We start from the raw sequence: 57,671 nt of genomic DNA, 5'->3' as shown, positions 1-57,671 counted from the left end.
CCGGCGCGTGGTGCCATGTTCGGTCGAGGCGACGAACACCTCGCCACGGGCGATGAACGCGATTTCGCCGCCGTCCGGCGACACCTCGAACTCGCTGATCTGCGCCGTCACGTCCACGGAGGCGGTTTCGCGATCCCGGCGGTCGGCCGCGATCAGCACCTCGAGCTTGCGCGGTTCGCCGGTCGCGGCCGGCCGCACCCACAACTCGCCGTCGAACGCGTAGCACAGGTCGCCGCCGTTCGACGCCGACAGGAAGCGCACGGGATGCGTGCGGTGTGAAGTGACCTGGACCGGCGTCTTCGGGTTCGCCAGATCGAGCTTCCAGACGTTGAAGGAGCCGCTGCGCTCGGAAAGGAAGAACAGCGAGTTGCCGTCCGGGCCCCAGACGGGCTGGCGATTGTCGTTGCCGAACTCGGTCAGGCGCGTGTGGCGGTTGGCCGCCACGTCCCACAGCCAGACGTCGCGCGCGAAGGCGGAATGGTCGTGCTTTCGCCATTCCATCTCGAAGCCGCGCTGGTCGGAGTAGGCGAGCCGCCTGCCGGTGCGATCGAAGGCTGCGTAGAGAGCGGGCGTCGTCAGCACCTGCACGGGCATGCCGCCGTCCAGGCCGACGCGGTAGAGCTCCGGCTGGGCCGGGCTCGGGAACTGCGCGTTGGAGGCGGCGTCGAGCACCGAGGCCGTGAACAGCACGGAACGGCCGTCCGGGGCGAAGCTGGTCGGGGTCTCGTCGCTGGAGTGGAACGTCAGGCGCGTGGCTTCCCCGCCTTCGGACGGCATCACGAACACGTCGAAGTTGCCGTCGCGGTCGGAGGCGAAGGCGATCTTCGAGCCGTCCGGCGACCACACGGGCATGGTGTTGTGGGAGGCCCCGACCGTGAGCGCCGTCGCGATGCCGCCGGTGGCGGCGACCTTCCACAGGTTGCCCTTGTAGCTGAAGGCGATGCTGTGTCCGTCCGGCGAGATCGAGGGGTAGCGCATCCACAGACCGCGTTCGACCGCGACGGCCGGAGCGGGGACCACGAGCGCGAGCGCCATCACGACGCCCGCCGCCCGGACGATGCTTCGTGCGAACTTCGACATGACCTCTCCTGCGAGGGGGGAACGCGCGGGCTCGTCCGGAACGCCCCGGAGAACCACCGTGGGCCGCCGCGGTCGGGACGGCCCGCCGTGCGGCGCGACGCGCCGATGTATACCGCAACGGCAGAGCGGACCCCGGCGGCCGCACGGTGAAGAGTGACGAACGCGGCGGCGCGGGCGGCTGAACGGGGAGGCCGTGGCGAGCCTCGCTCGAGCCGGGTCTCGATGTCGCGCGGGCGGGCCCGACCGGGAAAGGATGGTGGCCGGCCGGCCGGCCCGATAGAGTGCCGGCCTCGGGACCCGGGCCGACCCCCACCATGGCTTCGGAGAGGCACGACGCCCGCGCGGTCGCGCTCCCGCTCACGGGCGCGCGATCCGGTTTCCGTCCACGAAAGGAGCCTCCGCATGTTGCGGCCGCACCGCCTGTCGTCGCCCCTCCTTCTCGCTTCGCTGTTCCTCGCCTCCCTCGCGCCGGACTGCGGCGCCGCCCGCCTGTTCGACGGCATGGGCCGCCATCATCGGACCGTCTCGACCTCGTCGCGCGAGGCTCAGCGCTGGTTCGACCAGGGCCTCGTGTGGGTGATGTCGTTCAACCACGACGAAGCGATCCGCTCCTTCACCGAGGCGGCGCGGCTCGACACGGGCTGTGCGATGGCCTGGTGGGGTGTGGCGCTCGCGAACGGACCCCACATCAACAATCCCGCCATGTCGCCCGAACAGTCTCAGGCGGCCTGGAAGGCGATCGCCCGGGCCAAGGCCTCGGTCGCGAGCGCCTCGCCGGTCGAGCAGGCGCTGATCTCGGCGCTCGCCGCGCGCTACGCGGAAGCACCGCCGTCCGACCGCCACGGGCTCGACCAGGCGTATGCGGACGCGATGCGCGACGTGTGGAAGCGCCACCCCGCGGATGCGGACGCGGGAGCCCTGTTCGCCGAGGCGCTCATGGACCTGCGTCCCTGGGACCTCTGGCAGGCGGACGGCTCGCCGCAGCCCGGCACCGACGAGATCCTCGCCACCCTCGAACAGGTGCTGAAGCAGGCGCCGGACCATCCGCTCGCGAATCATCTGTGGGTGCACGCCGTGGAGGCCTCGCCCCACCCCGAGCGCGCGCTGGCCGCCGCGAACCGCCTGCGGACGCTCGTGCCGGCCGCCGGGCACATGGTGCACATGCCGGCGCACATCTACAGCCGCGTCGGGCGCTGGGCCGACGCTGCGGCGGCCAACGAGCGCGCGATCGCGGTGGACCGGCGCTACCGGGCGCTCTCGCCCCGGCAGGGCTTCTACAGCGTCTACATGGCCCACAACCGCCACTTCCTGTCGTGGGCGTCGCAGATGGAGGGCCGCTCCGCCGAGGCGCTGCGGGCTTCACGCGAGATGCTCGCGAACCTCCCGCCCGACTTCGTGCGTGAGTCGTCGTTCTTCGCCGACGGCTTCATGACGATCGAGCTGGAAACGCTCATGCGCTTCGGACGCTGGGACGAGCTTCTCGCGATTCCGGAAGGTCCCGACTACCTGCCGATCACCCGCGCCTTCCGGCGTTTCGCCCGGGGCACCGCGTACGCCGCGCTCGGCAACCTGGAGGACGCCGGGCGCGAGCAGTCGGCGTTTCGTGACGCGATGGGCGGGGTGAGCGAGGAGATGATCGTCGGCAACAACCCGGGTCGGCTCGTGCTGTCCATCGCCGATCACCAGCTCGCCGGCGAGATCGCGAACCGCAGGGGCGACGTCGAGACGGCGGTGCGCGAGCTCGGCGAAGGGGTGCGCATCGAGGACTCGCTGCGCTACGACGAATCGCCGGACTGGCTGCTGCCGGTGCGCCATGCGCTCGGTGCGGTGCTCGTGCGCGCCAGGCGCTGGCCTGAGGCGGAAGCCGTTTATCGGGCCGACCTGGTGAAGAATCCGGAGAACGGCTGGGCGCTGTGGGGGCTTTCGCGCTCGCTGCGCGCCCAGGAAAAGCTCGCCGAGGCGGACGCCGTGCAGGCCCGCTTCCGCAAGGCCTGGAAGCGGGCGGACGTCTCGCTCGAGAGCACCTGCTACTGCCAGGTCTGGAACTGAAGCGCGGGCGTCGCGTTCCCCGTCACGGGCGGGTCGGCCCTGCCGGGGAACGCGCCGCGCGGCGTCACCAGATCTTCACGCGGTCGGCGGGAGCGCGGTACATCCTGTCGCCGGGGCGGACACCGAAGGCCTGGTAGAACTGCGGCAGGTTGCTGACGGGACCGATCACGCGCAGGAAGCTCGGCGCGTGCACGTCCGTCTTGACGCGCATCGCGATGTTCTCGGGCCGAAGCTGGTTCATCCAGCCCAGGGACCAGCCGACGAAGTAGCGTTGCGCGGGGGTCAGGCCTCCGAGCTTCGCGCCCTTGCGATACTCCTCCGTCTTCTGGAAGGCCTCCCAGCCGAGAACGATGCCTCCCAGGTCGGCGATGTTCTCGCCCGCGGTCGCCGCGCCGTTGACGTGCAGGTCGCCGGTCGCGATGTAGGCGTCGAACTGCCGGACGATCCCCTGCGCGCGACGCTTGAACTCCTCCTCGTCGCGCGGTGTCCACCAGTTCTCGAGATTGCCGTGCTCGTCGAACTGCCGGCCCTCGTCGTCGAAGCCGTGGGTGATCTCGTGGCCGATCGTCGTGCCCCCCGCGTACGCGTACACGATCGCGTCGTCCACGAGCGAATCGGCGATCCCCGGAAGGATGAAGATCGCCGCCGGCAGCACGATCTCGTTGTTCGAGGGGTTGTAGTACGCGTTGTAGGTCTGCGGCGTCATGTCCCACTCGGTGCGGTCCACCGGCCTGTGCAGCTTGGCGATCAGGTACTCGCTCTCCCAGACGTTGCCGCGCACGACGTTGCCCAGGTACGAATCGCGGGAGACCTCGAACGTGGAGTAGTCGCGCCACTTTTCGGGGTAGCCGATCTTGCGCGTGACGGAGTTGAGCTTGCGCAGCGCGCGGTCCTTCGTCGCCTGGCTCATCCAGTCGAGCTTCGCGATCCGGTCGCGAAACGCGGCGAAGATGTCGTCCGTGAGCTTCACGTAGCGCTGCTTGGTGCGTGGCGAGAAGTACTTCTCCACGTAGAGCTGCCCGAGCGCGTCGCCGAGGTAGCCCTCGGTCGCGTCGAGGACGCGCTTCCAGCGTGGCCGCTGGACCGGCGTACCGTTGAGGATCGTGCCGAAGAAGCGGAAATTCTCGGCGTCGAAGGCGCCGCCGGCGTCCGCGGCGAAGGTCGTGGCGAGGTGCCATCGCAGGTAGGTCTTCCACTCGGCGATGGAGTGCGTGCCGAGCGACTTCTCGATCTGGCGGTAGAACTCGGGCTGACCGACCACGACGGTGTCCACGCCGCGAATGTTCTGGAGCGCGAGATAGTCGCGCCACGGCACGGACGGCGCGAGTCCGCCCACTTCGGCGAGTGACATGCGGTTGTAGTTGGCCTGCGGGTCGCGCAGCTGCTCGAGCTTGCGTGAGGCGGCGGCCAACTCGGTCTCGATCGCCATGACGACGCCCGCGTCGGCGCGCGCGGCGGCGGAATCCTCGCCCAGCAGGCCGAACATCCGGCTCACGTGCACGACGTACTCGCTGCGGAGCGACTTCGAGCGGTCGTCGGTGTCCGAGTAGTAGTCGCGGTTCGGAAGTCCGAGGCCGCCCTGGTACAGGTGCAGGACGGTGCGGTCGCTGTTCTTCTCGTCCTGGAAGATCGCCGGCGAGAACAGGCAGTTGACGCCGATGTACTGAAGGTGCGACGCGGCGGCGAGCAGACCGGAGAGGTCCGTCACCGCGGCGATGCGATCGAACTCGGAGGCGATCGGGGTGTAGCCCTGCCGCTCGATCGCGGCCGTGTCCAGGCCCGCCTGCCAGAAGTCACCGATCTTCTGCGCGTTGCTGCCGCGCGCCGCGTTCCGGTTCGCCGCGGCGGCGGCGGTGATGCCGAGAAGGCGCTCGTAGGTCTCCTCCTGCACGACCTTGGCGATGCCCCACGACCGTTCAGCCGGCGGGATGGGATTGGCCTTCAGCCATCTGCCGACCGAGTAGTCGAAGAAGTCCTGGCGCGGGTCCACCGTCGGATCGATGAACTGGTCGAGGTAGTTGGCCGCGGTGACGGGCGCGGCGGGCTTCTCCGCCGGTCCCGCGGAAGTGAGCGTCAGCGCCGCAAGGATCAGCAGGAAGGCACGCTTCATGGTGGGCATCCCCGGTTGGAGTGACGGCTTCGAATCGCGAGCACCCTAGCGAAGGGCGGCCCGCGGCGCACCCTCCGCATCGTCGCGAACGGTCGTCGGACGACGAGCGCGGCAAGCAGGGCGACCGAACCGTCCGGGCCCGGACATCCTTGCGCCCCGCCTCGGCTTCGTGCGACTTTCGCCGCGCGCTTCTCACTCGAACCGTCGGCGGGGCCCGGCTCCTCCGACGAGACGACCACCGGGTTCGACCGATTCGGCGCGCCGGAAGGGCTGGGGCGCGCGCGCACGGGCCTCGCTCGCGACGGGCGGCGGCCGGAGGATGGTCATGTTCCGCTCGCATGGACCGGCTCTCGCGGCGCTCTGCGCCGCCCTGCTCACGCTGTCCGCCGGCTGCGCGCCGGCAAGAAAAGGCGACGGCCCGATCGTCGTCTGGTGCCAGATGGACCCGCAGGAGCGCGGCCGTTTCGAGCGCAACGTCGCCGCCTACCAGGCCGTTCATCCCGGTTCGTCGTTCCAGGTCGTGCCGTACGACACCGAGAACCTGCGCCAGCAGTTCCAGACGGCCGCGGCCGGCGGAGGCGGGCCGCAGCTCATCTTCGGCCCCTCGGACCAGGTCGGACCGCTGTCGCTGCTCGAGCTGCTGCTGCCGCTCGACGAGACCCTGCCCGCGGGCTTCTTCGACCGCTTCGTGCCGATGGCGCTCGACACCCTGGACGGTCACATCTGGCAGGCGCCGGACCAGGTGGGCAACCACCTCATGCTCGTCTACAACCGCAAGTACGTCGGCACCCCGCCGGCCACCCACGACGAGTTCCTCGCCCTGGCGAAACAGCAGACACGCGACGGGCGCTACGGCTTCGTGATGGAGACGACCGAGCCGTACTGGCTGGTGCCGTTCCTCGCCGGCTTCGGCGGCTGGGTGATGGACGCGCGGCAGCAGCCGACGCTCGACACGCCGGCGATGCGGCGGGCGCTCGCCTACCTCGCCGACCTCAAGAACTCCGAGGGCATCATGCCGCGCGAGTCCAACTACCAGAACGCGCATACGCTCTTCCAGGAAGGCAAGGCGGCGATGATCGTCAACGGGCCGTGGTCGTGGGCCGACTACCGGAAGGCCGGCATCGACCTCGGCATCGCGCCGTTGTGGACGCTGCCTGGCGGTGGCCGCGCGACGCCGATGATCGCGAGCAAGGGATTCTCGATCAACGTCAACTGCCCGAAGTCGCAGCTTCCCGCCGTCATCGAATTCGTCACGTACTGCACCTCCCCGGAAGCGGAGCTGCTCGCCGCCGACACGCTCGGCGTGCTTCCCAGCAACAAGGCCGCCTACGACGATCCTCGCATCCAGTCCGACCCGATCCTGCAGGCGTCCCGCCGTGGTTTCGAGCTGGGAAGGCGCATGCCGGTCGTGCCGGAGATGCGCGTGCTGTGGGACGTCATGCGCCCGGGGCTGCAGGCGGTCATGAACGGGTCCACGAGCCCCGCGGCCGCCGCGAAGAAGATGCAGGCGGACGCCGTGCAGCAGATCGCCGGCATGAAGAAGTAGCCCGGTCATGCTCCGCGCCGGCCGCACGTTTCCCTACGCGCTGCTGCTGCCGGCCGTGCTCGTGATGCTGGCGGTGGTGCTCTTCCCGCTCGGCTACAGCTTCTGGCTCGCGTTCCGGAACATGAGCCTCTACCACTTCCGGAATCCGGAGTTCGTCGGGCTGGAACAGTTCCGGCTGATCCTCTCGGAGCCGGTGTTCTACGCGCTGTTCGCCAAGTCGGTGATCTGGACGGTGGTCAACGTCTCGCTGCACGTCGGCCTGGGAATCCTGCTCGCCATGCTGCTCAACGGCCCCGTGGTCGGCCGGGGACTGTTCCGCACGCTGCTCATCCTGCCGTGGGCGATGCCGCAATACATCTCGGCGCTCACCTGGCGCGGGATGTTCAACTACGAGTACGGCGCCATCAACCTGATGCTCCGGCAGTGGCTGCACCTGCCCGCGATCCCGTGGCTCTCGGATCCGTTCTGGGCGTTCGTGGCGCCGATCCTCACCAACGTCTGGCTCGGCTTCCCGTTCATGATGGTCGTCGCGCTGGGCGGGCTGACGTCCATTCCCGGCGAGATGTACGAGGCGGCCGATCTGGACGGCGCCAACGGCTGGGAGAAGTTCCGGCTCATCACGCTGCCCTCGCTCATGCCGGTCCTCGTGCCGGCGATCCTGCTGGGCACGATCTGGACGTTCAACAGCACGCTGGTCATCTGGCTGGTCTCGAACGGCGGCCAGCCGGCGGATTCGACGCACATCCTGGTGACCTACATCTACAAGGTGGCGTTCACCTACTCGCGCTACTCCTACGCCGCCGCGTTCTCGGTGATCGTCTTTCTGGTGCTCCTCGCGTTCGTCGTCTACGTCATGCGGCGCACGTCGCCGCCGGAGCGGCCGGCGTGAGCGGGCGGCGGACGCGCTGGACGCCGGGCCGCGTGCTCGTGCACGCGTTCCTCGTTTTCTTCACGCTCGGAACGGTGTTTCCGATCCTGCAGATCGTGACGATCTCCCTGCGTCCGTCCGACCAGCTCTACTCGACCTCGCTGGCGCTCGTTCCCGACGGCGCGACGCTGCGGGCGTACCGCACGATGCTGTTCGAAAGGCCGTTCCTGCTGTGGCTGCGCAACTCGTTCGTCGTCTCGATGGCGGTCACGCTGCTCGGGGTCACCCTCGCCTCGACCGCGGCCTACGCGTTCTCGCGCTTCCGCTTTCCCGGCCGCCAGCAGGGCCTGTACCTGTTCCTGATGACGCAGATGTTTCCCGCCACGATGCTCATGCTGCCGCTGTACGTGCTGCTCAAGGCGCTGCACCTGCTCGACACGTTCGCGGGCCTGATCGTCGCCTACACGGCGACCGCGCTCCCCTTCTGCGTCTGGACCATGCGCGGCTACTACGACACGATTCCGGTCGAGCTGGAGCAGGCGGCGATGATCGACGGCTGCACGCCGCTGCAGGCGTTCACCCGCGTCACCCTGCCGCTCGCGTCCCCGGCGCTGGCCATCACGGCGCTGTTCTCGTTCATGGCGGCGTGGTCGGAGTTCCTCGTCGCCCGCATCGTGATCTCGCAGCAGCAGCTCTACACGCTGCCGCTCGGGCTCGAGAGCCTGGCCGGGCAGTTCCAGACGGAATGGGCGAACTACGCCGCCGGGAGCCTGCTCATCTGCATTCCGGTGATGGTCCTGTTCGTCGCGCTGAACCGCTGGATCGTCGGTGGCCTCAGTCTCGGGGGCGTGAAGGGCTGACCGCGGAACGCGTCACGCGCGCATGCGAAGCGGGCGGCCCCGCTGGGGAGCCGCCCGCCCGGTGCTTCGATTCCGCGACTAGCGGTACAGCGACTTGAGCCGGCCCCAGGTGCCCGAATGCGTCGGCGTGACACCGCCGACGACCGCGCGCACCCGGCCCGTCACCTGGTTGAACTGGAACAGCACCGGCTCGTTGGGCACGAGCGTGGTGTAGGCGAGGTTGCCGCTGTTCGTGCCGTAGCCGTCCGCGCCGGCGTTGATGGACCAGTCGCCGGTCTTGCGGAACTTCACCTCGTAGCTGCCGGCCGCCGCGATCGGAATCTCGACGCCCCAGATGTCGCCGACCAGCGTGGCCGCGACACCGGTGCTCCAGGCCCCGGTCTCGGGCGCCGAACCGATGACTTCGAACGTCGTGCCCGGCGCGACCATGTGGTCGTTGTAGGCGATGTTCGTCGAGGGCGACCAGCCATCGGAGTACACGTTCGTGTCCAGCGTCCAGTGCACGATGTCGCCGGGGCCGCTGATGAACACGGGCTGGTTGCTGTTCGGGTAGCTCTCCGACCAGTCCGCGACCGCGATCTTGCCTTCGTAGTAGCCGGCGGCCATCGGCGAGGTCGCCGCGCCGGTCCACACGCCCGCCGACAGCGTCAGCAGGTTGCCGCTGTCCGCGCTCCACGCGGCGTCGTAATAGCCGCCGCGGCCGTAGAACGGTCCGGGCCCGGCGGCGAGCGCGACGCCGGCGCCGAGCAGCGCCAGCGCGATCATCGTCGTAACCATCTTCTTCATGTGGAACGTGCCTCCTGTCGAGCATGGTGCGTGAAGCGCGCGGCCGCCGGGGGTCGGGGCCGTCGAAACGTCTGCAACAAGCCTAGCATCCCCTCTCGGTCGCATGCACGGAGGATTGTGGGATGGGCGGGAGCACTGCCGCGGTCTCGCCCCGCGCGGAGGGCCGGGTGAAATCGCCCGATCGCCCGGCCAGCCCGGCCGGCCGTTTAACCGGACCAAACGAACACGGCGTCCACCGTGGGTGGACGCCATGTCCGTCTGGTCCGGGCTGCCGGGGATCAGCGCGCGAGCACCATCCGACGTGCGGCGCGCTGTCCGTCGAGCGACAACTCGTACAGGTACACGCCGCTGCGAAGGCGGACACCGTCGTCGCCCCGGCCGTCCCAGGCGATCGTGTGCTGCCCCGGGGCGAGGTCCCGGTCCACGACACTGGCGACCCGGCGGCCCGAGACGTCGTAGATCCGCAGGGCCACCCGGCCCGCCCGGAAGAGCTCGAACGAGAAGCGGGCGCCGCGCACCACCGGGTTCGGCATCACCGGACGGAGCGAGGCGAACAACTCGCCGGCACGGCCGACGGGCGTGACGGGAACGTCCGTGGCGTCGGTGCAGTAGTTCCACTTCGTGCCGAGGTTGACCTGCGGGTTGCCGGTCGAGTAGTTGACGTCGTCCAGCGTCAGAACTCGATTGCCCATGGCCTCGCACTCGAACGTGCCGTCGAGCCAGTACTTGTACTCGACACGGAACGGGGTGGAATCCGGGAAGGTGATCGCCCGGCCGAAGAACGCGTCCCCCGCCGCGGCGTCGGGGAAGACGCCGTCGTTGCGCAGCACCGACGCCGCCTCGCGGTGGTCGAACGACAGCGGCGCGCGATCGCCCATGACCGCCAGCGTCTCGGGGTCCGCGGGCACCGGGTCGAACGGATCCATGTTCACGCGGAAGAGCACGGTGACCGGCTTGTCGGTGACGTCGCAGCGGTCGATGCCGCGCGCCGGCAGGATCAGCGGCGTGGAGGCGCTGTACAGCGCGTCGTCGAGGTAGACCCCGCGATCGCCCTGCCCCGCGCACTCGTAGACGCCGTTGAAGTCCACCTTCCAGCCGAAGTTCTTGGGCGTGCAGGCCGGGAACGAAACACGCGCCGTGTAGATCTTGTCTCCGGCGGTCGCATCCGGAGCGACGCCGCCGTCGAGCATCGGCACGCCCGGTTGATTGAACGTCAGCGGCAGCGCACCGCCGACGAGCGTGATGACGTCGCTGCCCGTCGGATTGAAGAGCGAGGCGTCCACGCGGAAGACGACGTCCACCGGATGGGCCGTGTAACTCGCCGGGTCCTCGTTGCTCCAGGCGACGTTGAGCGTGACGCCCGCGCCGTTGTCGCTGCTCAGGTCGTAGACGCGATTGCCCGGGAAGCTCTCGTACGTGTTGCACTTCGCCGTCAGCTTCCACTCGAGCGAAGCCGAGCCCTTGCTGGTGCCGGGGTCGCGCGCCAGGCAGAACGGCACCGTGACGGTGTAGACCGAGTCCAGGTTGGCGTCGTACATCAGGCCGTTGTCGCAGAGCGCGAAGCTCAGCGGCGCGACGCTGCCCTCGACGGCGAACGTGTCGGAGGCGGCGAAGGTTCCCGCGCACAGCGGCAGGGCGAGGTCGGCGTTGAAGGTGACGTTCTGGAGGAAGAAGCCGGCGACGTTGGTGGTGCCGTTCGCGACGATCGTGTTGCTGGCGGCGTCGTCCACCCCCGTGACGGTGACCGTGTAGGCGGTCGCGTTCGCGTTGATCGCCGAGTTCAGCGTCAGGTGCACGAGGCTCGAGGACGCGCCGTCGCGCACCGCGCTCACCACCGTTCGGGACAGCGGCCCGCCGATCGCGTAGTTGCCCGGCGTCTGCGCGCTCGCGAGTTCGACCGGCTCGTTGAACTGCACGTCGATCTTGTTCGTGAGCAGGCTGAACTGGCGGTTGGCCAGGACGGTGAAGTTGACGGCCTGCGCCGACTGCACGGTGGGCGGCGCGTTATCCACGGCGTTCTGGACCGTGTAGGGCGTCATGCACGTCATCTGGACGACCGCGGTCGTGTCGTAGGTGGTCTGGCTGCCGCGCGACATCTGCACGTCGTCGCTGCAGAAGGCGTCGAGCGGTCCCTTGGTGGAGCCCTCCTGCGTGACCCAGAACTCGAGGTTCATGTTCGTCCCGCTCCCGACGCCGAGGACCGAAAGCGGGATCTTCAGCTCCTTGAACGTGACGCTGTCCACGATGCCCAACCCGTTGGCTCCGGAGCCCCAGGCCGGATTGATCGAGGTCGAACGGTTCTGCCAGGTCGCGAGCGTGTCCTTGTAAAGGACCTCGTAGTTGAAGCTGTTGCAGCTCGTCGGGGTGACGTCGTAAATGACGAAGTCGGGCTTGAACGGCACGTTCGTCCAGCCGATCTTGCGGCCGAACGGATCGGTGGTGCCGCCGCCGGCCGTGCCCACGTCGAGGGCGATGCCGAGGTTCATGTCGCAGTAGCAACTGCGCGAGAACTCGATGCCGATGTAGAGGAAGTTCGCGTCGTTGGTGACGAAGATCTTCCCGAGATCCATCGGCAGGGCGACGGGTGCGCAACCGGGCTGGGTGTCGTTCGTGTCGTCCCCGAGCAGGTTGGACGGGTCGAAGTCGTTGACGCCGTCCACGACGATCGTCTGCGGGATCGCCGCGAGCACCGGGCTGGTCACAAGCGTCAGGAGCAGCGCGAGAAGCGGAGTCGCAAGCTTTCGCATGGGGCGGTCTCTCCAGGCCGGGTCGAAGTACGGGGAAGACGCACGCTGCAGGCTCGGCCCGAAGCACCCGCGGATGGGCGGCCGATCCGGCCGTCCCGCGCGCAATCCCTCGAAGTCGGCGGAATTGTACGGGCGCGTTCGGACGTGCGCAATGAAGCATCGAGACGGTCCGGGGTCAGGCGGTGCCTGTTTCATCCGCCGAATCGTCCGCGGGCGCTGGCGCCTTGACCCCCTCCGGGTGCGCCCGCATGATGCGGCCCGGCATTTTCGCCCCTACCTCACGACTTTCGACGGATCGGACCGCGCCGTGCGCCTCCTCACTGCCCTTGCGCTCGCTGTGTTCGGCTTGCTTCCCGCGATCCCGGCGTCCGCGCGCACCGCCCGCGACCTCGGCGCCCGCATGCGCGTGGACGGCTACTCGTCGGACTTCATTCCGGCGGACGAGGACGTCTTCGGCCTCACGGCCGGCGGGGTGCCGCAGGAGGCCCGGGACGACTCGAAGTGGCAGAACAACGAGATCTACCAGATCCACGTCACATGGGACGCGCAATACCTCTACATCGCCGTGGACGGAAAGATCTGGGGCAACAACATGATCCTGTTCTTCGACAGCATGCCCAGTCGGGGACTCGGGGACATGACCTCCCTCAACTCGTGGCGACGGAACGTGAACTTCGACACCTTCGGCCGCTTCCCCGGAGACGAGTTCATGCCGGACGTCTTCGGGGCGACGTGGGACACGAACACGGACCCGCGGCTGCTGACGCAGGTGTCGGGCAACCAGGTGGACGATCATCTGGTCGGCCCCGAGTTCCGGGCTTCCGCGACATTCGACCAGGGAAACGACGGGCGCGCGATGGAGTTCGCGATTCCGTGGCGCAACGTGTTCGCGGGGCTCGGTGGCGGCGGCACGCGGGACACGTTCCTCACGGTCGGCGGAACGAGCGATACGCTGCACCGCATGCCGGTCGGCGTGCATTCGATCAAGATCGCCGCGTTCGTGACCGGTGGCTGGGACGGCAGCGGCGGTCCGGACTCCGCCCCCGACAACCTGCGCGGGCACGTGGACGACGGCAACGCGAACGTCATCCTCGACAACTACGCGACCATTGATCTCGACCGGAACGACGACACGGGGCTCGGCCGCGGCGGACCGGACGGCATTCCGGACTGGGACGTGTCGCCCTCCGAACGGATCAGCTTCCGGTACGCCCCTCCCATCACGGCCGTGCGCTTCTCGATCGGCAGCCTGGCGCTCGATCGTGGCGCCTTCAAACCGGACCTCGGCGAAGGCGTTCGCTTTCATGTCGGACTTGCGCCGCCGCTGAATCCCGACGAGCCCATTGACGTCGCCCGCAGGGCGGTGTTCTCGGCGAGCGTCTACGATGCCGGCGGCCGCCGGGTGCGTCAGCTGTTCGCCAGCGAGAACGTCCAGGCCATTCGCGCCGACGAGGAGCTGAACGCCACCGGCAAGGCACGCTGGGACGGACGGGACGACGCGGGGCGTTTCGTGGAGCCGGGGATCTACATCCTGCGCGTGACGATCGAGCCGAACCTCGATCGGGCGACCCGCGCGTTCGTGGTGGCGCGGTGAGGCGCGTCGCGCTTCTTTGCCTTGCCGCGCTGATGTGGTCGGCTCCGGCGCAGGCCTACTTCGAGCTGACCGGCGTCGGCGCCCGGGTGATCGCCCTCGGACCGTCCGCGATGGGCCTGGTGGACGATGTGTCGGCGTATCGCTGGAACCCGGCGGCGCTCACCTCGCTGACCGGTCCCGAAGCGCTGATGGACGTCGCGAAGCCCTACGGCGTGGACAACCTCAACGAAAGCGCGCTCGCGCTCGGGACCCGGCGCTGGGGCACGGGCTGGGCCCTGGGCTGGCATCGCGTCTCGGTGACCGACATCTACTCCGAGGACCAGTTCTGCGCCGCCGCGGGGCGCACGTTGTTGCGCGGCGCGGCGGACTCGCGGCTGGACGCGGGCGCGACGTTCGTCTTCGGCACCGCGGCGTTCCAGCCGTTCACGGATCCGGGGGGGATCGCGCAGGACTACGGCGTGGTCTCGAAGGGTTCGTTCGACGCCGGGCTGCGCTGGCGTTCGCCCTGGAGCGTGGACCTGTCCTGGGTGGGCCGGGACCTCCTCCAGCCCCGCTACGAGTTCCAGTCGGGCAGCGGAGGCGACCGGCTCGCGACGCGGCAGGAACTGGCCGCGGCCTTCCGCTGGAACCGCGAGTCCACGATCAGCGTCGGCTGGGCGCAGACCGCGAGCGGGGCCGCGACGCTCAGTGCCGGACTCGAGATCCTGTTCTTCGACGTGTTCGCGATCCGCTCCGGATTGTCCAACATTTCCAGCACGTACGAGTCCACGGCGTCGCCGAACGACCTGCAGTTCAGTGGCGGATTCGGCGTCTTTCATCGCGGCGTGTACATCGACGCGGCCGCCGGGACGCACCACGAGCTGGGCGCCTCGTACCGCGTCACCCTCCGCTTCCGCGGTCAGGGCGGAGGGGCGCAATGACGTTCCGCGCCCGCGCCCTCGCGACGCTCCTGCTGCTCGCGTCCCTCTCCCCCGCTGCGCCGGCCGCGACCAAGCTCGAGGGCGACTATCAGCTGATGCTGGAGACCCGCAAGTGGGACCGTCCCTTCCTGTGGGACTTCGATTCCAACTCCTTCGACGTCTTCGACAACATCCAGTTCCGGCTGTTCTCGCAGCCGGCGCCCGGCATCGAGTCGTTCCTCAAGTTCGAGGCGGCGTACAACCCGACGGACAACAACAACCCTGCGCCCGAATTCCAGTGGCGCGAGGGACACCTGCGCTTCCGCAGGGAGTTCGGCCGGCGGGGCGTGGACGCCTACGTGTTCTCCCGCCAGGACCGCTTCTACGTTGACTGGCATCTCGTGCCGTGGGTTTACGGCCGCGGAGACGCCCAGGGTGTGCGCGTGGACACGTGGGGCTGGAACAAGACCTACGCCACCCTCATCGCCTCGGACCGCAGCGGCGAGTTCAACCCGGCCAACTTCCCGGACGTGCCGCACCAGCCCCGCGATTCGATCGCCGCCCAGCGCATTCGGCGCACGTCCGATGCCTGGGTCCTGCGCCTGCGGCGCAGCTTCCTGGCCGACGATGCGCTGCGGACCGGCGTCACCTGGAATCGCTTCGAGGGCTGGACCGGACTGGACAGCACGTCCGGCCCCGCGCCGTGGAGTTCGGTGGCCGCCGTGGACCTCAGATGGCGGATTCGCGGCGCCGACGTGTCGGTCGAGTACGGCCAGAGCTTCGACCGGATCCCGCGCCCGGATTCGGTGCGCGCACCGGTCGTGACCGCGTTCAAGCATCCGCTCGGCTTCCGCCTCGACGACGCGTCGGTCGTTCAGGCCGAGATCCGGTCCTTCAAGCTCGGCACCGCGCGCACGGGTTACGTCAACACCACCCCGGGCTGGTGGAGCCGGGGGCCGAAGTACAACAACGCCCTCGGCGGACCCGGCTCCGACGAAACGGGCTTCTTCCTGAACACCTACTACCTGTTTCCCGAGCGGGCGATGACGTACACGAACAACCTGCTCTGGTACGGACCGAGGGCCTACGGCCGGACGCGGACCCGGGAGCTCTACAACGAGCTCTACATCGAGTTCATCAACGGGTTCACCGGCAAGACCGCCTACAAGCGCAGGGACATCTACCGTCCGACCGCGCGGGGCGCGACGCGCGAGACGCATCTCGACTGGTTCAACGAACTGCAGGTCGAGAGCCGCCTCGCCTGGCTGCGCGTGCAGTCGAAGGTCCGCGACATCGGGACTCCCGACCGCAAGGAGCTGTTCGTCGTCGAGAACTCCATCAACCTTTCGGCCAGGACCAAGGTGTACAACCGCTTCGCGTTCGGAAACGACCCCAGCATCCTGCGCAAGGGCATCTTCACCCAGCTTCAGTACCGTCCGACCGGGAACATGGAGATGTTCCTGCAGTACGGACCCGACTACATCGGCGGCGGCTCCATGCCGGTGGACGAGGGCAACCTCAACGGTGGCGGCGACCAGCGGGACATCGTCAAGCTCATCCTGAAGGGGAACTTCTGATGGCATTCCAGATCCCTCTCCGCTCCGCGCGGCACCTCGCGCTGGCGACCGCCCTGGCGGCCTTCGCGCTCGGGCCGGCGCCGGCCGCCGCCGCGCCGCAGGCCGTGGCGGGCGGCATCCGCTTCACCTATTCCGCGCCGAACGCGAACACCGTCGCGTGGGCGGGCGAGTTCAACGCGTGGTCCCCATCGGCCAACCCCCTCACGAAGGGTGATGGCGGGGTGTGGTCCGTGGTGATCCCGCTCAAGGCGGGCGAGCACCCGTACAAGTTCGTGGTGGACGGCCAGTGGTTCGCCGACCCCGAGAACCCGGTCACCGTGGGCGAGTTCGGAAACAGCGTCGTCCGCGTCGGCGAGGACGGTGCGCTGGTGAAACAGGCGGCCACCTCGAACACCGCCTACAGCCCGAAGATCACGATCGACGGGCGGGTCCACAGTCTGACCTACGTCGCGTTCGACCCCGTCTACTCGCGTTACGAGATCGTGCGCCCGACCTTCGACGTGGACCTCGGATTCGGGATCCGGATCTCGGACCTGCTGAAGGCGCGGGTGCTCACGAACATCGATCCGCAGAAGGAGGACGTGCAGGACTACCGGTCCCGCCTGAACTTCAAGCGCGGCTCGATGGACTTCGCGCAGCCGGGACTGAAGCTGTTCGCCTTCAGCAGCGAGACGATCCCGACGTGGGACGACCCGGCGCGGCTGGTCGGCGACGTCGGCATCTACGCGCATCCCTTCGGCTACCAGCGCGACGGGTTCCTGCTCGGCGCCACGAAGTTCGGCTTCGACGGACAGCTCCTGTACGCGGACAACAGCGCCACCGGCGGCACCGAGTTCCCCGGCACCAACAAGTCCGACACCACGCTCTTCGGGGGCCGCTTCCCCATCCAGTCCATGGACTTCTCGATCAATCGCGGCACGAATCGGCAGTTCGTCTTCGAGGCGGATCCGATCAGCGCGGCCTGGAAGCAACTGCGCACCGTGCGACGCGACTCGGTCACGTTCGCGCTCGTGCAGGACCAGTTCTCGAAGCTGACGGCCACCGACATCGGCGACGGCGGCGCGGGCTTCGGGTTCGGCGACGGCGCCTCGGACGTCTTCGCCACGTCGCTGCGTCGGACGCTGGCGAACGGCCTGCGGCTGGGCGTGCTGGGTCGAACGGACCGCGGCTTCCACCTCGGGCGCCTCTCGCTGACCCGGGTGACGTCGGATTCCACCGGCATCCTGTGGTTCGGTCAGACCGAACAGCAGTCCTTCGCCGGCGGTGGGGAGGCCCGCCTGCCGCTGAGGAACGGTTCGTCCGTGTGGGGCGAGTACCTGCAGGGCGCCCGCAGGCTCGACATGATGGACCGCGGCACGCGCGTGGACTTCGTCGCGACCGGCATCACCGGCACCGGGCCCTCCGCGATTCGCGTGGTGAACCTGACGACGCCGATGGGCCAGCACTTCAACCTCGACGAGAGCGCGCGGCTGATCGCCGGCGGCACGTGGTCGCTGGCCGGGGGTGACGTCGTGCTGACCGCCGAGTTCGAGCGGCAGACGCACACCTACCCCGCGTGGGCGATGCCGCCGGTCGCGCCGGCGGGCCTCGCGAACACGGATCATCCCCGCTTCGAGAACGTGGACTTCCAGCGTGGGACCTACGTGGGCCAGTCCGATCTCGAGAATCGCATGACCGAATGGCGGCTGCGCTGGGATCGCAACTGGCGTTACTACCTCGGACGCGAGGTCCGCACCTCGGTCGGGCTCGAACTGACGGACTTCCGCTACGATGCACGCACCGCGTGGGAGTACCAGATGTGGTTCCCGACCGGGAACATGTGGCTGCAGCAGGACGGCCAGGTCGTCGGCGTGGACCGGCTGACGCTGCTGTGCGAGGACCATGCCTACCGGCTGACGCCCTCGCTCGAGGTGCCGATCCGCCGGGCACGCAACGTGGATTTCCACTGGCGTGGAGACTTCACCGGCGTGAAGCTCGGGCTGCGGCCGCGTTACGCGGAAAACGTCTTCCAGCTCGGCTTCGACCTGACGCGGTCGCTGCGGTTCTCGAACGACACGCGTTGGGTCAAGTACGACGCGCCGGCGCTGAAGCTGGATCGGGCCTATGTGAGCAACTTCGCGCAGGTCGACTACCGGATCGCCGAGGGCATCCACGTCGCCATGGGCTGGGGGGTCTCGCCGCGCGTGCTCGACCCGGTGACCAACGAGTTCGCCAACATCGGCCGGGAGCAGTATCTGTACGACCGCAACGTCAACGGCTGGATCGCCGAATCCAACTGGCTGAGCCTCGCGCCGCAGATCTCGGCGGCCGAGAAGGCGCTGCAGAACGAACGCCGGCTGCACCTCGAAGCCGTGGTTCACTTCTAGAAGGGCCCGAAATGCGTCGTCCGCTTCCGCTCCTGACGCTGCTGCTCGCCCTCTCCGCGGGCCTCGGGGTGCCGGGCTGCAGCAGCCTCAACTTCGTCAAGCGCCGTCTGCCGCCGCCCACGCAGACGCCGGAGGGCGTGGTGTTCCGCTTCATGGCGCCCTCGGCGCGGATCGTCCAGCTGGCGGGCAACTGGCCGGAGAACGACTGGCTTCGGGGGCAGGCCCAGACCGGCAGCTTCCTCGTCGGCGAAATGAAGGACGAGGATGGCGACGGCATCTGGACGAGAACGCAGCGTCTCGCCCCCGGGCGCTACCAGTACAAGTTCGTGATCGACCGGGTGAACTGGAAGGAAGACCCGAACAACCCCAACCGGACCGACGACGGCTACGGCGGGTTCAACTCGTTGATCGACGTCCGATGAGACCCCTTCCCCGATTTCTCGCCGCGGTGCTCCTGCTGGCGGCTCTCGCGCCGGCGGGTTGCGGCCGCAACAAGGCCGGGCTGCTGCTCGTCCCGACCGGAATCCGACCGGCTCCGGAGACCTGGCCGGGCGGGATGACCGGATCGGTCTACTTCTACTCCGATCGCGACCCGGGCCTCGCTCTTCCGCCCTTTCCGCCAACGCGCGTCGAGCTGTTCCTCGGTGGCGTTTCGGTCGCGGTGGATTCGCTCGCACCGGACTCGCGCGATTACCACTTCACCGGACTCGCGGCGGGCACCTACAGCATGGTGGTGCGCTCCAGCGCGTTCCTCCCCGTCTCGCGCGGCGGGCTTCCGGTGCGCGACGGCGTGCTCGACGCGGGAAGCACGGTGCTCACCCTGAACGAATCGGCCGTCAATCACGCGGTGTACATCGTCGGCACGATGCCGGGCTTCGCGTTCCTCGACCTGCAGATGGGCACCACGCAATGCAATCAGGACACCGTCGGCATCCACACCTATCCCGGCGACTTCGCCGTGCCGACCGACATCCCGGCCGGTACGTACCGCCTCAAGTTCGTGGACGACGACCAGAACACGTACGACGGCAACCTGATCGGCTGGGGCGGGTCGCCCGCGGAAACGCTGGTGACGCCGCTGGCGAGCCAGCCGACGGTGCACGGTAGCGGCCCCTCGACGGACCTGGTCGTGCGTTTCGCGCAAACCGGGCAGTACGCGTTTCGGCTCGACGCACGCCGCCAGCGATTCTCGATCGCACTCATACCGCCGGCCCCAACCGCCGGCGCCCGGAGATGAAGATGAAATTCCCCGCCCGCCCGCTCGTTCCCCTGCTGCTGCTGACCCTGATCGCCGGTTGCGCCGGAGGCTGGCGTGGCGGAGCGCCACCCGCGGAATGGGCCGCCAACGGCGCGTCCGCGACCGCCACGCCGCCGCCCGCCGCCGCCGCCTCGCAGCCGGCGGGAACCCATGCGACCGCGGACGGCGTCGTGTTCGTCTGGAAGGGTGAAGGCAGCGCCGTCAACGTGGCGGGCGAGTTCAACGCCTGGAGCACCTCCGCCGATCCGATGAAGAAGCAGCCGGACGGCTCGTGGCGTCTCGAGAAGAAGCTGGCGGCCGGGAAGTACGCGTACAAGTTCGTCGTGGACGGCACCAATTGGAAGCCGGATCCGGGCGTGAGCGAGGGCGTGGACGACGGCTTCGGAGGCAAGAACAGCGTGGTGGTCGTGGGAACGGGCGCGACCGCCGCGGCCAGTGCGCCGCCCGCGGCCACGGCCGCGGCGACGGCCGCGCGGGGAGCCGGCCCCGCGGTGAGTTCGGCGGGCGTGGTCTTCCGCTTCACGGGCGCGGCGAACACGGTGAACCTCGCGGGTGAGTTCAACGCCTGGAGCACGAGCGCCGATCCGATGACGAAGGCGCCCGACGGCTCCTTCACCCTCACGAAGGCGCTGGCGCCGGGCCGTTACGCGTACAAGTTCGTCGTGGACGGCACCCAGTGGAAGGAAGATCCCAACGCGGCCGAGTTCGTGGACGACGGATACGGCGGCAAGAACAGCGTGGTCGTGGTGGGCGCAGGGGCGGGCGCTCCCGCCGCCGCGGCGGCGCCGGTGACGGCGACCTCGGCGCCTGCGGTCCGCCCGCTGGCCGCCTCGGCGAAGCCGCGCGCCCCGGAAGCCACGGCCGCCGGCGTCGTCTTCACCTACGCCGGTCCCGCGAAGTCCGGGGTCGCCCTGTGCGGCGACTTCAACTCGTGGGCCACCACCGCCGACCCCATGACCCAGCGGGCCGACGGCTCGTGGTCGTTGACGCGCAAGCTCGCTCCGGGGCGCTACGCCTACAAGTTCCTCGTGGACGGCACCGCCTGGAAATCGGACGACGGCAACTCCGAATCACAGGACGACGGGTTCGGGGGCAAGAACTCCGTCGTCGTCGTGAAGTGACTCCGGCCGAGGAGACGCACCGATGAAGCGCAACTCCCTGCTCGCGATACTTTCCGCGGGCCTGATCCTGCTCGCAACGCCCGCGTTCGCGACCAAGGTCACGTTCCGCTGGCAGCCCGTCATCGGCGGCGTCACCGCGGTCAGCGTCGCCGGCAGCTTCAACGGCTGGAACGCCACGGCCAACCCGCTCGCCGATCCGGACAAGGACGGCATCTGGTCCGCGGACGTCGAGATCCCCGCCGGCCGGGTGACCTACAAGTTCGTCGTCAACGGCGACCAGTGGATGACCGACGAGGGGGCGGCCGACTTCGAATCGGACGGCTTCGGCGGGCAGAACAGCGTGGTGGTCGTCGGCGAGAAGCCCCTGGTCGTCGGCTACGGCGCGGCGGTGAAGAAGGCCGCGCCGGTCCAGGCGGGCCTGCGACAGGTGACGTTCAGGTTCCGGCCCGCGTCGAAGCCCGATCAACTCTGGCTGTGCGGCTCGTTCAACGACTGGACGGTCGGCAAGACGCCGATGACGGACCCCGACGGCGACGGAGAGTACTCCGCCACGCTCCTGCTGGCGGCCGGTTCCTACCCGTACAAGTTCGTGGTCGGGAGCAACGGCTGGACGCAGGACAAGGCCGGGCAGGACGGCGAGGTGGACGACGGCTTCGGGGGCAAGAACTCGATCCGCAACGTGGACGAACGCTTCCCGGCGATCGAGGTCCGCAAGGGCGACGGGCGGGTGTTCGCCGACGGCGTCCAGCACACGCAGGGAGCGAGCGAACTGAATCCGCTGGGTGGCGGCAGGATCCAGTTCACGGCGCGGGCGCACCTCGACGACGTCGAGGGCGTGGACCTGGTGACCTGGCCCGCCGGCCGCGAGACGGTCACGCCGATGCCGTCGATCATGACCGACAAGGTCTACGAGTACTTCCGCGCCGAGGTCACGCTGGCGGGCGCGACACCGTACGCATTCCGCTATCGCGACGGTGGAACACCGCAGTGGCTCGGGCCGGACGGCTTCTCCGCGACCGGCGGGAAGCGTTTCACCTTCGATCCGGCGAAGTTTCCGGCGTTCGAGACGCCCGACTGGGTCAAGAACGGCGTCATCTACCAGATCTTTCCCGACCGGTTCCGCAACGGGAATCCGGCGAACGACCAGGATTTCAAGGAGTGGTACTACCAGGGCAAGACCACGCTGCCGCCCGACGGCAAGTTGAACACCGACTACCAGGAGTATTACCACCTGGTCCGCGACTGGAACGACTACCAGGCGCTCACGCAGTGTCCCTACACGCCTGACCACCGGGACTGGATGGCGTTCTACGGCGGCGACATCGCCGGCGTGCGCGAGAAGCTCGACTACCTGAAGTCGCTCGGTGTGACGATCATCTATTTCAATCCGGTCTTCGAGGCGAAGTCCACCCACAAGTACGACGCGGCCGACTACCGCAAGATCGACCCCCACTTCGGCACGAACGAGGAGTTCATCGCGTTCGTGAAGGCGGCGAAGACGAAGGGCATCCGGGTGATTCTCGACATCGTCTACAATCACTGCGGGAACTCGAACTTCGCCTTCCGCGACGCGGTCGAGAAGGGCGAGAAGTCGCCCTACTGGAGCTGGTTCCAGTTCAAGCGCTGGCCGCTTCCGGACGGCTGGCCGGCGGTGAACCATCCCTGGAAGCCGTCGGACTACTACTACTGCTGGTGGAACTTCGGCGATCTGCCCGACCTGAACTTCGACCTGTCGCGGGACGACAAGGCCGAGATCCCCATCCGCGACGTCCAGGACGCCCAGCCCAACGTCGCGCTGGTGCAGTACCTGCTGGACTCCACGGAGTACTGGCTGAAGACGGCCGACGTGGACGGCGTGCGGCTCGACGTGCCCAACGAGCTGCCGTACTGGTTCTGGAAGCTCTTCAACCAGCGCGTCAAGAAGATCAAGCCCGACGCCTACATCGTCGGCGAGTTGTGGGGCAACGCCTCCGACTACGTCCGTCCCGGCATGTACGACGCGGTCATGAACTACGCCTTCTTCCGCGACCCGGTGCTCAAGTTTCTCTGTCAGGGCCAGGGCACGGCCGCGGAGTTCGATGCGTCGCTCGCCACCGGCCGCCTCGCCTATCCGAGCCAGTCGGTGGCCGTGCAGATGAATCTCATCGACAGCCACGACACGGTGCGTTACCTGACGCAGGCGAACGGGGACGCCAGCCGTCTGAAGCTCGCCGCGCTCTTCCAGATGACCTACGTGGGCGCGCCGGCCATCTACTACGGCGACGAAATCGCCATGGAGGGCCAGCGCGACCCCGATTGCCGGCGCCCGTTCGTGTGGGACTGGGAAAAGGACGCCGGCCGCGCCGCGATGCACGACTGGTACACGCGGCTGGCGAACCTGCGGCTCGCGCACGCGGCGCTTCGCACCGGCGAGTTCCGGACGCTCGCGACCGACGGTATGAGCTACGCGTTCGAGCGAACCGACGGCAAGGAGACGTTCGTCGTCGTCATCAATGCCGGCCGGCAGGACGCCGACGTGAAGCTCGATTGTTCGCGCTGGGGGGGCCGCGCGAGCGCCGTGGACGCGCTCGTCGGCGGCGCACCGGAGGCCTGGAGCGGCACGGCCACCGTCTCGATCCCTGCCAGTTCGGGACGCGTCTTCCGCCTCTCCCGCTGAGCCGGGCGATTCGGAATCGGCCCCGTGGAACGCTCGCTCCACGGGGCCGGACCTTTCCCGCGAGGAACGGGAACTCAGGGGGTCGCGAGCAGGTACGCCAGCACGCGCTCGATGCGCGCGGCCCAGGCGGCCTCGTTGTGCCGTGCGCCCGGGATCTCCTCGTAGTGCAGGTCCCCGCCCTCTCGCCAGCCCTTCGCGACGAGCGCGTCGCGAAGGAGTCGCGCCTGCTCGAGCGCCGGGTTGGACCCGGCGGCCGGGCCCGAGCCTTCGGCGGTCCCGATATCCAGCCAGATCCGGAGCGGTTCCTTCCTTCCCGAGCGCACCCGGCGGACGATCTCGGTGTCCGCCCACCAGACGGCCGGCGAAATGCAGCCGATCAGGCCGAAGCGGTCCGGGTGCGCGAGGCCGAGGTCGAGCGCCGCCAGCCCGCCGAGCGATGAGCCGACGATGGCGGTGTGCGCGGGGTCCGTCAGCGTCCGGTACTCCCGGTTCACGAACGGCTGCAGCTCCTCGAGCAGGAAGCGGAAATAGTCCGACGATCGACCGCCGCCGTGACGGGAATCCGCCGCGGAGGTGTACTCCGCCATCCGGTCCGGGGTGTTGGCGACCGCGACCATGAGGAAGGGGCCGAGCCGGCGTGAGCGGATCAGCGCGTTGGCCGCCTCGTCCGCCCTCCACTCCTGCCCGGGAATGAAGCTGGTCGCGCCATCGAAGACGTTCTGCCCATCGCAGAAGTAGACGACCGGGTAGCGGCGGTCGGGCTGCGTCTCGTAGCCCGGGGGCAACCAGACCAGCACGTCGCGGGCCCTGACGAACTTCGACGGGAATGCGTCGTGACGGCGGACTTCGCCGGTGATCGTGTGCGAGCGGGCAACGGGAGCTTCCGTCTGGTCCCGCCACGCGGCGACCGTGACCCGGAGCGTGTCTTCCGCCCCGCCGGCGATGCCGATTCGGTTGGCGAGTTCTCCTCCCGAAGCGTCCTTCTCGACCGTCTCCCAGCTCCCGCGCGTGACCTTGTATTCGAACGCCGCGCCCGTCGGCGGAGAGAAGGACCCCGTCCAGGCACCGGACGAATCGGGCCGGAGTCGCAGCCCGGAGCCGTTCCAGGCGCCCAGTTCGGGGCGGTCCCCCGAGATCCACAGCACGGCCCCGGGCGGCGTCGAGGCGGGCGCCCTCACGACGAAGGTGACCGCGCCGTGGGCATGGCTCGCGCCCACGAGGACCGCGAGGAGCATGCCGCACAAGGCGCGAAGGCGTGGAACGGACGAAAGCACCAGTGGCCCCGGGTTCGGGAACGTGAGCGACGGAGGCGCGACGCCACAGGTTAACAGCACGAGCGCGCCGGTGCCCATGGCTGGACGGCACGGAACGCATGCCGCATCCTCATGAGCGCAAGCGACGCGCCCGTGCCCGAAATGACTTCCCGTGAGGACTTCCTGCCCATGCGCTCGAGACGGCTCCCGTTGCTGGTCCTCCCGCTCGTTTCCTGCCTGCTCCTGCCCTGCGCCGCGGCCGCGGCCTCACCGGACGGCAATGTCGAGTGGGCGGGCATCTCGCACCTCGCCTGGCAGGACCGCCGTCCGGTCTGTCCCGTCAGCGGCGAGAGCTTCCAGGTGCGCTTCCAGACCTGGCGAAACGACCTGACCTCGGCGTCGGTGCACGTGGTCGCGGGCGGGGTTCCGAGCGACGTGCCCGCTTCGAAGATCGGCGTCCGCGGGCCCTACGACGTGTGGGCCGCGACCGTGCCCGCCACCGCGCAGGCCAGCGAAAGCTACTGGATCGAGCTGACGGATGGCGCGCTCACCGATTACCTCAGCGTCGGGGGCTTGTCGCATGTCGTGCCGGCGGATGGCGGATTCGTGCTCGACTTCACCACCTACGCGCACGCGCCCGTCGGAGCGACGCTCGTGAACGGGGGCGCCTGCGTCTTCAAGGTCTGGGCCCCGACCGTCGCGGCCGCCTCGGTGCGTGGGACCTTCAATGCCTGGGGTGTCACGGCGCTCACGAAGGTCGGGGACTATTTCATCGCCAAGGTCCCGGGCGTGCCCGACCGCTCGCAGTACAAGTTCTGGTTCCCCACCCGGGTCGCGGATTCGGGCTACGCCCCCGACCCGCGGGCGCGCGGGTTCAACTCCGGCGGCAGCTACAACTCGTACATCGAAAACCCGTTCCGGTTCAGCTGGACGGACAGTGACTTCTCGACCCCCGACTTCGACCGGCTGGTGGTCTACCAGCTCCATGTCGGGTCCTTCGCGGGGCTCAACGATCCGCTCGGGCCGACGCAGAACCCGTCGAAGTACACGGACGTCGCGGCCCGTGTCGGGCACCTGAAGAGCCTGGGCGTCAACTGCGTGATGCTGAACCCCGTGACCGAGTTCCCGTACGACTTCTCTGCCGGCTACAACCCGATCACGCAATGGGCGCCCGAGTGGAAGTACGGCACCCCCGACGACTTCAAGACGCTGGTGAACGCGCTGCATGCGAACGGCATCGCGGTGCTGCTCGACATCGTCTGGAACCACTTCTCGCCCACCGACAACTTCCTCTGGGAGTACGACGGCACGCAGCAGTGGTTCGAGACCCCGGACGTGCAGACGCCGTGGGGATCGCAGGCCGCCTTCGGGCGGCCCGCCGTGGACGATTACTTCGCGAACAGCGCCCAGTACTGGCTGCAGGAATACCACCTCGACGGCTTCCGCATGGACGCCACGAGCTACATGAACCCCGGCGTGCACTCGGCCTCGGGCTGGGCGCTCATGCAGAGGTTGAACTCCGAGAAGGCGAACCGCTGGGCGGACAAGATCACGATCGCCGAGCAGCTCCCCAACAACGACTGGATCACGATGCCGGTCGCCTCCGGCGGCGCGGGTTTCGACGCGCAGTACCAGATGCTGTTCCGCGACAACATCCGGGCGGCGATCCTCGCGGCCGGCTTCGGAGACCCGAGCATGAACGACGTGCGCTCGGCGCTGCTCGGGAGCGGTGCGTGGATCAGCGGCACGCGGGCGCTCAACTACATCCAGCTCCACGACGAGGCCTGGCCATCCAGCGGCGGACAACGGCTCGTCAGGACCATCGACCCGACGGCGCCCTACGACGATGAATGGGCGCGCGGGCGGACGATGCTGGGCCTCGGGCTGACGCTCACCTCGCAGGGCATTCCGGCCATGCTGATGGGCGACGAATGGCTGGAATCGAACGACTGGAACCCCGACGGCAGCAGCCGGATCGACTGGTCGAAGAAGACGACCCATGCCGGCGTGTTCAGCTTCTACCAGCGCCTGATCGGCCTGCGCACCTCGCTCTCCGCGCTGCGGGCCTCCTCGGCGACCCACGTCTTCCACGTCAACGAGGGCGGCAACGTGATCGCCTTCCGGCGCACCGACGGGGCGGGCAATCCGGTCGTCGTGGTCGCGAACTTCTCGAACAGCGACTACGCCTCGTACCGGATCGGCGTGCCCTGGAGCGGCGCCTGGCGCGAGCTCGTGAACAGTCAGGACCCGGCCTACGGTAGTTCGGGCCCGGCCAATCCGGGCACGCTGGCCGCCGAGGCGACGCCCAACGACGGCTTCTCCCAGTCGCTGGTGCTGGCCCTGCCCAAGATGGCGTTCACGGTTCTCGCGCCGCTCGCGTATGTCGGCGTCGCCCCCACGCCTCGCGCGCCCGGGTCGCTGGCCCTGCGCGCGCCGTGGCCGAACCCGGCCCGCGGCGGCGCCGAGCTGCGCTTCAGCCTGCCGTCGCGCGCCGCGACCTCCCTCGCGCTGCTGGACCTTTCGGGGCGGCTGGTGCGGGAGCTGGATCGCGGAGAGCGCGATGCCGGCGAGCACGTCGTGCGCTGGGACGGCACCGACGGAGCGGGCCGCGCCTGCGCTCCCGGGATCTACTTCGTGAGATTGCGGGCGAACGGCGAAGCGAGAACCGTGCGTCTCGCCGTCCTGCGCTGAAGTCGGTGGTGCACCGAAGGTCGCGGCCCGCACGCGACGCGAACCGCGGGCGGAGGCACCCGCCTTCGGGCGGCGGGCCGGATCAGCCGAAGAACAGGTAGCCGATGAACACCGCCGCGATCACGCCGACGGTCTCGGCCGCCAGCGCGCAGGCGAGCGCGTGCCGGGTCTTCCTCACGCCCACGGCGCCGAAGTAGACCGCCAGCACGTAAAAGGTGGTCTCCGTGCTGCCCTGGATGACGCACGACAGCCGGCCCGCGAACGAGTCGGCGCCGTAGGTCTTCATGGTCTCGACCATCATGCCGCGCGCACCGCCGCCCGAGAGCGGTTTGATGAGGGCGGTCGGCAGCGCATCCACCCAGCGCGTGTCCAGCGAGAGGTTCGAGACCCCGGACTTGACCCAGGCCAGGAACGCCTCGAGAGCTCCGCTGGCCCGCAACGCGCCGACCGCGACCAGGATCGCGACCAGGTAGGGCACGATGCCGACCGCGACCTGGAATCCCTCCTTCGCACCCTCGATGAACGTCTCGTACAGCGGCACCCGGCGGACGGCGCCGGCGACGAGGAACGTGGTGATCAGCCCGACGAGGATCGCGTTCGCCAGCAGGCCGGATTGGGCCGCCACCGACGCCGCGTCGAGCCGCGAGAAGTAGGCGACCAGACCGCCCATGACCGCGGTGAGCACCCCCAGCCAGCCGAGCACGACCCCGTTCCACAGGTTCAGGCGCTGCACCGCGGCGACCAGCAGCAGGCCGAACACGTCGCTGATGTAGGTCGCGATCAGGATTGGCACGAACACGTCGGCCGGGTTCGCCGCGCCCAGCTGCGCCCGGAAGGTCATGATGGAGATCGGAACCAGCGTCACGGAGGACGCGTTCATGACCACGAACAGCACCATGTCGTTCGAGGCCGTGTCCGCCGACGGATTGAGGCTCTGCAGCTCCTTCATGGCCTTCAACCCGAGCGGCGTGGCCGCGTTGTCGAGCCCCAGCATGTTGGCGGAGCGGTTCATGACGATCGCGCCCGAGGCCGGGTGCCCGGCGGGGATCCCCGGGAACAGGCGCCGGAAGAGCGGTCCGACGATGGTCGCGATCAGGTCGGTGATCCCGCCCCGCTCCGCGATGCGCATCAGGCCCAGCCACAGGCTCATCACGCCGGTCAGACCGAGCGCGATCTCGAAACCGGTCTTCGAGGAGTCGAACAGCGAGGAGACGACGGCCTGCAGCGCTTCCGGCTTTCCTCCGGCCAGGGCCGGCACGAGCGCGGCCACGAAGGCGACGAGGAAGAACGCGGCCCAGATCCAGTTCAGCATGGCGCGCAGCATAGGGGCGCGTGCGAGCCCCGGCCAGCGCCGAATGCACCGACCCGGCGGCGCGCCCGCCGGACCGTTCCCTGCTACACTGCGCCGCCAGCGCCGGACGGCGCCACGCGCCGTCCGCGCCGCACCCACCCGCCCCATCGAGGCCTCGACGACCCCGGAACGGAGCGTCGCTCGCGGGCCATGAGCAACCGCCGGATCCGTTCCCGTGGAGGAGAACTCATGCCGACCCAGTCCGTGTCCCAGGGCGAGGCGACGCTTTCGCTCGACGGCAAGACGCTCACGCTGCCCGTCGTGCGTGGCAGCGAGGGCGAGCACGCCATCAACATCGAGAAGCTGCGCGGGCAGTCCGGCTTCATCACGCTCGATCCGGGCTACGGCAGCACGGGATCCTGCCGCAGTGCGATCACGTTCATTGACGGCGACCGCGGCATCCTGCGCTACCGCGGCTATCCGATCGACGAACTGGCCGAGAAGGCGACGTTCCTCGAGGTCGCTTGGCTCCTGATCTACGGCGAACTGCCCACGCAGGCCCAGCTCGAGGAGTTCCGTGGCGCCGTCACCCGCCACACGCTGCTGCACGAGAACTTCCGCCGCTTCTTCGAGGCCTTCCCCAAGGACGCCCACCCGATGGCCGTGTGCGCCTCGTCGGTCGCCGCGCTCACCACCTTCTACCAGGCGCCCGAGACGGAGGCGAACGTCGGGGAATCCGTGATCCGCCTGATCGCCAAGATCCCGACGATCGCCGCCTATGCCTACAAGCACTCGATCGGTCAGCCGGCGATGTATCCGCAGAACGACCTCGACTACGCGTCGAACTTCCTGCACATGATGTTCGCGACGCCGTGCGAGGAGTACCGCCCCGACCCCGAGCTGGCGCGCACGCTCGACATGCTGCTCATCCTGCACGCGGACCACGAGCAGAACTGCTCGACCAGCACGGTGCGCATGGTCGGAAGCTCGCGCGCCAACCTGTACGCGAGCATCTCGGCCGGCATCAGCGCGCTGTGGGGACCGCTGCACGGCGGCGCCAACCAGGAAGTCATCGAGATGCTGGAGCGGATCGAGGCCGAGGAAGGCAGCGCGGAGAAATTCCTCGCCCGGGCCAAGGACCGGAACGAGACGACGCGCCTGATGGGCTTCGGCCATCGCGTCTACAAGAACTACGACCCGCGCGCGGCCATCCTCAAGAAACACTGCGAAGCCGTCATCCGGCGGGTGGGCATGTCGAGCCGTCTGCTGGAGATCGCCATGAAGCTCGAGGAGATCGCGCTTCACGACGACTACTTCGTCTCGCGCAAGCTCTACCCGAACGTGGACTTCTACTCGGGCGTCATCTACAAGGCCCTCGGTATTCCGGTGAACATGTTCACGGTCATGTTCACCATGGGCCGACTGCCCGGCTGGATCGCGCAATGGCTCGAGATGCGGCGCGACCCCGATTTCAAGATCAGCCGGCCGCGACAGATCTACACGGGCCCGCCGCAGCGTGCGTACGTGCCCGTGAGCCAGCGGGCCTGAGCGACCCGCGCGGGACCGCCCGGGTCGCAATCGCCCAGGCGGTCCCGGACCGACGCGCTCCCGTTCGTATGGCGCGGCCCTCAGCCCGCCGACACTTCGACGGGCTCGCCGAGTGGCCGCTCCTCGCAGTCCCCCGCGCCGCCGTCCTCCCAGGCCAGCATCAGCAGCTCGGCATCCTGCCCGATCGCCAGCACGGGGTGGTGCCAGACGCCGCGGCGCAGGTTGACGCCGCTGCCCGGGGGACACCGAAAGGCGCGCAACGCGCCCTCGTCCGGGCCGCCGTCGGCCCGGTTCGGAGCGACGACCAGCAGCCACTCGCCGCCGCGCAACGCCGCGAAGAGCTGCGTCGAGTGTGGATGCCGCTCGAGCAGCGTGATCCGCCGCGGCAGCGTCTGCGCGTCGCAACGGAACAGGGCGACGTTGGGGCGCGCCGACTCGCGGGTGTTCTCGAGCGTCGCGAGGCGATCGGCGCGGCCGGCGGTGCCGAGGTTCACTCGGCGGGCGAATGCTGCCGGCGCGGTGAGCAGTTCGCCGAACGGCGCGAAGGCCTCGCGATCCATCGGCGCCGCGACGACGCGGCGCGGCCGGGCGGCCATCAAGTTCCCCGATACGTCGTGTAGCCGAAGGCGCCGAGCAGCAGCGGGACGTGATAGTGGCCGGCCGGATCGTCCACGCGGAAGGTGATCTCGACGACGGGAAAGAAGCCCGGAGAACCCTGCGCCGAACTCCACCCCTGCAGATCGAAGCGCAGCCGGTGAGTGCCCGCCGCCACCTCGCGGCCCGCGGGCACGAGCGAGCGCACCCGGCCGTCCGTGTCGCTCTCGGCCGAGCCGATGGGTACCCAGGCGTCCCCGCGGCGTTCCTCGAGCGTCACCGGAATGCCGACGGCCGGGCGGCCTCGACCCGTGTCGAGGATGTGCGTGCTGATTCCCAAGACCGACCTCCGCTGCAAGAGAAGCTTTGGCGACTCAGTCTGCGTGCGCGTCGAGCCAGCGCCCGATGCGCAGCCGGACAATGCGCGCCAGCTCGAGCGACGCGTTCGAGATCTCCGCCGGCCGGTCGTTCTCGAGGCGCTCCTCGAGCAACTCCAGCAGCTCGCGCGCCCCGCGACCGCTCGCGAAGGCGAGGAATGGAAAGCCGAACTTGCGGGCATAGGCTTCGCCGCCGGCGGACAGCCGCTCGCGCAGCTCCGAAGCCGAGGCGCCCAGGGCCGCCTGCTCGCGGCGCGAGGATTCGGCGTGCGGCGTCGAGTCGGTCGCAACCGGGGCGGCGCCGAGCCGCGGATGCGCCGAGAAGGCGGCGATCAAGTCCGTCTCGCCAAGAGACGCCAGTGCCGCAGCCGCCTGTGCGAGGAGTTCCCGCACCGTGACGACGGGCAGGCGGGACTCCAGAGCCCGGGCGAACTCCGCCGAGGCCCCGAAGCCGCTCAGCGTTTCCTGCCGCGCTGCCGGCGGCTGCTCGAGAAGATGGGCGAGCGCCCGGCGCTCGCCCGCGGAGTCCGCGGCCTCGCCGAAAACGCGCAGCCGGTTCACGCCGCCGTGCGGAAGGATGTGGACGCGAAGGTGCGTGACCACGCGGCCGAAGGCCGGCACCAACCGGTGCCGCCGGTGCTGCGAGACCACCGTCCGTCCCACCAGCGTCCGCCACGCGGACTCGGACGCGAGGCTTGCCTTCACCTCGCTGGAATCCATCTCCCCCGCTTCCGCGCCGGCGTCGAGCCACTCGATGCGGACCGCCTGCGGCGCGTTGCCCTTGAAGAAGTGGGTGTCGAGCTCGAGATGCTGCACCAGCCCCCGCCGGCCGAGCCGGATCACGCACCAGTCCGAGCCGGGCGTGCGGCGACGCCGGGTTTCCCAGCCATCACCCATGTTCGTTCCACGCCCCGGCAGCAGCAGGTTGCCGGGCGGGCCGAAGAACGAATCGCTCGCGAGCGCGATCGTTCCGCCGTTCTCGATGGCCGCGAGGTCCACCGACCCCGGCCCCCGGAAGACGTCCGCTTCGGGACGGACGCGGCCGAAGACGCGCAGTCGGGCGACGCCGCCGTCGGGGTGGATGTGCAGCCGCACGTGGGTGGCGCGGGGCGGCGCCGCGGCCGCGAGCACGTTGACGGAATCCGGGCGGACCGCCGTTCTCGGCACGCACTCGACCCAGGCGCGGCCCGCGAGCGACGCGGCCTCCGCGGCGTCGTGGGCTCGTGGCATCGCGAGCAGTTCCTCGAGGGACGTGTCGGACGGCGCCTCGAGCGCTTCGAGCGAGACTTCCTGGGGAGCGTTGCCCTTGAAGTGCGTCGTGTCGCAGACGATCGCCTCGATCCGCCCGGGGATGCCGAGACGGACGATGGCCCAGTCGTGTCCCGGGCTGCGGCGCCGCGCGGACTCCCAGCCGTCCATCCATTTCCCACGTTCCGTGTACGCCCCCTCGCGCCACTCGGGCGCGTGCGGACGCAGCAGCGATTCCTTGGGAGCGAAATAGTCGTCGGTCGCGAACAGGACGAACGCACCGGTCGCATCCAGTGAGAGTTCCGTCAGGTGGGCGAGCGCCTCGGGCGTCGCAAGGGGCTGCACGTCGTTTCCTTTCTAGGAGCGCGCGGGCGTCCCGCGCCGCCGGTGCACCGGCAGGTAAGTCCCGCCGGGAGGTTCGACGAAGCCGCGGCCGGCATCATAGACGAGCCGGCCGCGAAGCCAGGTCTGCCGGACGACTCCGCGGAGCGTGCGTCCCGCCCACGGCGACAGGGGATGACGGTGCTGCAGGTGTCCGGGTTCGACCGTGAACTCGGCCGCATCGTCCCACAGCACGAAATCGGCGTCGCGCCCCGGCGCGAGACTCCCCTTGCGGCCTTGGAGGCCGGCGAGCGCGGCAGGGGCCGAGGAGAGCCAGCGGAACAGGTGTCCGGGCGTGACGCCGCGCGCGGCCGCGCCGGTCCAGACCGCGGGCAGCAGCAGTTGCAGCGAGGCGATGCCACCCCAGGCCAGCAGGAAATCGCCGCTGGCCCTGTCCTTGAGTTCCGGCGGGCAGGGCGAGTGGTCGCTCGCCACCAGATCGAGCGCGCCCGAAAGGAGCGCGGCCCACAGCGCCTGCCGATGCTCGGCGCCGCGAAGCGGCGGAGCGCACTTGAACTCGGTGGCGCCGGCGGGAACGTCGCCGGCGACGAAGCTCAGGTAGTGCGGACAGGTCTCCCCCGTGATGGGTACGCCTTCGGCGCGGGCGCGCGCGATGCGCTCCGCGCCGCCCCGGCTCGAAACATGCACGACATGGATGTGGGCGTGGTGCCGCCGCGCGAGGTGCACCAGCAGATCGATCGCCTCCTCCTCCACCTCCGGGGGGCGAAGGGCGAGCCAGGTCGCATACGCGCGCGGGTCGCCCGCCGTGGCGGCCGATGCCGCGCGCGCGAGCGCCGCCGGGGATTCCGCATGCACGAGCAGGGGCATTCCCAGGTCGCGCAGCTGCGGCAGCGTCGCCTCGAGCTCCGCTTCGCCGACGTGCGGGAACTCGGGGACGCCGGAGGGGCACAGGAAGCACTTGATGCCGGCCACCCCGAGCGCCGCAAGTTCCGAAAGCGGAGCGCGCTCGGCCGAAACGAGTCCGCCCCACAGCGCGACGTCCACGCGCGCCTTTCCGGCCAGCGCCTCGCGGCGGGCGCGAACGCCCGCTTCGCCGGTCGTGGGCGGGAGGCCGTTCAGCGGCATTTCGACGAGCGTCGTCACTCCGCCGGCCGCGGCGGCCGAGGTCGCGCTCGACCAGCCTTCCCAATCCGTCCGCCCGGGTTCGTTGACGTGGACGTGCGCGTCCACGACACCCGGAGCGACGAGCAGCTCGCCGGCCTCGACCAACGCTTCGCCGCGGGGCGAATCATCGGCGGCGCCGATGCCGGCGATCCGACCCCCCCGCACGTGCACCGCCGCGGGCCGCACGGCGCCGTCCACGAGCACCCGCGCACCGCGAAGGACGAACGAGTCGTTCACGGCCGGGAGCCGGCTCCGCCGTGCGTCTGCTGCCAGGCCCAGGCGCCGAGGGTGACGCGCTCCTCGTCGGTGATGCCCGTCAGGTTGCCGAGCGGCATGGTCTTGGTCTCGACGACCCGGAACAGGATGCGGTCGGCGTAGGCGCGCATCTGTTCGGGGCTCTCGAACACCACGCCCGCGGGCGGCGCCGTGAAGGCCTCGTTGCCGGGATGCGTCGCGTGGCAGCTCGCGCAACGCGCCTGCACGATCGCCCGGGCCGTCGCGTCGTCCACCGGAGCGTGACCGGCGAGCGCGCGCACCCCGGCGCCGGGACCGGGCGGAAGCGTGAAGGCGATCGCGCCGGCCAGGCTCGCGAGCGTTCCCGCCACGACCGGCCACGGCGTCGCCGCGAGCCGGTTCATCATCAGCTTGGCGCCGGCGCCGAAGACGAACAGCAACCCGAGCACCGCCCAGGCGTGCGGCGCTCCGTAAAGCGCCGGGAAGTGGTTCGACAGCATCATCAGCAGCACGGGCAGGGTCAGGTAGTGGTTGTGCGTCGAGCGCTCCTTGGCGCGCAGGCCGTGCGAGACGTCCACGGCGCGACCCTCGCGGGTGGCCGCGACCATCCGCGACTGCCCGGGGATGATCACGAAGAAGACGTTGGCGGTCATGATCGTGCCGCACGCCGCCCCGGTGAGCAGGAACGCGGCCCGCGGCGTGAAGACCTGGCCGAGCCACCAGGCGGCGGCGGTGACGACGGCCAGGCCCGCGACGGCGAACGCCGGGCCGCGCAGCGCCGGGATCCGGCACAGTCCCTCGTAGACGAGCCACCCCGCCACCAGCACGCCGAAGGCGATCGCGACGGCGGAGCCCTGCGCCAGGGTCGAATCCGGGCCGAGGAGCATCGCGCGGCCGCCGAGTCCGAAGACCACGGCCAGCAGGAGCACGCCGGTGATCCACGTCGAATAGCTCTGCCACATGAACCAGTAGAGCCGCTCCGGCAGTCGCGCGAGCGAACGGTACTTGACGACCTCGTAGAAGCCGCCCGAATGCGTCATCCACAGTTCGCCGGCCACGTCGCCGGGGCGATCCTCCCGTCCGCGCCGGAGCGAGGAGTCCAGCCACATGAACAGGAACGAATCGCCGATCCACATGATGGCCGCGACCACGTGGGCCACGCGCAGCAGGACGTTCAGCCACTCGTGCAGGAAGGCGTTCATGGTTCCCCAAGGATTGGAGCGTCACGGCGGGAATGCGGGAATGTAGCGAGCCGGCCGCGCGCCCGACAAGCGATCGCCGCTCGCGGGCGCGGGCTGCGGCGGTCGTACGCGGCGTCTCCCGGCGCATCGCGGGCCCGAACCGGGGCATGCTATTCTCCCCGGCCAACCGAAAGGGGTATTCCCAGATGCTGACGAAAGACGTCCTTCGCCTGGACGCGGCGGCCGCCGTCTCGGAGATCGAGGAAGCAATTCGCAGCCAGGTGCTCGGCACGCTCAAGCGCCGCGGCGTGGTGGTCGGCGTTTCCGGCGGCATTGACAGCTCGGTCACGGCCGCTCTGTGCGCCCGCGCCCTCGGCGGCGAGCGGGTGCAGGCGCTGCTCATGCCGGAGCGGGACTCCTCCGACGCCTCGCTGGAACTCGGCCGGGCGCTGGGCACGCGCTTCGGCATTCCGACGCTGGTCGAGAACATCGGCCCGATCGTGGCGGCGGCGGGATGTTACGAGCGGCAGGACGAGGCCATTCGCATGGTGTTCCCGGACTACCGGTCCGGCTGGAAGTTCAAGGTCACGCTGCCGTCCATCCTCGACGGCGACCGGATCAACGTCTCCGAGCTGACCGTTCAGTCGCCCGATGGCGCCAGCCGCACGGCGAAGGTGCCGCTCAAGCCGTACCTGCAGTTGATCGCCGCGACGAACTTCAAGCAGCGGATCCGCAAGATGATGGAGTACTACCACGCGGATCGCCTCAACTACGCCGTGGCGGGAACTCCGAACCGGCTCGAGTACGACCAGGGCTTCTTCGTGAAGCAGGGCGACGGCGCGGCGGATTTCAAGCCGATCGCCCACCTGTACAAGACCCAGGTCTTCCAGCTGGCGGAACACCTCGGGGTTCCCGACGAGATCCGCCGGCGCACGCCGACCACCGACACGTTCTCGCTGCCGCAGACGCAGGAGGAGTTTTACTTCGCGCTTCCCTACGACCGCATGGACCTGTGCCTCTACGGGCGCAACCACGGCGTGCCGGCCGCGGAGCTGGCCGGCGTCGTCGGGCTGACCGCCGAACAGGTCGAGCGCGTCTACCGCGACATCGACCAGAAACGGCGCAGCACCCGCTACCTGCAGCTTCACCCGATGCTCGTCCATCCGGTCGCGGAGATCTCGCACTGATGTGCGGCATCGCCGGCGTGATCCACCTCCGCGCCGGGGCGCCCCCGATCGAGCTCGAGGCGCTGGGCCGGATGGCGACCGCGCTGCGTCACCGCGGGCCGGACGAGTGCGGCGCCTACCGCGAGCGGCGCGCCGGGCTCGCGCACACGCGACTTTCCATCATCGACCTGTCCACGGGGCAGCAACCCCTGGCCAACGAAGACGGCACGCTGTGGATTTCGTTCAACGGCGAGATCTTCAACTACGTCGAGCTGCGCGCCGAGCTCGAGGCGCTGGGGCACGCCTTTCGCACGCGCAGCGACACCGAGGTGATCGTTCACGCGTGGGAGGCCTGGGGCGAGCGCGCCTTCGCGCGCTTCAACGGCCAGTGGGCGATCGCGCTGTGGGACGAAAAGGCCGGCCGGCTCGTCCTCTCCCGTGACCCGCTGGGGGTGCGGCCCCTCTACTTCGCCGAGCACGACGGCCGCCTGTGGTTCGCGAGCGAGGTGAAGGCGCTGTTCGCCGGCGAGCCGGCCCTGACGCGTGCGATCGATCCGCTGGGACTCGCCGAGGTCTTCACCTTCTGGTCCACCGTTCCCCCGCGCACGGTCTTCGCCGGCGTTCGCGAGCTGGAACCCGGTCACGTGCGCTGCTACGTGGAGGGACGCGTCACCGACCGCGCCTTCTGGGAGCCGAGTTATCCGGAAGCCGGATCGGACGACTTCGCCGGCGACTTCGAAGCGGCGGCGGGAGCCACGCGCGAGGCGCTCGAGGAGGCCACGCGCCTGCGCATGCTGCGCTCGGACGTGCCGGTGGGCAGTTACCTCTCGGGCGGCATCGACAGCTCGCTCGTCGCCGCTCTCGGCCTGCGCTCCATGGGCCGCAACTTCCAGACCTTCTCGCTGCGCTTCCGGGACGCCGAGTACGACGAGACGGAGTTCCAGCGGCTCATGGTCGAGCGTCTCGGCAGCCGGCATCACGAGGTGGTCGTTTCGCGCGCGGACATCGCCCGCGTCTTCCCGGAGGTGATCGCCCACACCGAGCGGCCGGTCCTGCGCACCGCGCCCGCGCCCCTGTTCCTGCTGTCGCGTCTGGTGCGCGACACGGGCATCAAGGTGGTGCTCACGGGCGAGGGCGCCGACGAGATGTTCGCCGGCTACGATCTTTTTCGTGAAGCCCGCCTGCGCCGCTTCTGGGCGCGCCAGCCGCAGTCCACCGCACGCCCGCGACTGCTCGAGCGGCTCTATCCCTACCTCGAGCGCTCGCCGGTTGCGCAGGCGGCGATGGCCCGGCAGTTCTTCGGCCAGGACCTCGCGTCCTGGCGCTCGCCGGGGTTCGGGCACGGCACGCGCTGGCGCGGCGCCGCCGCGCTGCGCCGCCTGCTCTCGGCCGACCTGCAGGCCGCGATTTCCGGCTTCGACCCGGTCGCCGAGCAGATCGCGAAGCTGCCTTCCTCCTTCCCCCGCTGGACCCCGCTCGCCCAGGACCAGTACCTCGAGGTCCGCACGCTTCTGTCGGCCTACCTGCTCTCCTCGCAGGGCGACCGCATGCTGATGGCGAACTCCGTCGAGGGCCGCTTCCCGTTCCTCGACCGCGAGGTGGTGGCGCTGGCCAACTCGCTCCCGGACCGCTTCAAGCTGGCGGGCCTCGACGAGAAGGCCGTACTCAAGAAGGTGGCGGCCGACCTCGTCCCGCCCGCCATCCTGCAGCGCAAGAAGCAGCCGTACCGGGCGCCCGACGCCCTGTCCTTCGTGGGCGAGGACGCACCCGGATGGATCGCGGAGTCGCTGTCGGAAGGCAGCGTGCGCTCCGCCGGCCTGTTCGATGCGGAGGTGACCGCCCGCTTTCACCGCAAGTGCCTCGAGCGGCGGGTGGAGTCGCAGTTCTCGAATGCCGACAACATGGCCCTGGTGGGCCTGCTGTCCACGCAGCTCCTGCACCGGACGTTTGTCGCGCAGAAGCCCGGGGGTGGACCGGCGGCCGCCTTTGGAACCCGGATCGACCGCCTATCGGGAACCCGCTCGTGACCCTTGCCAGCCACCTTCAGCGCTACCCGGCCGCCGCGCCGCTGCTGCAGGACCTGCTCGCCGACTCGGCGCGACGCCTGCCGGACAAGGTCGCGCTCGTCTGCGACGGCCAGCGCCTGTCCTACGCCGAGCTGGAAGCGCGTTCGAACGCCCTGGCGCACGCCCTGGTGCGGCGCGGCGTGATCCGGGGCGACCGGGTGGTGGTGTTCTCGGACAACACCGTTCAGGCGGTCGTCGCTTACTGGGCGATCCTCAAGGCGAACGCGGTCGCATGCATGGTCAACTCGCAGACCCGGATCGAAAAGCTGACCATGATGCTCGCCGACTGCGGAGCGGCGGCGCTCGTGAGCGACGCGCGCCACGCCGCCACCTTCGTCGAGGCGGTCGGGCGCTCGCCGGGTGTTCGAACCGTGATCGTCAGCGGGGCGCTGGACGGCGAACGCTCCGCCCGGCTGACGGGCCTCGCCTCCTGGGACGACGCGGTCGCCGAGGGGCCGCGCGATGTTCCGCCGGCGAGGCTCAATCTCGATCACGACCTGTCCTCGATCATCTACTCCTCGGGCACGACCGGCGAGCCCAAGGCGATCATGCTCTCGCACCGCAACCAGCTGGTGGCCTCGGCCTCGATCGCCGCGTACCTCGAGAACGCGGAATCCGACGTCGTCCTGAGCGTCCTGCCCCTCGCGCTCACCTACGGCGCCTACCAGATGATCGCCGCGTTCCGCGTCGGAGCCCGGCTCGTGCTGGAACGCTCCTTCGCGTTTCCGGCGCAGGTCCTCGCCCGGATGGTGTCCGAGCGCGTGACCGGCTTCGCCGGCGTGCCGATGATTTTCGCGGTGCTGCTGCAGACCAGGAATCTGGCCGACTACGATCTGTCTCATATCCGCTACCTGACGAACGCGGCTGCCGCGTTGCCCGTGCCCCACCTGCTGCGCATCCGGGAGCTGATGCCGAAGGTGCGCTTCTTCGCGATGTACGGCCAGACCGAGTGCGCCCGGATCTCGTACCTGCCGCCCGAGGACATCGACCGCAAGCCCTCCAGCATCGGCATCCCGATTCCGAACACCGAGTTCTGGGTCGTCAACGAGGCGGGCGGGCGCGCCGCCCCGCGGGAGATCGGCGAACTGGTGGTGCGCGGGGCGCACGTCATGCGGGGCTACTGGGGCCGACCGGAAGACACCGCGCGCAAGCTGCGGCCGGGGCCGATCCCCGGGGAGTTCGTGCTCCACACCGGCGACCTGTGCTGGCTGGACGAGGAAGGCTACCTGTACTTCGTCAGCCGGATGGACGACATCATCAAGAGCCGCGGGGAAAAGGTCTCGCCGCGCGAGGTCGAAAACGCCCTCGCCGAGATCCCGGGCGTCGCCGAGGCCGCCGTCATCGGCGTCCCCGACGACATGCTGGGCCAGGCGGTCAAGGCGTTCGTGGTTCCCGCGGAGGGAGTCACGCTGACGGAGAAGCAGGTGAAGCTCGAGTGCGACCGGCGGCTCGAGTCGTTCATGGTGCCGAAGTACGTCGTCTTCGTCCCCGACCTGCCGCGCACGAGCGGCGGCAAGGTCAAGAAAACGGAACTCAAGTGACGGAACCCATGGAAACGAAACAGCGCATTCGCGAGTTCGTGACGGGCAATTTCTTCGTGCAGGACAAGGCCGGACTGACGGATTCGGCTTCCCTGCTCGATCTCGGCGTGGTGGACTCCACCGGGGTGCTCGAGATCATGGGCTTCCTCGAGAGCGCCTTCGGGGTGACCGTCGAGGACGACGAGATCGTTCCGGACAACCTCGACTCGATCGATCGCATCGCCGCGTTCGTCGAGCGAAAGCGTGTGGCCGGTTGAAACCCGTCCGCTCCATACGGGCGGACGTTCGACACCAGACCGAGGCCGCGGGAGACCCTGACATGGTGCGCGACACTCATTCGATTCGCAGGTTGCTGACGGCGGGCCTGGCGTGCGGCGCCCTCGCCGCGCTCGCGCTCGCGCCGGCCTCCGGTTGCGCGCGCCGCGACGGCGGCGGAGAGGAGAACGTGGAGATGGCGTCGTTTCGCGACGTTCCGGAGTCGTCGTGGGTCGCCCTGGCGGGCAAGCGCATCTATTTCGGCCACCAGTCCGTCGGCTCGAACATCATGCAGGGCGTGAGCGACCTGGTGCGGGACGATCCGAAGTTGGGACTGCGGGTGCTCGAATCGGTGCCTTCGGACAGCGGCGGCGCGTTCGTGCACGGCGACGTCGGCCTCAACGGCAAGCCGGCGCTCAAGACGGACGAGTTCGCCCACAACCTCGAGACGGGCGCCGAGGGACCGCTCAACATCGCGTTCCACAAGTACTGCTTCGCCGACATCGTGGACACGACCGATGTGGAGGCGGTCTTCCGCCACTACCGGGACACGATGGTCCGCCTGCAGGCGGAACGGCCGGGGATCACGTTCGTCCACGTCACCGCGCCCCTGGTGCGCGTGCAGTCGGGTCCGCGGGCGACCCTCAAGAAGCTGATGGGGCAGGCGCCCGGGCGCTACGCGTCGAACTTCCTCCGGGAAACCTTCAACGAGCTGATGCGGAAGGAGTACGCCGGCAAGCAGCCGCTGTTCGACCTCGCCGCGGTCGAGTCCACGCGACCCGACGGCTCGCGCGAAACCATTTCGCACGGCGGAAGGACCGCCTACGCGCTCTATCCCGGCTACACGGACGATGGCTCGCACCTGAATGCGGCCGGCCGGCGGCGGGCGGCGGAGGCGCTGCTTGTCGTGCTGGCCGACCTTCCACCCGGCCACTGAAGCCCGCGCCCCTCGCCCGGCGGCTTCGAGCGGACTCCACGGCGCGTGCACGGCGACCCCACCCGAACCGGACCTGCCCGTGAGCGATAGCGAACGACCGACGACCATTGTTCCGTTCGAGCCCGGCCGACTGGACGCCGTGCGCGCCTTCTCGGAACAGTACTGGTCGCGGCCCTCGGGAGACGACTACTACGTCTGGCGCTACCTCGCGCCGGTCGGGATCAGCCGCATGTTCCTCGCCCTGCGCGGCGAGGAGTGCGTGGGCACGCTGTTCGCGCTCCGCAAGACGTGGCGGCTGCGTGGGGCGCGCGTTCCGTGTCTCGAGGTGTTCGACTGGCACGCGCTCGCCGAAGTGCGCGGAGCGGGCGCCGGAATCCGGCTGATGCGGGCGATGATGCGCTCCCCGGAGCGGATCTTCTCGATCGGCGGGACGGCGGACGTTCATTCGACCCTGCCGCTCATGCGCTGGACGCCGCTCTCCACCGCGCTCGCCTTCGAACTGCCGCTCAGCGCGTCGCTGCTCGGCGATCGGCTGCACCGCTCCCGCGGCGTCCCGCGGGCGGCCGCCCGGGCCCTGTTCGTTCCGCTCGTCGGCCCGATGTTCGCACCGCGCCCGATCGCCCCTCCCGGACGCGGTGAGGTCGTGGAGTCGGACTCGCTCCCGCCGGAAGTCGCCTCGCTGTACGAAGGCGACACCGGCTACGACCTCGTGCAGCAGCCCGATCCGGAGGTGCTGGGCTGGCTCACCGCGAGCCGCTGGAGCGGGCGCTGGCGGTTCCTGCGGTTCCACCTCGACGGGCGTCTGCGCGGCTGGGCCATGACCCGGCTCTACGCCGGCAAGACCGGACTTCAGGGCTCGCTGGTCGAAGTCTTCGCGCCACGGCCGGAAGCCGGCCTGTACGCCTGGATGGTCGCCGAGGCCTGCCGCTTGCTCGCGGCCGCCCGCCCCAGCCGCATCCTCGCGCGGGCGACCTGCCCGGTGCTGCGCGCCGCGCTGGCGCGAAATCGCTTCCGCCGCTCGGGGGTGGACGCGCCGGTCTACAGCTGGCCCGCCTTCTCCGGCGACGTCCCATCGAGCCCCCACGTCACCTACCTGCATTCCGACGCGCCCATCCAACCCTACGATCACGCGCCGGAAGGGACGCACGAGTCGTGAGTCTGGGCGAGACGGAAACCGAACCGGCTGAGGCTCCCCGCAGCATGACGGGCACCGCGGCGCTCAACGCCGCGACCAGCCTCGGCGCCCGGGTGTCGGGCATGATCGTCGGCATCGCCCTGACGCCCTTCGTGCTGCACGGCATCGGCCGCGACCTCTACGGCATCAGCGCGGCGGCGGGCTCGGTGCTCGAGTACCTGTGGCTGCTGCGCGGCGGCCTCGGCACGGGGATGCGCCGTTACGTGACGGTTCACTTTCACGCCGGCGAGCGGGAGCTGGCGAACCGCTACTACGCGGCCGGCTTCTGGTGGGCTTCGCTCCTGCGCCTGCTGGTCGTCGGCACGGGCATCGCGCTCGCCCGGCTGCTGTGCGTGTTCATGAAGGTCGAGCCGAACCTCATGACCGACGCGGTCGGCGGGCTCGTGCTCATCTTCCTGAGCGCCGGAGCGATGGACGTCGGCGCGATCTTCGAGGTCCCGATCTACGTGACGGGACACACCTCGCGCATTTCGATCGTGCGCATCGCCGGCGCCCTGCTGCGCGTCGGCTTCATCGTGCCGGCCTTCCTGCTGTTCGTTCCGAGCCTGCGCGTCTACGCCGCCGCCGCGCTGCTCGCCGAGATCACCAGCACCGCGATTCTCGCCTGGGTCGCCGCGCGCGAACGGGTGGTTCCGCACGTCGTGCCGAAGCCCGACTTCGGGGTTCGCGAGGTGCGCAACGCGCTCTTCTCGTTCAGCGGCCTCAGCCTGCTCTCGCAGGTCGCCGCCATCCTGTATCTCGCGACCGACAACCTGCTCATCGGCCGCTTCTACGGTCCGGCGCGCGTCACCGAGTATTCGCTGGGGACCCGCTGGGCGCCGATGATCCAGGGGTTCCTGTGGGCGGGGGTGTCCGCGCTCACTCCGCTGCTCACGCAAATGGAAGCGAAGGGCGACCTCGAGCGCACCCGGGCGGTGGTCGTGCGCGCCGCGCGCGTCATCACCGCGTTCGCCGTGCCCATGTGCCTGGTGCCGTGCGTGCTGGGCGACGTCTTCCTGACGCGCTGGGTCGGGGCGGAGTACGCGCACTGCGTTCACTACATGTGGGCGATGCTGCTGCCGATGCTCGTGGGTTTTCCGCTCGAACCCCTGTGGATGGCGATGATGGCGCGCGGGAAGATCGGCTGGATCGCGTTCGGAGACGTCGTCGCCGCGGTGCTCAATCCCTTCGTGAGCCTGCTGCTGGCGCTCCAGTTCGGCCTCGGACCGCTCGGCTTCGCGCTCGGCAACACGCTGGCGATCCTGGCCAGGAACCTCGTGCTCCGCCCGCTCATGAACCGCGGCGAGGAGGCGCTGCCGCCGATGCGGCAGGCGCTCGCGGCTCTGCCCCCGGCGCTGGCCGGAGGCGCTCCGGCGCTCCTGCTCCTGTGGTTCCTCAAGCCCTGGTACGGCGGATCGTTCGCGACCGTCGTCGGCGCGGGCGCGATCGGCGGACTGCTGTGCCTGACCGGGACGACGCTCGCCACGGTCGGCGTCGCCGACACGCGCAAGCTCGCCGGGTCGCTGCTCGCGCGCGTTCGCGGCAGGGCGTGACGCCGGCCGCAGGCGCTCGTCCGGCCCCGGCGACCTTGCCAGCGGAGACAGGCTCGTTCATCCTGCCGACGGTTCGTGTTCCGTGATGACCGAAGGAGACTCGCGATGCCCGCACGCAGGACCTTCCGTCCGAACGCCCGCCTCACCCAGCCCCTCGTCCGCGAGAACGGCCGCCTTCGCCCCGCTTCCTGGGACGAGGCGCTGGATCGCGCCGCCGCCGGGTTCCGCCGCGTCCACGACGCCCATGGCGCCGACGCCCTCGGGATCTTCAGCTGCTCGAAGTCGACGAACGAGGTGAACTACCTGGCCCAGAAGCTGGCCCGGGTCGCGTTCGGCACGCACAACATCGACAGCTGCAACCGGACCTGACACGCGCCCAGCGTCGTCGGTCTGGCGACGGTCTTCGGAGCGGGTGGCGGGACGAACTCCTACCGTGAGGTGGAGGAGACGGACGTCGTCTTCCTCTGGGGCTCGAACGCGCGCGAATCGCACCCCATCTGGTTCCACCACCTCCTCAAGGGCATCCATCGCGGGACCCGACTGTACGTCGTGGACCCCCGGCGGACCTCGTCCGCCCGCTGGGCCGATCGCTGGCTCGGTCTGGACGTGGGCAGCGATATCGCCCTCGCGAACGCCATGGCCCGCGAGATCATCGCCGTCGGGCGGCATCACCGCGAGTTCATCGAGCGCGCGACCAGCGGCTTCGAGGCGTATCGGGAAAGCGTTCAGCCGTACACGCTGGAGTTCGCGGAGCGCGCGACCGGAGTGCCGGCCGACGCCATCCGCGAGGCGGCGCTCGCGCTGGCCGCCGCCGACAAGGCGATGATCTGCTGGACGCTCGGGATCACCGAGCACCACGACGCGGTGGACAACGTGCTCGCGCTGATCAACCTCGCGCTCCTCACGGGTCACGTCGGGCGCTGGGGCAGCGGCTGCAATCCGCTGCGCGGGCAGAACAACGTGCAGGGCGGCGGCGACATGGGAGCCATCCCGAACCGCCTCCCCGGTTTCCAGGACATCCTCGAGCCGGCCGTCCACGAGCGCTTCGAGCGGCTCTGGGGGGTCAAGATCCCGGCGCGCCACGGCTGGAACCTGACCGAGATGCTTCGCGCCATGGAACGCGGCGAACTCCGGTCCCTGCTGGTGATCGGCGAGAACCCCGCCCAGTCGGACGCGGATTCCACCCATGTCACCGGGCTCCTCGAAGGCCTCGACCACCTCGTCGTGCAGGAAATCTTCATGACGCGCACCGCCGAGCTCGCCACCGTCGTGCTTCCTGCGGCCGCGACCTGGGTGGAGGGCGAAGGCACGGTCACCAACAGCGAGAGGCGCGTGCAGCGGGTGCGCCGCGCGGTGGACCCGCCCGAGGGCGCGCGGGACGAGCTGTGGATCCTGTCCGAGCTCGCGCGCCGGTTCGGGACCGACCTCGGCTCTCCGACCGCCGAGGAGGTGTGGAACGAACTTCGCACCGTCGCGCCCGAGTTCGCGGGTGGCATGAGCTACGCGCGGCTCGACGAGCTGAAGGGAATCCAATGGCCGTGCCCGGACGAGTCGCACCCCGGCACGACCTTCCTGCACTCGCGGCTCTGGGAGCAGCCCGTGGGCGGGCGGCGGGCGCCGTTCTCGTGCGTCGAGTGGGTCGGAACCTTCGAGAAGCCGGACGAGGAGTTTCCTCTGCTCCTCACGACCGGCCGCCGGCTCGAGTCGTACAACACCGGCGTCCAGTCGGGCGCCTACGATTCTCCCCTTCATCGCGGCGAGGCGCTCGAACTCTCGCCCGAGGACGCCGCCCGTTTCGGGATCGCCGATGGCGACCCGGTGCGCGTCCGTTCGCGCCGAGGCGAGGTCGTGGCCCCGGCGCGGGTGGACGCGGGCCTCCGGCCGGGGCTGGTCTTCATGACCTTCCACTTCCCGGACGACGTCGGCACGAACCAGCTGACGATCGACGCGGCGGACCCGAAGTCGGGCACCGCCGAGTTCAAGGCCTGCGCCGTGCGGATCGAACCCGTGGCGGCCGCGACGGGAGTGCGTTCCTGATGGACATTCGTCTTCTGGACGCGAACCCCACCGCCGAGGAACGTGCCGCGGTGGACGCCGTGCTGGGCCCCCCGCGCTCCGGCTGGGACGGCGGCGAACGCCGTGCCGCGAGGGACACGCGGATCGCGCACGGCGGCCGCGAACTGCGCGAGCAGCGCACGCTCCTTCTGCCCGCGCTGCAGGTGCTGCAGTCGCGCGCGGGCTGGGTGAGCGCGGGCGGGCTCAACTACGTCTGCGAGCGGCTCGGCGTCCCTCCCGCCGAGGCGTGGTCCGTCGCCACGTTCTACGCGTTGCTTTCGACCTCCCCGCGACCGCGGCGTGTCGTGCACGTGTGCGACGACATCGGCTGTCGCGCTCGCGGGGCCGGCGGATTGTGCGAGCGGCTCGAGCGCGAGGCCGGGCCGCCCCTGCCCCACGGCGACGCGACCGCCGCCTCCGGCTGGATGCGCTCACCCTGCCTCGGCCATTGCGACGCGGGTCCGGTCGCGCTGTACACGGAAGCCGGTCCGTCGCCGCGCGAGTTCCTGATCGGCGGAATCACCGCACCGTCGGTGGAGGCCATGCTCGCCGACGCCTCACGGGCCGCGGACGAGGGCGCCTTCCCGGCCATCCCGCAGCGCGGAGACCCGTCGCTCGTCCTGCTGCGCAGAGCCGGCGTGGTGGACCCCGCGAGTCTCGAAGCCTACCGAAGCGCGGGCGGCTACACGGCGCTGCCCCGCGCCCTCTCCATGGGCGCCGCCGCCGTCATCCGCGAAGTGGAGGCGTCGGGCCTGGTGGGCCGGGGTGGAGCCGCCTTTCCCACCGCACGCAAGTGGGCGGCCGTGCGCGCGCAGGGCGACGGCATCCGGCACCTCGTCTGCAACGCCGACGAATCCGAGCCCGGCACGTTCAAGGACAGCGTGCTGCTGTGCGCGGATCCGTTCGCCATCGTCGAGTCCATGACCATCGCGGCCTTCGCCGCCGGCTGCACGAAGGGCTGGCTGTACGTGCGGGCCGAGTACCCGCTGGCGTTCGACCGCATGTCGAACGCGCTCGCTCAGGCTCGTTCCGCGGGCTGGCTGGGCGGGAACATCGCCGGCTCCGGCTTCTCGTTCGACGTCGAGGTCCGCCGCGGCTCGGGCGCCTACATTTGCGGCGAGGAGACCGCGCTCTTCGAATCCATCGAGGGCCGCCGGGGCGAGCCCCGGAGCAAGCCGCCCTTCCCCGTCGAACACGGGCTCTTCGGCCGCCCCACCGTCGTGAACAACGTCGAGACGCTCGCCAACGTGCCCGCGATCGTGCTCTCCGGAGGAGCGGCCTTCGCCGCGCGGGGCACCGCGCAGTCCACCGGCACCCGGCTCTTCTGCCTGAGCGGCAACGTGAGCGTCCCCGGAGTCTACGAAGTGACGATGGGCACGACGCTGCGGGAGCTGCTCGCGCGCGCCGGCGGGGTGCCGCAGGGGCGGAAACTGCAAGCCGTGCTGCTGGGCGGCGCCGCGGGCACGTTCCTGACGCCGGGCGAGCTGGACCTGCCGCTGTCGCTCGAAGGCGCGCGCGCGGCGGGCGCGACGCTGGGCTCGGGCGTGGTGATGGTGTTCGACGATTCGGTGGATCTGCGCGACATCGTCCTGCGCATCGCCTCGTTCTTCCGCGACGAGTCCTGCGGACAGTGCGTGCCGTGCCGCGTCGGGACCGTCCGGCAGGAGGAGGCGCTGCAGCGTCTCGCCCGCGGTTGCGCCCGCGGATCGGCGCACGACGAGCTGTCGAGGATCGACGAGGTCGGCTCGCACATGCGGGACGCTTCCATCTGCGGCCTCGGACAGACCGCCTACTCGGCCGTCGAGTCGGCGCTGCGCAAGTTCGCGCTCTTCGGGCCCGCGCCCGCCTCGGTGGCCCCTGCGCCCCGGAAGGCTCCCCTCCGCCAGCCGGAATCGTCCGCCGCCGCGTCGGGGGTGAGCCTGACGATCGACGGACGCACGCTCGAGGTGCCGCGCGGCACGACGCTGCTCGAAGCCAGCCGCCGCCTCGGGATCGAAGTCCCGACGCTCTGCTATCTCGCGACGCTCCGGCAGGCCAACGCCTGCCGCCTGTGCGTCGTCGAGGTGGAAGGCGCGCGTGTGCTCGTTCCGGGCTGCTCGCGCGAGGTCGAGCCCGGCATGGTCGTGCACACGAACTCCGAGCGGGTGCGCCATTCGCGCCGCCTGGTGCTCGAGCTGCTCGGCTCGTCGGTGGACCTGTCCACGGCGCCCGGGCTCGCGCAACTGCAGCACGAGTACGGCTGCGATCCGGCGCGCTTCGGGCCCGCGGCCGCGGCCGGCGATCGCGACACGAGCGTGTCCGGACACCACGAACCCACGACCGGAGACTCGGCGGCGACGGTCGCGCAGCCCGTCAAGCTGGACAACGACCTCTACGTTCGCGACTACGCCAAGTGCGTGCTCTGCTACAAGTGCGTGGAGGCGTGCGGCGAGGATCACCAGAACACGTTCGCCATCGCGGTCGCCGGTCGCGGCTTCGACGCGCGCATCTCGACCGAGCTCAACGTCCCGCTGCCCGAGTCAGCGTGCGTGTACTGCGGCAACTGCATCGCCGTCTGCCCGACCGGCGCGCTCATGGTGAAGACCGAGTTCGACCTGCGCGCGGCCGGCCAGTGGCGGCCCGGGGAGCAGACCGTGACCGAGACCATCTGCGCCTACTGCGGCGTCGGCTGCCCGGTCCAGATGCACGAGCAGGACGGCCGGCTCGTGAAGGCCACCTCGCCGTTCGACAGCCCGATCACGCAGGGCAACCTGTGCGTGAAGGGCCGCTTCGGCTGGCAGTTCGTCCAGCCGCGCGAGGGCCGGTCGAAGGACTGAAGCTCAGCGCAGCACGACGATGCGTCGGGTGATCCGCCCGCCGCCATTGCGGGCGTCGAGGAAGTACACGCCGGGCGCCACCGACCCGCGCGCCGTCCGGTAGCGGGCGGAACCCGCCTCGACGCGACCGCGGAACAGCGAGAGCGTGACGCGTCCCATCACGTCGAGCAGCTCGAGCCGGGCCTCTCCCGCCGCCGGCCACTGCACCACGGCGTCCACGGAGCCCTCGCGGGCGGGAGAAGCGCAGCTGAGACGCAGCCCCGGCCGGCCGCCGCCCGGCGCGACGGAGGCGACGGCGGGGGCGCCCAGCTCGAGCCGCGAGCCCGTGCGGTAAACCCTCACGGCGGGAACCGTGACCACGCCCAGGCTGTCCGCCGTCACGAACCCGGAAGCGACCACGGCTTCGTCGGAAACACGCACGACCCGAAACGGCACGATCCCGGACGGCGCCACGGAAAAGGCCTGCAGACGCCTCGGGGTCACGTCCACGAGCGCGGACTCCGGGGCTGGAATCGTTCCCGTGGTGAGGGTGAGCGTTCGCAGCGTGAGCGTCGCCTGCCAGCCGACCGGGGTCTCGGATGGGATGTCCCACTCGAACGCACCGTTCAGCGTTCCGAGCGTGTCCCCGCTCGCGGGCGAGCCGTCCCCCGGATCGCCGTCGAGGTCGCTGTTCGACAGCGCCGGGAAACTTCGGTTGGTCCGGAATCGGTCGAGGTACGACGGATCCTGCATGGGGCTCCAGAGCGCGCCCTCGCTCCCGTGAACGCGATCGTCCCAGAAGAAGTACCCGCCGCGGCGGCGGCTCTGCATCGCCTGCCAGAAGCGGGTCTTCTCGGCCCAGCCGACGTTCACGTCCTTGCGGCCGTTGAAGATCAGCATGGGTGGAAGGTCCCGGATCTGAAGGTCGTCGGCGATGCGCGTTTCGTTCAGGAGTTGGTAGACCGGCGGACCCTCGGCGGTGGGAAGGTCGGTCGCGACGGTGCCCCAGAGCTGATCGGTGAAGGTGCGGAAGAATCCGCCGGGATTGAACCAGCAGTCGGGCTGGGGATCGTCGAGGAACGAATAGTCGAACTGCCCGATCACGGACATGAGCCCGGCGATCTTTCCGGGGCTGCGGAACGCCAGCTGCGAGCTGCCCATGCCTCCCATCGAATAGCCGTACGTGAAGACGCGCGTCGTGTCGATCCCAAAGGAGCGCCGTACCCAGTCGAGCGTCCAGTCCACGCGCCGCGCGGTGTAGCCCACGACGATTCCCGAATCGGGCGGCGTGTTGTTCTCCGAGTTCACGTCGTAGGCGGGGGAGTATCCGAACCAGAACGTGTTCTCGCCGTTGGGCAGCGCGTCGTCGGGGGCGAGCACCCATTCTCCGGGAAGGAAGGCGCCTCCGACCGCGTCGAGAAAACTTCCCCGGCGCGCGTGGAAGCCGACGACGAGCGGCGCCTGTGCGGGCGCGCCGCGCACCAGCCCGAAATCGAAGGCGAGCCCCGGAACACCGGCCATGGCGGGGAAGCCCGGCTCGTCCTGGTCCCAGGTCCACAGCGTCCAGACCTCCACGTCCCGACCCATGGCCTGCAGCGTCCGCTGGAGGACGGGTTGCGGAACCCCCGGCGATTCGGTCACCGGAGTCGTGAGCGCGTTCCCGCCCGGGACGATCGTGCGGTCCTCGGCGAACGCGCCGGGTGTCGAGGTGACCGCATACCAGGAGCTGCCCGGAACCTGGACGGTCCTCACGAACAGACCGTCCCCGGGGGCCAGATCGCCCGCCCCGGGATCGATCCGGTAGCCATGCACGCCCCCGGCGAGCACCGAGAATCTGCGGTCGCAGGCCGCGGAATCACCGACGCTGCCGAGCCGGGTCGCGGCCGCGAGGTCGGCGGGCGACTGGATCGGGCCGGGGGAAACGTAGACGTCGAAGCGCCATCCCATGCCGGGAGGCGCTCCCCAGCGGAGAAACGTCTGACCGTTGCGGTGAATGGCCGTGAGTCCGGAAGGCAGGCCCGAGACGGGTCCGCCCGGGGTGACGACGCGTGTCGCCAGATCCTCGTCGCTGGTGGCCGAGTTTCGGCCGTCGGACCAGAGCGCGAAGGCTCCACCACCACCGTTTCCCGCGAGACGCGGCTCCCGCTGTTCGCCCGCGTCGGTGCTGAGCGCCGCTCCGTCGAGCGGCCAGCCCGCCGCGACAGCTCCGGAGGCATCGAGCCGCGCGACATAGACGTCGGTGCCCGTCACCGCCGAGTCACGCTCGTCGCTCCAGGCCACGAACATTCCGCCCGCGGCGTCGGCGCTGAGCGAGGGTTCGAACTGCCGCCCCGCGGCCGTGCACACCGGCGCGCCGCCCGCAGGCCAGCCCGGGTAGACGGTTCCGGTCGAATCCAGCCGCTGGGCGTACAAGTCCTGCCCGCCGCCCCCGCCACGGTCCTCGTTCCAGACCAGGCGGAGTCCGCCGACATCGGATCGAAGGGCGACCACTCCCGACTGGGCGACGCCGCCGGGCGCGGCCGCCCGGCCACCCGCCGGCCATCCGGGCGCGCGAGCGCCGCCGGGCAGGAAGCGGCAAACGTAGACCTGCTGGGCCGGACCGCGGCGATCCTCCCAGGCCAGAGTCGCGCCCGCGATCCCGGGCACGAGCGCGGCGAGATGCTGGTCGTTCGGCCACGTGCACGCGCCGACCCCATCCGCGGGCCACCCTCCGGCCGGAGATCCCGCCGCGGTCAGGCGCTGCAGGCGGATGTCCACGTCTCCGTCCCGCTCGTCATCCCATGCCACGTAGAAGCCCCCCGCGCCATCGGGGCCGACGGCGGGCGTGGTCGAGTCGGCGACCGCGCTCGAAAGGAGCACGCCGGTCGCCGGCCATGCCGGATCGAGCGAGCCGGTCGGCAGCACATGGTGTGCGCGCAGTCGTCCCGGATCGAACGCGTCGTCCACCCACACGACGAACGCCCCGCCCGCTCCGTCGGGGGCGAGCGCCGGCCGGAGCTGCCAGCCGGGAATGGCGGTCACCGCGGTTCCGTTCACCGGCCAGCCTGCCGCGGGCAGGCCGTCGGATCCGAGCCGCAGGAGATAGATGTCGTATCCGAACTCGCTCACGCAACGATGGTCGGACCATGCCGCGATCGTTCCGCCCGTTCCGTCGGCGATGAGGGTGAAGTCGCGCTTGAGGCACGTCACCCAGGTCAGCGGCGTGCCCTGGTCGGCGCCGCCCGTGGAAGGGGCTCCCGAGCCGTCGAGCCGGCAGCCGTAGACATCCGTCGAATATCCCGAGCGGCCGTCGAGCCACGCCAGCCAGGCTCCGCCCGCCGGATTGGGAACGATCCGGGCGTCCCACTGCCGGCCGACCGCCGTGCAGACCGGCATTCCGCTGGCTCGGGAGGGCCCCGGACCCAGCGCGGCGCCGGCGAGGATCGCGAGCGCGGCGAGCGTGATGGAGTGGCGTGGAGGCATGAGCAGGAGGTGATTTCCGGAGCCGGCGTCCGCGGAACGGTGCGAGGACCCGCCCGTCACACCGCACAATCGTAGCGCATGGGGCGGGCCGAAGCGATTCGCTCGAGGGCTCGGAGTCGCGGACGTGATGCCTCCGCGGGACGTGGAGGCGCCCCGCGTGATCCCCCGTCCGCGAATGCCGCGGCCGCCACCGGCAGCCGGGAACGCGGACGGCGCCCGCCGCCCACTGGACAGCCGGGGGACTCCTGTCGTTTCTTGCCGGGATGAACGACTCCCCTGCCGTCCAACCCGACGCGCCCGCGCCCGGACGCGAGGACTTCATCCGCGAGATCGTCAAGGCGGACCTCGCCCGGGGGACTCACTCCGGGATCGTCACGCGTTTCCCGCCGGAGCCGAACGGCTATCTGCACATCGGCCACGCCAAGGCCATCTGCCTCAACTTCGGCATCGCCCTGCAGTTCGGCGGGCAGTGCAACCTGCGCATGGACGACACCAATCCGGCGAAGGAAGAGGTCGAGTACGTGGAGTCCATCCTCGCCGACGTCCGCTGGCTGATCGCCGGCTGGGCGGATGCGCACCTCGGCCTCAAGCCCGTGCACGCGGTGCCCGTGACGCGAACCGTGTCGGGACGCGCGGACTACTTCCAGCCGCCGGTCCTGCCGCGCGACCATCGCGGCGAGGCGCTCGAGCCGTTCTACGCCTCGGATTACTTCGAGCCGCTGTACGCCCTGGCCGTGCGCCTCATCGAGTCGGGCCGCGCGTACGTCTGCGACCACACCGCCGAGGAGGTGGACCGCATGCGGGGCGCGCCGGGTGAACCGGGCGAACCGAGCCGCTGGCGCGACCGTTCGACCGCCGAAAGCCTCGATCTGTTCACGCGCATGCGCGCCGGCGAGTTCCCCGACGGAGCCCGCACGCTTCGCGCCCGGATCGACATGGCGGCGCCGAACGTCTGGCTGCGCGATCCCGTCCTGTACCGCATCCGCCACGCCGCCCACCACCAGACGGGCGACGCCTGGTGCATCTACCCCATGTACGACTTCGCGCACGGCCTGTCGGACTACATCGAGGGCGTCACGCACAGCATCTGCACGCTCGAGTTCGTTCCCCACCGTCCGCTCTACGACTGGCTGCTCGAGGCGCTCGACCTGCCCCGTCCGCTGCCGCACCAGTACGAGTTCGCGCGCCTCAACGTCACGCACACGGTGATGAGCAAGCGCAAGCTGCTGCGTCTCGTTCAGGAGGGCGTGGTCCGCGGCTGGGACGATCCGCGCATGCCGACGATCGCCGCGATGCGCCGCCGCGGTTATCCGGCCGCCGCGCTCCGGGACTTCGTGGACCGCGTCGGGGTCGCGCGCCGCGAAAACCGCGTCGAGCTGGCGCTGCTCGAGCACTGCGTGCGCGAGGAACTCAACCGGCGCGCCGTGCGCCGGATGGCGGTGCTGCGCCCCCTCAAGGTCGTGATCGAGAACTGGCCCGCGGGCCGGGTCGAGCAGTTCGAGGCGGCGAACAACCCGGAGGACCCCGACTCCGGCGTTCGGCAGGTGCCGTTCTCGGGCGAACTCTGGATCGAACAGGACGACTTCCGCGAGGTGCCGCCGCCGAAATACTTCCGCCTCACGCCCGGCGGCGAGGTGCGCCTGCGGGCCGCCTACCTCATCCGTTGCACGGGAGTCGTGAAGGATCCGGCCACCGGCGAGGTGATCGAGGTCCGGGCCACGTACGATCCGCAGACGCGCAGCGGGAACGCCCCCGACGGCCGCAAGGTGAAGGCGACGATCCACTGGGTCTCGGCCGCGCACGCGGTGAGCGCGGAGGTGCGCCTCTACGAACCGCTCTTCCCGCAGGAGAACCCCGAGGAGACCCCGGCGGGCGAGGACTTCGTGTCGGGCGTGAACCCGGGCTCGCTCGAGGTGCTGACCGGCTGCCGGCTCGAGGGCGCGCTCGCCGACGTGACGGCCGGCACCGCGCTGCAGTTCGAGCGTGTCGGGTACTTCTTTCCCGACCCGGACTCGCGGCCGGGCGCTCCCGTCTTCAACCGCACGGTGACGCTCAAGGACGCCTGGGCCCGGATCGAGAAGCGGACGAAGGCCTGACGGCACCTCACGCGGGCCGGTCTCCCCGACCGCACCCGGCAGGCGCGCGACCCCGTCGCGTGAAAAAAAGGAAAGCCGCCCGGATACGGGCGGCTTTCCCCTCGAGCCGGCCGCGGCGATCGCCCGGTCAGCGGATGACCGCGATTCGCTGCGCGGACCTGCCCTCCGAGGTGCGCAGCGTCGCGAAATAAAGTCCCGGAGGAACCGGGCGGCCCTCGGCGGTTCCGTCCCACCAGCGCTGGTGATCACCCGGCTCGAGCATGCCCTGTTGCAAGGTGGTCAGACGACGGCCGCTGGCATCCACGATCTCGAGGCGGACGAACTCGGGCCGCGGCAGCCGGAACGCGAGCGTCGTGCCGGTCGGTGTCGGGTTCGGGCTGGGCGCGAACAGCGTGGCGGGCCCGGCCGGAAGGCCCGAGTGAAACGCCGTCGCCATGCCCCAGGTGGTTTCCCGACCGCCCGCGTCCGCGACGCGCAGGCGGTAGTAATACGTGTGCCCGGCTTCGGCGCTGCCGTCGAGCGAGGCCGAAAGACCGTCCCGGGTGTAGATCGCCGCCTCGAGCGCCGTCCACGGTCCGATCTCAGAGGACGCGCGTTCCAGAGTCGTCGTCGCGACGTCGGATCCGTCCGCGAAGCGCCACTGCAGCAGCACGCCTTCCTCGCGGTCCTCCGCGGAGAACGTCGTCAGCGCCGTCGGCACCGCCATCGGCAGCCAGCCGATGTCCACGAAGACGTGCGTCGTCAGGTCCACGTCCGAGCTGAGGCTGGTGTTGATCGCCGGCTCCATGAGCGCGTTCGGCAGGGTGCTGACGTCGAAGTGCGAGACGGACGAGCCGCCCTGGTAGGGATTGGGCGCGTACATCAGCGGGCGTTGCGAGCCGTCGGCCCCCGCGTAGAGCACCGGGTCGGCGGCGATCTTGACGTTCAGTCCGCCCGAAATCGCGTTCTTGAGCGCGATGCCGTCCGCCAGCGTCACGCTGATCACCGGAATCGTGATGCCCGGGGCGCTGCCGCCCGGGTTCAGGATTCCCGCCGTGTTGTTGACGATGATGAGCGCCGTCGCCCCGGCGTTCTGCGCGTTCTGCGCCTTGGTGGCGAAGCCGCACACACCGCGATCCACGATTGCGATGTTGCCCGAGACGGCGGCGCCGTTGACGAGCGGCGAGCAGCCGTCGTTGACGGGCGAGGAGCCGTCCACCACCAGCACCACGTTGCCGGTCACGCCGCCGCTCGTGAGCGGGGCGCTGAACTCGGCGATGCCGAGCGAGTCCACCCCGGGCACGACGGGCGTGTTGATCGTCAGCTGCGGCCGCCGCGCCAGCGGCCGGTGCGTGACGCCGTAGCGCCCGGCCGCGCCGCTCCACGAGAGCCGGTCGCCGCTGATGGCGTTCGCCTGCCGGTTCGCGTTCGACTCGGCCGGATTCGCCCACACCCGGCCGGTCGTCGAGTCGTAGAGGAAGTGATCCCAGACGCCCGGAAAGCCGCTGTTGAACGCGCCGGAAGCGCCGTTGGTCGTGGTGCTGAAGCCGAGCCCGTGCGCCAGCTCGTGCAGCACGACCGGCAGCAGTTCGACCTGCGAGCCTTCGTTGCCGTCGAAGCCGTAGTACCAGGTGTTGCCGCCGAGACAGTTGGGGTCGCCGTCCAGCTCCGAGTTGAAGCGCGCGTTGATCTCGCCGTCGCCCCCCGTCACGAATCTCGTCCCCGCGAGCTTCTCGCCGAGCGCGATGTGGTACCAGGTTCCCGCGAACGGGTAGGCGGGATCGTCCCGGTCCAGGTACTTCGGACCGGCGCTGCCGAGGACCGCGCTGGTCGGAGTGCACGTCAGCGAATCGAAGTTGGCGTTGACGTAGATCGTGTCGGGGTTCATCAGGATCAGGCCCCAGATGTCCGCCGCGTGCTGGAAGACGTTCAGCCGCTGCTGGCCCACCGTGGTGCCCGAGTTGCCGCCGACGGGAGCCGCCGGCGTCAAGGCGTTGAAGCCCTCGCCCGGGCTGTCGAGGTTCTTGATGACGATCTTGCCCGGAAGCGCATGGGCGAGCGGGGCGGCGGCGAGCAGGGCGACGCCGAGAAGCGCGAGCGTGAGTCGCGGTCGGAGCATGTCAGCGCTCCTCCCCGACCGGCGCCGGAATGAAGGGGAGCAGGGCGGGCAGTCGCTGCCCATCCTGGACGCACAGCACCCGGCGGTTGCCGAGCGCGTCGATCTGGAGCACGTAGTGCTCCATCATCGTGCCCTTGAGGTCGAGCAGCCACGCGCCGTTGGGCCGCTGAACCGGAATCAGCAGCACGTTCTGGGCGGCGGCGCGCTGGTCGGCGGGCGGAACGAGGTCGCCGATCGGTCCCGTGAGCATCCCGGTTTCCGGATCCAGGAACGCCATCAGGCCGATGGATCCCGGCGCGGGGGCCGGCGTGGAAGGCCGGGCCGGCGCGGCGGACTGCTCCGGCTTCGTGGCGCCGGCGGACGGCCGCGTCGCATGGCGCGCGGCCCTCGCGGGCCCGTGCGCCGGGTTCGGCGTAGAAGCGGGCGCGGCGGTGGCGAACAACACCAGCATCGCCGAGCCGGTGAAGGCCGCCCATCCGTGGCGGATTCCCGGTCGAATCGTCATCTCGGACTCCCTTCCCTGGGTTTTCCGTGTCCGGCCTGCCCGCGGACCACTTCGCCAGCCAACGCCTCCATGGCGTGCACGGCCGGTACTGTGCCCCCGTCGGGCACGTCGGCGCCTTCACGACGCGACCACGATACGGGGCCCGCGATCTCGGGGCGCGCCCACGGATTCGGCTACGCGTCGCAAGCGTCCTTCGGCAGGCAAGGCTGACGCCCCTGTCTCGAACGCGGGGCCATCATGTCGAAAGTCCGGCGGGGCGCAAGGGAAAAATATCCGCCTTCCCGGCGCGCGCGGACCTCCGGCCGGGGGTAGAGTGCAGCCGCGGGTTTCGCCGCCGAGGATTCGACCGCGAGGAACTCATGGCCACGAACGTTCGCAGGGTGCAGTACTTCTACGCGACGGTGCGCGGCGAGCCCGACGAAGCGTTCGCCGTGCTCTCGCACCTCGCCGCCCAGGGCGTGAACCTGCTCGCCCTGAACTCGCTGCCCATCGGCCCCGACAGCACGCAGTTCACGCTCTTCCCCGAGG

At 70.0% G+C, this 57,671-nt stretch carries 38 protein-coding genes and 1 pseudogene (2 of these 39 cut by a window edge); 25 read left to right on the top strand and 14 right to left on the bottom strand.

Annotated features, from left to right (window positions below):
* Positions 1–1,080, bottom strand: the 5' portion of a protein-coding gene (locus IT347_01285; protein ID MCC6348209.1) for a PD40 domain-containing protein. The gene continues 2,202 nt to the left of window position 1, outside the view; only the first 1,080 of its 3,282 coding nucleotides appear in the window; its start codon is at positions 1,078–1,080; its stop codon lies beyond the left edge, outside the window.
* A 402-nt stretch (positions 1,081–1,482) separates the two neighbouring features.
* On the opposite strand from IT347_01285, the gene IT347_01280 reads away from it, so the two are divergent.
* Positions 1,483–3,129, top strand: a complete 1,647-nt coding sequence (locus IT347_01280) for a hypothetical protein (GenBank protein ID MCC6348208.1) — start codon at positions 1,483–1,485, stop codon at positions 3,127–3,129.
* Between the two features lie 64 nt (positions 3,130–3,193).
* On the opposite strand, the gene IT347_01275 is transcribed toward IT347_01280, so the two are convergent.
* Positions 3,194–5,239: a M13 family metallopeptidase gene (locus IT347_01275; GenBank protein ID MCC6348207.1), complete on the bottom strand. Its 2,046-nt coding sequence runs from the start codon at positions 5,237–5,239 to the stop codon at positions 3,194–3,196.
* A 325-nt stretch (positions 5,240–5,564) separates the two neighbouring features.
* Between IT347_01275 and IT347_01270 the strand changes: the two genes are divergently transcribed.
* The 3 genes from IT347_01270 to IT347_01260 are packed head-to-tail and all read left to right on the top strand — an operon-like array spanning position 5,565 to position 8,513.
* Complete coding sequence (locus IT347_01270) at positions 5,565–6,785, top strand: extracellular solute-binding protein (protein MCC6348206.1); 1,221 nt, start codon at positions 5,565–5,567, stop codon at positions 6,783–6,785.
* Between the two features lie 7 nt (positions 6,786–6,792).
* Positions 6,793–7,674 carry a sugar ABC transporter permease gene (locus tag IT347_01265; GenBank protein MCC6348205.1) on the top strand — a complete coding sequence of 294 codons (882 nt, stop codon included), beginning with the start codon at positions 6,793–6,795 and terminating at the stop codon, positions 7,672–7,674.
* Positions 7,671–8,513 (top strand): sugar ABC transporter permease, encoded by an 843-nt coding sequence (locus IT347_01260; protein MCC6348204.1) that lies wholly within the window; start codon positions 7,671–7,673, stop codon positions 8,511–8,513. The genes IT347_01265 and IT347_01260 overlap by 4 nt, the downstream gene beginning before the upstream one ends.
* Before the next feature lie 78 nt (positions 8,514–8,591).
* Here the strand turns inward: IT347_01260 and IT347_01255 are convergent, their stop codons facing one another.
* Together IT347_01255 and IT347_01250 are read right to left on the bottom strand one after the other, a co-directional pair.
* Positions 8,592–9,299 (bottom strand): hypothetical protein, encoded by a 708-nt coding sequence (locus IT347_01255; GenBank protein MCC6348203.1) that lies wholly within the window; start codon positions 9,297–9,299, stop codon positions 8,592–8,594.
* Between the two features lie 278 nt (positions 9,300–9,577).
* On the bottom strand, positions 9,578–12,046 hold the full coding sequence (locus IT347_01250; protein ID MCC6348202.1) for an Ig-like domain-containing protein: 2,469 nt from the start codon (positions 12,044–12,046) through the stop codon (positions 9,578–9,580).
* 307 nt (positions 12,047–12,353) lie between these two features.
* Between IT347_01250 and IT347_01245 the strand changes: the two genes are divergently transcribed.
* Genes IT347_01245 through IT347_01210 form a run of 8 tightly spaced genes read left to right on the top strand, consistent with a single transcriptional unit; the run spans position 12,354 to position 23,517 of the window.
* Positions 12,354–13,640 (top strand): hypothetical protein, encoded by a 1,287-nt coding sequence (locus IT347_01245; protein MCC6348201.1) that lies wholly within the window; start codon positions 12,354–12,356, stop codon positions 13,638–13,640.
* Positions 13,637–14,560 (top strand): hypothetical protein, encoded by a 924-nt coding sequence (locus IT347_01240; protein MCC6348200.1) that lies wholly within the window; start codon positions 13,637–13,639, stop codon positions 14,558–14,560. The genes IT347_01245 and IT347_01240 overlap by 4 nt, the downstream gene beginning before the upstream one ends.
* A complete protein-coding gene (locus IT347_01235; GenBank protein MCC6348199.1) occupies positions 14,557–16,116 on the top strand; it encodes a hypothetical protein in 1,560 nt (519 codons plus the stop codon). Before IT347_01240 ends, IT347_01235 begins: the two co-directional genes overlap by 4 nt.
* Positions 16,116–18,482, top strand: coding sequence for an isoamylase early set domain-containing protein (locus IT347_01230; GenBank protein ID MCC6348198.1), 2,367 nt, complete (start codon positions 16,116–16,118; stop codon positions 18,480–18,482). The genes IT347_01235 and IT347_01230 overlap by 1 nt, the downstream gene beginning before the upstream one ends.
* An 11-nt stretch (positions 18,483–18,493) precedes the next feature.
* Positions 18,494–18,904, top strand: coding sequence for a glycogen-binding domain-containing protein (locus tag IT347_01225; GenBank protein ID MCC6348197.1), 411 nt, complete (start codon positions 18,494–18,496; stop codon positions 18,902–18,904).
* Complete coding sequence (locus tag IT347_01220; protein ID MCC6348196.1) at positions 18,901–19,719, top strand: hypothetical protein; 819 nt, start codon at positions 18,901–18,903, stop codon at positions 19,717–19,719. The genes IT347_01225 and IT347_01220 overlap by 4 nt, the downstream gene beginning before the upstream one ends.
* 2 nt (positions 19,720–19,721) lie before the next feature.
* A complete protein-coding gene (locus IT347_01215) occupies positions 19,722–20,861 on the top strand; it encodes a hypothetical protein (protein MCC6348195.1) in 1,140 nt (379 codons plus the stop codon).
* Between the two features lie 22 nt (positions 20,862–20,883).
* Positions 20,884–23,517 (top strand): hypothetical protein, encoded by a 2,634-nt coding sequence (locus IT347_01210; GenBank protein MCC6348194.1) that lies wholly within the window; start codon positions 20,884–20,886, stop codon positions 23,515–23,517.
* Positions 23,518–23,591: 74 nt separating this feature from the next.
* On the opposite strand, the gene IT347_01205 is transcribed toward IT347_01210, so the two are convergent.
* A complete protein-coding gene (locus IT347_01205) occupies positions 23,592–24,752 on the bottom strand; it encodes a carbohydrate esterase (GenBank protein MCC6348193.1) in 1,161 nt (386 codons plus the stop codon).
* A gap of 180 nt (positions 24,753–24,932) precedes the next feature.
* Here IT347_01205 and IT347_01200 point away from each other — a divergent pair, with 180 nt between their 5' ends.
* Positions 24,933–27,461: an alpha amylase C-terminal domain-containing protein gene (locus IT347_01200; GenBank protein ID MCC6348192.1), complete on the top strand. Its 2,529-nt coding sequence runs from the start codon at positions 24,933–24,935 to the stop codon at positions 27,459–27,461.
* Between the two features lie 82 nt (positions 27,462–27,543).
* Here IT347_01200 and IT347_01195 read toward each other — a convergent pair whose 3' ends face one another.
* On the bottom strand, positions 27,544–28,773 hold the full coding sequence (locus IT347_01195) for a spore maturation protein (GenBank protein MCC6348191.1): 1,230 nt from the start codon (positions 28,771–28,773) through the stop codon (positions 27,544–27,546).
* A gap of 228 nt (positions 28,774–29,001) precedes the next feature.
* Between IT347_01195 and IT347_01190 the strand changes: the two genes are divergently transcribed.
* Positions 29,002–30,300 (top strand): citrate synthase, encoded by a 1,299-nt coding sequence (locus IT347_01190; GenBank protein ID MCC6348190.1) that lies wholly within the window; start codon positions 29,002–29,004, stop codon positions 30,298–30,300.
* Positions 30,301–30,380: 80 nt separating this feature from the next.
* Here IT347_01190 and IT347_01185 read toward each other — a convergent pair whose 3' ends face one another.
* The 5 genes from IT347_01185 to IT347_01165 are packed head-to-tail and all read right to left on the bottom strand — an operon-like array spanning position 30,381 to position 35,461.
* On the bottom strand, positions 30,381–30,896 hold the full coding sequence (locus IT347_01185) for an ureidoglycolate lyase (protein ID MCC6348189.1): 516 nt from the start codon (positions 30,894–30,896) through the stop codon (positions 30,381–30,383).
* The gene (gene uraH, locus IT347_01180) at positions 30,896–31,234 is read right to left on the bottom strand and encodes a hydroxyisourate hydrolase (protein ID MCC6348188.1); all 339 of its coding nucleotides are present in this window, start codon (positions 31,232–31,234) and stop codon (positions 30,896–30,898) included. The genes IT347_01185 and uraH overlap by 1 nt, the downstream gene beginning before the upstream one ends.
* 34 nt (positions 31,235–31,268) lie before the next feature.
* Positions 31,269–32,864: an allantoicase gene (gene alc / locus IT347_01175; GenBank protein MCC6348187.1), complete on the bottom strand. Its 1,596-nt coding sequence runs from the start codon at positions 32,862–32,864 to the stop codon at positions 31,269–31,271.
* 12 nt (positions 32,865–32,876) lie between these two features.
* A complete protein-coding gene (gene allB, locus IT347_01170) occupies positions 32,877–34,262 on the bottom strand; it encodes an allantoinase AllB (protein MCC6348186.1) in 1,386 nt (461 codons plus the stop codon).
* Positions 34,259–35,461 (bottom strand): urate hydroxylase PuuD, encoded by a 1,203-nt coding sequence (locus IT347_01165; protein MCC6348185.1) that lies wholly within the window; start codon positions 35,459–35,461, stop codon positions 34,259–34,261. Before IT347_01165 ends, allB begins: the two co-directional genes overlap by 4 nt.
* A 185-nt stretch (positions 35,462–35,646) precedes the next feature.
* On the opposite strand from IT347_01165, the gene nadE reads away from it, so the two are divergent.
* The 9 genes and pseudogenes from nadE to IT347_01120 all read left to right on the top strand — a co-directional run bounded on the left by nadE (position 35,647) and on the right by IT347_01120 (position 48,019).
* Positions 35,647–36,627 carry an NAD(+) synthase gene (nadE, locus tag IT347_01160; protein ID MCC6348184.1) on the top strand — a complete coding sequence of 327 codons (981 nt, stop codon included), beginning with the start codon at positions 35,647–35,649 and terminating at the stop codon, positions 36,625–36,627.
* Complete coding sequence (asnB, locus tag IT347_01155; protein MCC6348183.1) at positions 36,627–38,633, top strand: asparagine synthase (glutamine-hydrolyzing); 2,007 nt, start codon at positions 36,627–36,629, stop codon at positions 38,631–38,633. The genes nadE and asnB overlap by 1 nt, the downstream gene beginning before the upstream one ends.
* Positions 38,634–38,674: 41 nt before the next feature.
* A complete protein-coding gene (locus IT347_01150; protein ID MCC6348182.1) occupies positions 38,675–40,213 on the top strand; it encodes an acyl--CoA ligase in 1,539 nt (512 codons plus the stop codon).
* Positions 40,214–40,221: 8 nt separating this feature from the next.
* The gene (locus tag IT347_01145) at positions 40,222–40,470 is read left to right on the top strand and encodes an acyl carrier protein (protein ID MCC6348181.1); all 249 of its coding nucleotides are present in this window, start codon (positions 40,222–40,224) and stop codon (positions 40,468–40,470) included.
* Positions 40,471–40,532: 62 nt separating this feature from the next.
* A complete protein-coding gene (locus IT347_01140; GenBank protein ID MCC6348180.1) occupies positions 40,533–41,405 on the top strand; it encodes a hypothetical protein in 873 nt (290 codons plus the stop codon).
* A gap of 79 nt (positions 41,406–41,484) precedes the next feature.
* Positions 41,485–42,561, top strand: a complete 1,077-nt coding sequence (locus IT347_01135; GenBank protein ID MCC6348179.1) for a hypothetical protein — start codon at positions 41,485–41,487, stop codon at positions 42,559–42,561.
* Between the two features lie 44 nt (positions 42,562–42,605).
* Positions 42,606–44,132: an MATE family efflux transporter gene (locus tag IT347_01130; GenBank protein MCC6348178.1), complete on the top strand. Its 1,527-nt coding sequence runs from the start codon at positions 42,606–42,608 to the stop codon at positions 44,130–44,132.
* Between the two features lie 105 nt (positions 44,133–44,237).
* The gene (gene fdhF / locus IT347_01125; GenBank protein ID MCC6348177.1) at positions 44,238–46,169 is read left to right on the top strand and encodes a formate dehydrogenase subunit alpha; all 1,932 of its coding nucleotides are present in this window, start codon (positions 44,238–44,240) and stop codon (positions 46,167–46,169) included.
* A pseudogene (locus IT347_01120) lies at positions 46,169–48,019 on the top strand (NAD(P)H-dependent oxidoreductase subunit E). Before fdhF ends, IT347_01120 begins: the two are co-directional and overlap by 1 nt.
* Positions 48,020–49,006: 987 nt before the next feature.
* Here IT347_01120 and IT347_01115 read toward each other — a convergent pair.
* Positions 49,007–52,444: a hypothetical protein gene (locus IT347_01115; GenBank protein ID MCC6348176.1), complete on the bottom strand. Its 3,438-nt coding sequence runs from the start codon at positions 52,442–52,444 to the stop codon at positions 49,007–49,009.
* Between the two features lie 263 nt (positions 52,445–52,707).
* Here IT347_01115 and glnS point away from each other — a divergent pair, with 263 nt between their 5' ends.
* Positions 52,708–54,540, top strand: a complete 1,833-nt coding sequence (gene glnS, locus IT347_01110) for a glutamine--tRNA ligase (protein MCC6348175.1) — start codon at positions 52,708–52,710, stop codon at positions 54,538–54,540.
* Positions 54,541–54,667: 127 nt separating this feature from the next.
* On the opposite strand, the gene IT347_01105 is transcribed toward glnS, so the two are convergent.
* Together IT347_01105 and IT347_01100 are read right to left on the bottom strand one after the other, a co-directional pair.
* Positions 54,668–56,638, bottom strand: a complete 1,971-nt coding sequence (locus IT347_01105) for a hypothetical protein (GenBank protein MCC6348174.1) — start codon at positions 56,636–56,638, stop codon at positions 54,668–54,670.
* Between the two features lies 1 nt (position 56,639).
* Entirely contained in the window at positions 56,640–57,143 is a 504-nt protein-coding gene (locus IT347_01100) for a hypothetical protein (protein ID MCC6348173.1), read from the bottom strand.
* Positions 57,144–57,502: 359 nt separating this feature from the next.
* Between IT347_01100 and IT347_01095 the strand changes: the two genes are divergently transcribed.
* Positions 57,503–57,671 carry the 5' portion of a hypothetical protein gene (locus tag IT347_01095; GenBank protein MCC6348172.1) on the top strand. It continues 245 nt past the right edge of the window, so 169 of the gene's 414 nt are visible here — the first part of the coding sequence; its start codon is at positions 57,503–57,505; the stop codon falls past the right edge of the window.

This window comes from Candidatus Eisenbacteria bacterium (assembly GCA_020847735.1).
Taxonomy (GTDB): domain Bacteria; phylum Eisenbacteria; class RBG-16-71-46; order RBG-16-71-46; family RBG-16-71-46; genus CAIXRL01.
Note: the sequence above shows the minus strand (reverse complement) of the source record. Positions and strands in the feature narration are given on the sequence as shown.

Bases quoted from the DNA above. Each gene is read 5' to 3' on its own strand.
- IT347_01280 (MCC6348208.1), top strand. From the start codon at position 1,483: ATGTTGCGGCCGCACCGCCTGTCGTCGCCCCTCCTTCTCGCTTCGCTG.
- IT347_01275 (MCC6348207.1), bottom strand. From the start codon at position 5,239: ATGAAGCGTGCCTTCCTGCTGATCCTTGCGGCGCTGACGCTCACTTCC.
- IT347_01270 (MCC6348206.1), top strand. From the start codon at position 5,565: ATGTTCCGCTCGCATGGACCGGCTCTCGCGGCGCTCTGCGCCGCCCTG.
- IT347_01265 (MCC6348205.1), top strand. From the start codon at position 6,793: ATGCTCCGCGCCGGCCGCACGTTTCCCTACGCGCTGCTGCTGCCGGCC.
- IT347_01255 (MCC6348203.1), bottom strand. From the start codon at position 9,299: ATGAAGAAGATGGTTACGACGATGATCGCGCTGGCGCTGCTCGGCGCC.
- IT347_01250 (MCC6348202.1), bottom strand. From the start codon at position 12,046: ATGCGAAAGCTTGCGACTCCGCTTCTCGCGCTGCTCCTGACGCTTGTG.
- IT347_01235 (MCC6348199.1), top strand. From the start codon at position 14,557: ATGACGTTCCGCGCCCGCGCCCTCGCGACGCTCCTGCTGCTCGCGTCC.
- IT347_01230 (MCC6348198.1), top strand. From the start codon at position 16,116: ATGGCATTCCAGATCCCTCTCCGCTCCGCGCGGCACCTCGCGCTGGCG.
- IT347_01225 (MCC6348197.1), top strand. From the start codon at position 18,494: ATGCGTCGTCCGCTTCCGCTCCTGACGCTGCTGCTCGCCCTCTCCGCG.
- IT347_01220 (MCC6348196.1), top strand. From the start codon at position 18,901: ATGAGACCCCTTCCCCGATTTCTCGCCGCGGTGCTCCTGCTGGCGGCT.
- IT347_01215 (MCC6348195.1), top strand. From the start codon at position 19,722: ATGAAATTCCCCGCCCGCCCGCTCGTTCCCCTGCTGCTGCTGACCCTG.
- IT347_01210 (MCC6348194.1), top strand. From the start codon at position 20,884: ATGAAGCGCAACTCCCTGCTCGCGATACTTTCCGCGGGCCTGATCCTG.
- IT347_01205 (MCC6348193.1), bottom strand. From the start codon at position 24,752: ATGCTCCTCGCGGTCCTCGTGGGCGCGAGCCATGCCCACGGCGCGGTC.
- IT347_01200 (MCC6348192.1), top strand. From the start codon at position 24,933: ATGACTTCCCGTGAGGACTTCCTGCCCATGCGCTCGAGACGGCTCCCG.
- IT347_01195 (MCC6348191.1), bottom strand. From the start codon at position 28,773: ATGCTGAACTGGATCTGGGCCGCGTTCTTCCTCGTCGCCTTCGTGGCC.
- IT347_01190 (MCC6348190.1), top strand. From the start codon at position 29,002: ATGCCGACCCAGTCCGTGTCCCAGGGCGAGGCGACGCTTTCGCTCGAC.
- IT347_01185 (MCC6348189.1), bottom strand. From the start codon at position 30,896: ATGGCCGCCCGGCCGCGCCGCGTCGTCGCGGCGCCGATGGATCGCGAG.
- IT347_01165 (MCC6348185.1), bottom strand. From the start codon at position 35,461: ATGAACGCCTTCCTGCACGAGTGGCTGAACGTCCTGCTGCGCGTGGCC.
- nadE (MCC6348184.1), top strand. From the start codon at position 35,647: ATGCTGACGAAAGACGTCCTTCGCCTGGACGCGGCGGCCGCCGTCTCG.
- asnB (MCC6348183.1), top strand. From the start codon at position 36,627: ATGTGCGGCATCGCCGGCGTGATCCACCTCCGCGCCGGGGCGCCCCCG.
- IT347_01145 (MCC6348181.1), top strand. From the start codon at position 40,222: ATGGAAACGAAACAGCGCATTCGCGAGTTCGTGACGGGCAATTTCTTC.
- IT347_01140 (MCC6348180.1), top strand. From the start codon at position 40,533: ATGGTGCGCGACACTCATTCGATTCGCAGGTTGCTGACGGCGGGCCTG.
- IT347_01130 (MCC6348178.1), top strand. From the start codon at position 42,606: ATGACGGGCACCGCGGCGCTCAACGCCGCGACCAGCCTCGGCGCCCGG.
- IT347_01115 (MCC6348176.1), bottom strand. From the start codon at position 52,444: ATGCCTCCACGCCACTCCATCACGCTCGCCGCGCTCGCGATCCTCGCC.
- glnS (MCC6348175.1), top strand. From the start codon at position 52,708: ATGAACGACTCCCCTGCCGTCCAACCCGACGCGCCCGCGCCCGGACGC.
- IT347_01105 (MCC6348174.1), bottom strand. From the start codon at position 56,638: ATGCTCCGACCGCGACTCACGCTCGCGCTTCTCGGCGTCGCCCTGCTC.
- IT347_01100 (MCC6348173.1), bottom strand. From the start codon at position 57,143: ATGACGATTCGACCGGGAATCCGCCACGGATGGGCGGCCTTCACCGGC.